This is a genomic window from Aminobacter sp. NyZ550 (assembly GCF_025628925.2).
Lineage (GTDB): Bacteria > Pseudomonadota > Alphaproteobacteria > Rhizobiales > Rhizobiaceae > Aminobacter > Aminobacter ciceronei.
On sequence record NZ_CP114190.1, the window covers coordinates 57672 to 111537 of the forward strand.

The 53866-nt window shown below is 64.5% G+C and carries 61 protein-coding genes (2 of these 61 only partly in view); 38 read left to right on the top strand and 23 right to left on the bottom strand.

The window, feature by feature from the left end; translation table 11 throughout:
* Positions 1-464, bottom strand: the 5' portion of a protein-coding gene (locus tag N7E70_RS00270; RefSeq protein WP_067954496.1) for a sigma-70 family RNA polymerase sigma factor. It extends 73 nt beyond the left edge of the window; 464 of the gene's 537 nt are visible here — the first part of the coding sequence; its start codon is at positions 462-464; its stop codon lies off the left edge, out of view.
* 192 nt (positions 465-656) lie between these two features.
* Between N7E70_RS00270 and N7E70_RS00275 the strand changes: the two genes are divergently transcribed.
* The 9 genes from N7E70_RS00275 (at position 657) to N7E70_RS00315 (ending at position 7087) form a co-directional block, all read left to right on the top strand.
* Entirely contained in the window at positions 657-944 is a 288-nt protein-coding gene (locus N7E70_RS00275) for a BufA1 family periplasmic bufferin-type metallophore (RefSeq protein WP_067954498.1), read from the top strand.
* Positions 945-1006: 62 nt separating this feature from the next.
* Positions 1007-1894 (top strand): MNIO family bufferin maturase, encoded by an 888-nt coding sequence (bufB, locus tag N7E70_RS00280; RefSeq protein WP_154384712.1) that lies wholly within the window; start codon positions 1007-1009, stop codon positions 1892-1894.
* A gap of 2 nt (positions 1895-1896) precedes the next feature.
* Positions 1897-2661, top strand: coding sequence for an HvfC/BufC N-terminal domain-containing protein (locus N7E70_RS00285; protein ID WP_154384711.1), 765 nt, complete (start codon positions 1897-1899; stop codon positions 2659-2661).
* The gene (locus N7E70_RS00290) at positions 2658-3161 is read left to right on the top strand and encodes a DoxX family protein (protein ID WP_442866483.1); all 504 of its coding nucleotides are present in this window, start codon (positions 2658-2660) and stop codon (positions 3159-3161) included. The genes N7E70_RS00285 and N7E70_RS00290 overlap by 4 nt, the downstream gene beginning before the upstream one ends.
* 110 nt (positions 3162-3271) lie before the next feature.
* Complete coding sequence (locus tag N7E70_RS00295) at positions 3272-3874, top strand: GNAT family N-acetyltransferase (protein ID WP_083948223.1); 603 nt, start codon at positions 3272-3274, stop codon at positions 3872-3874.
* A gap of 36 nt (positions 3875-3910) precedes the next feature.
* On the top strand, positions 3911-4660 hold the full coding sequence (locus tag N7E70_RS00300; protein ID WP_154384709.1) for a hypothetical protein: 750 nt from the start codon (positions 3911-3913) through the stop codon (positions 4658-4660).
* Between the two features lie 168 nt (positions 4661-4828).
* Entirely contained in the window at positions 4829-5134 is a 306-nt protein-coding gene (locus N7E70_RS00305) for a hypothetical protein (RefSeq protein WP_067954508.1), read from the top strand.
* A gap of 167 nt (positions 5135-5301) precedes the next feature.
* On the top strand, positions 5302-5640 hold the full coding sequence (locus N7E70_RS00310; protein ID WP_067954510.1) for a hypothetical protein: 339 nt from the start codon (positions 5302-5304) through the stop codon (positions 5638-5640).
* A gap of 76 nt (positions 5641-5716) precedes the next feature.
* Positions 5717-7087 carry an IS1182 family transposase gene (locus tag N7E70_RS00315; protein ID WP_263005084.1) on the top strand — a complete coding sequence of 457 codons (1371 nt, stop codon included), beginning with the start codon at positions 5717-5719 and terminating at the stop codon, positions 7085-7087.
* 157 nt (positions 7088-7244) lie between these two features.
* Here N7E70_RS00315 and N7E70_RS00320 read toward each other — a convergent pair whose 3' ends face one another.
* Positions 7245-9233, bottom strand: a complete 1989-nt coding sequence (locus N7E70_RS00320; protein WP_263005086.1) for a PhoX family protein — start codon at positions 9231-9233, stop codon at positions 7245-7247.
* 253 nt (positions 9234-9486) lie between these two features.
* Here N7E70_RS00320 and N7E70_RS00325 point away from each other — a divergent pair, with 253 nt between their 5' ends.
* The 3 genes from N7E70_RS00325 to N7E70_RS00335 all read left to right on the top strand — a co-directional run bounded on the left by N7E70_RS00325 (position 9487) and on the right by N7E70_RS00335 (position 12336).
* Positions 9487-10173, top strand: coding sequence for a phosphatase PAP2 family protein (locus N7E70_RS00325; protein ID WP_067954514.1), 687 nt, complete (start codon positions 9487-9489; stop codon positions 10171-10173).
* An 89-nt stretch (positions 10174-10262) separates the two neighbouring features.
* Entirely contained in the window at positions 10263-10505 is a 243-nt protein-coding gene (locus N7E70_RS00330) for a helix-turn-helix domain-containing protein (RefSeq protein ID WP_067954516.1), read from the top strand.
* A gap of 85 nt (positions 10506-10590) precedes the next feature.
* Positions 10591-12336, top strand: coding sequence for a SulP family inorganic anion transporter (locus N7E70_RS00335; RefSeq protein ID WP_263005089.1), 1746 nt, complete (start codon positions 10591-10593; stop codon positions 12334-12336).
* On the opposite strand, the gene N7E70_RS00340 is transcribed toward N7E70_RS00335, so the two are convergent.
* On the bottom strand, positions 12333-13589 hold the full coding sequence (locus tag N7E70_RS00340; RefSeq protein WP_067954518.1) for an Hsp70 family protein: 1257 nt from the start codon (positions 13587-13589) through the stop codon (positions 12333-12335). The genes N7E70_RS00335 and N7E70_RS00340 overlap by 4 nt on opposite strands.
* 230 nt (positions 13590-13819) lie before the next feature.
* Between N7E70_RS00340 and N7E70_RS00345 the strand changes: the two genes are divergently transcribed.
* The 5 genes from N7E70_RS00345 (at position 13820) to N7E70_RS00365 (ending at position 19216) form a co-directional block, all read left to right on the top strand.
* A complete protein-coding gene (locus tag N7E70_RS00345; protein WP_263005091.1) occupies positions 13820-14437 on the top strand; it encodes a LysE family translocator in 618 nt (205 codons plus the stop codon).
* A 153-nt stretch (positions 14438-14590) separates the two neighbouring features.
* Positions 14591-15571 carry a cysteine synthase A gene (gene cysK / locus N7E70_RS00350; protein ID WP_067954523.1) on the top strand — a complete coding sequence of 327 codons (981 nt, stop codon included), beginning with the start codon at positions 14591-14593 and terminating at the stop codon, positions 15569-15571.
* A gap of 117 nt (positions 15572-15688) precedes the next feature.
* Positions 15689-16645 (top strand): TAXI family TRAP transporter solute-binding subunit, encoded by a 957-nt coding sequence (locus tag N7E70_RS00355; RefSeq protein ID WP_182573538.1) that lies wholly within the window; start codon positions 15689-15691, stop codon positions 16643-16645.
* A gap of 82 nt (positions 16646-16727) precedes the next feature.
* Positions 16728-18839 carry a TRAP transporter permease gene (locus N7E70_RS00360; protein WP_154384704.1) on the top strand — a complete coding sequence of 704 codons (2112 nt, stop codon included), beginning with the start codon at positions 16728-16730 and terminating at the stop codon, positions 18837-18839.
* 80 nt (positions 18840-18919) lie between these two features.
* Positions 18920-19216, top strand: coding sequence for a DUF1850 domain-containing protein (locus N7E70_RS00365; RefSeq protein ID WP_331461864.1), 297 nt, complete (start codon positions 18920-18922; stop codon positions 19214-19216).
* Here the strand turns inward: N7E70_RS00365 and N7E70_RS00370 are convergent.
* Positions 19206-20468: an RNA polymerase sigma factor gene (locus N7E70_RS00370; RefSeq protein WP_263005094.1), complete on the bottom strand. Its 1263-nt coding sequence runs from the start codon at positions 20466-20468 to the stop codon at positions 19206-19208. The genes N7E70_RS00365 and N7E70_RS00370 overlap by 11 nt on opposite strands.
* A gap of 17 nt (positions 20469-20485) precedes the next feature.
* Entirely contained in the window at positions 20486-20836 is a 351-nt protein-coding gene (locus N7E70_RS00375; protein WP_067965761.1) for a YciI family protein, read from the bottom strand.
* Positions 20837-21105: 269 nt separating this feature from the next.
* Between N7E70_RS00375 and N7E70_RS00380 the strand changes: the two genes are divergently transcribed.
* Positions 21106-21726: a glutathione S-transferase family protein gene (locus tag N7E70_RS00380; RefSeq protein ID WP_182573539.1), complete on the top strand. Its 621-nt coding sequence runs from the start codon at positions 21106-21108 to the stop codon at positions 21724-21726.
* A 250-nt stretch (positions 21727-21976) separates the two neighbouring features.
* On the opposite strand, the gene N7E70_RS00385 is transcribed toward N7E70_RS00380, so the two are convergent.
* Both N7E70_RS00385 and N7E70_RS00390 read right to left on the bottom strand, forming a co-directional pair.
* Complete coding sequence (locus tag N7E70_RS00385; protein ID WP_169808285.1) at positions 21977-22129, bottom strand: hypothetical protein; 153 nt, start codon at positions 22127-22129, stop codon at positions 21977-21979.
* Between the two features lie 288 nt (positions 22130-22417).
* Complete coding sequence (locus N7E70_RS00390; RefSeq protein WP_263005097.1) at positions 22418-23098, bottom strand: ArsR/SmtB family transcription factor; 681 nt, start codon at positions 23096-23098, stop codon at positions 22418-22420.
* An 85-nt stretch (positions 23099-23183) separates the two neighbouring features.
* Here N7E70_RS00390 and N7E70_RS00395 point away from each other — a divergent pair, with 85 nt between their 5' ends.
* The 3 genes from N7E70_RS00395 to N7E70_RS00405 all read left to right on the top strand — a co-directional run bounded on the left by N7E70_RS00395 (position 23184) and on the right by N7E70_RS00405 (position 24125).
* Entirely contained in the window at positions 23184-23387 is a 204-nt protein-coding gene (locus N7E70_RS00395) for a DUF1127 domain-containing protein (RefSeq protein ID WP_067954536.1), read from the top strand.
* Between the two features lie 64 nt (positions 23388-23451).
* Entirely contained in the window at positions 23452-23784 is a 333-nt protein-coding gene (locus N7E70_RS00400) for an NIPSNAP family protein (RefSeq protein WP_067954537.1), read from the top strand.
* The gene (locus N7E70_RS00405; protein ID WP_067954539.1) at positions 23781-24125 is read left to right on the top strand and encodes an antibiotic biosynthesis monooxygenase family protein; all 345 of its coding nucleotides are present in this window, start codon (positions 23781-23783) and stop codon (positions 24123-24125) included. Before N7E70_RS00400 ends, N7E70_RS00405 begins: the two co-directional genes overlap by 4 nt.
* Positions 24126-24282: 157 nt before the next feature.
* Here N7E70_RS00405 and mbfA read toward each other — a convergent pair whose 3' ends face one another.
* Positions 24283-25266, bottom strand: a complete 984-nt coding sequence (mbfA, locus tag N7E70_RS00410; protein ID WP_067954541.1) for an iron exporter MbfA — start codon at positions 25264-25266, stop codon at positions 24283-24285.
* Positions 25267-25443: 177 nt separating this feature from the next.
* Here mbfA and N7E70_RS00415 point away from each other — a divergent pair, with 177 nt between their 5' ends.
* Positions 25444-25767, top strand: a complete 324-nt coding sequence (locus tag N7E70_RS00415) for a hypothetical protein (protein ID WP_067954543.1) — start codon at positions 25444-25446, stop codon at positions 25765-25767.
* 212 nt (positions 25768-25979) lie between these two features.
* Here N7E70_RS00415 and N7E70_RS00420 read toward each other — a convergent pair whose 3' ends face one another.
* The 5 genes from N7E70_RS00420 to N7E70_RS00440 all read right to left on the bottom strand — a co-directional run bounded on the left by N7E70_RS00420 (position 25980) and on the right by N7E70_RS00440 (position 30652).
* Positions 25980-26801 carry a DUF2066 domain-containing protein gene (locus tag N7E70_RS00420; RefSeq protein ID WP_067954545.1) on the bottom strand — a complete coding sequence of 274 codons (822 nt, stop codon included), beginning with the start codon at positions 26799-26801 and terminating at the stop codon, positions 25980-25982.
* A gap of 87 nt (positions 26802-26888) precedes the next feature.
* Positions 26889-28031: an ABC transporter permease gene (locus N7E70_RS00425; RefSeq protein ID WP_154384700.1), complete on the bottom strand. Its 1143-nt coding sequence runs from the start codon at positions 28029-28031 to the stop codon at positions 26889-26891.
* Positions 28028-28945: an ABC transporter ATP-binding protein gene (locus N7E70_RS00430; protein ID WP_067954549.1), complete on the bottom strand. Its 918-nt coding sequence runs from the start codon at positions 28943-28945 to the stop codon at positions 28028-28030. The genes N7E70_RS00425 and N7E70_RS00430 overlap by 4 nt, the downstream gene beginning before the upstream one ends.
* Before the next feature lie 70 nt (positions 28946-29015).
* Positions 29016-29972, bottom strand: coding sequence for an HlyD family secretion protein (locus N7E70_RS00435; RefSeq protein WP_067954551.1), 957 nt, complete (start codon positions 29970-29972; stop codon positions 29016-29018).
* Positions 29969-30652: a CerR family C-terminal domain-containing protein gene (locus N7E70_RS00440; protein ID WP_263005102.1), complete on the bottom strand. Its 684-nt coding sequence runs from the start codon at positions 30650-30652 to the stop codon at positions 29969-29971. Before N7E70_RS00440 ends, N7E70_RS00435 begins: the two co-directional genes overlap by 4 nt.
* 79 nt (positions 30653-30731) lie before the next feature.
* Here N7E70_RS00440 and N7E70_RS00445 point away from each other — a divergent pair, with 79 nt between their 5' ends.
* From N7E70_RS00445 to N7E70_RS00455, 3 genes are read left to right on the top strand one after another with little or no spacing between them, the layout of a single operon-like run.
* Positions 30732-31208 carry a CYTH domain-containing protein gene (locus tag N7E70_RS00445; RefSeq protein WP_263005104.1) on the top strand — a complete coding sequence of 159 codons (477 nt, stop codon included), beginning with the start codon at positions 30732-30734 and terminating at the stop codon, positions 31206-31208.
* Entirely contained in the window at positions 31205-32137 is a 933-nt protein-coding gene (locus N7E70_RS00450; RefSeq protein ID WP_067954558.1) for a CHAD domain-containing protein, read from the top strand. The genes N7E70_RS00445 and N7E70_RS00450 overlap by 4 nt, the downstream gene beginning before the upstream one ends.
* A gap of 52 nt (positions 32138-32189) precedes the next feature.
* Positions 32190-32987: a YiiX/YebB-like N1pC/P60 family cysteine hydrolase gene (locus N7E70_RS00455; protein ID WP_263005108.1), complete on the top strand. Its 798-nt coding sequence runs from the start codon at positions 32190-32192 to the stop codon at positions 32985-32987.
* 12 nt (positions 32988-32999) lie between these two features.
* Here N7E70_RS00455 and N7E70_RS00460 read toward each other — a convergent pair whose 3' ends face one another.
* Positions 33000-33197, bottom strand: a complete 198-nt coding sequence (locus N7E70_RS00460) for a hypothetical protein (protein WP_067954561.1) — start codon at positions 33195-33197, stop codon at positions 33000-33002.
* Positions 33198-33221: 24 nt separating this feature from the next.
* Complete coding sequence (hrcA, locus tag N7E70_RS00465) at positions 33222-34292, bottom strand: heat-inducible transcriptional repressor HrcA (protein ID WP_067965763.1); 1071 nt, start codon at positions 34290-34292, stop codon at positions 33222-33224.
* A 149-nt stretch (positions 34293-34441) separates the two neighbouring features.
* On the opposite strand from hrcA, the gene rph reads away from it, so the two are divergent.
* The 5 genes from rph to N7E70_RS00490 are packed head-to-tail and all read left to right on the top strand — an operon-like array spanning position 34442 to position 37725.
* Positions 34442-35158: a ribonuclease PH gene (gene rph, locus N7E70_RS00470; protein ID WP_067954563.1), complete on the top strand. Its 717-nt coding sequence runs from the start codon at positions 34442-34444 to the stop codon at positions 35156-35158.
* Positions 35159-35168: 10 nt separating this feature from the next.
* Positions 35169-35579 (top strand): VOC family protein, encoded by a 411-nt coding sequence (locus N7E70_RS00475; RefSeq protein WP_067954565.1) that lies wholly within the window; start codon positions 35169-35171, stop codon positions 35577-35579.
* On the top strand, positions 35579-36226 hold the full coding sequence (rdgB, locus tag N7E70_RS00480; RefSeq protein WP_154384697.1) for an RdgB/HAM1 family non-canonical purine NTP pyrophosphatase: 648 nt from the start codon (positions 35579-35581) through the stop codon (positions 36224-36226). The genes N7E70_RS00475 and rdgB overlap by 1 nt, the downstream gene beginning before the upstream one ends.
* Positions 36226-37392 (top strand): radical SAM family heme chaperone HemW, encoded by a 1167-nt coding sequence (gene hemW, locus N7E70_RS00485; protein ID WP_182573541.1) that lies wholly within the window; start codon positions 36226-36228, stop codon positions 37390-37392. Before rdgB ends, hemW begins: the two co-directional genes overlap by 1 nt.
* 12 nt (positions 37393-37404) lie before the next feature.
* Positions 37405-37725, top strand: a complete 321-nt coding sequence (locus N7E70_RS00490; RefSeq protein WP_154384695.1) for a low molecular weight protein tyrosine phosphatase family protein — start codon at positions 37405-37407, stop codon at positions 37723-37725.
* 6 nt (positions 37726-37731) lie between these two features.
* Here N7E70_RS00490 and N7E70_RS00495 read toward each other — a convergent pair whose 3' ends face one another.
* Positions 37732-38205 carry a GNAT family N-acetyltransferase gene (locus N7E70_RS00495; protein WP_154384694.1) on the bottom strand — a complete coding sequence of 158 codons (474 nt, stop codon included), beginning with the start codon at positions 38203-38205 and terminating at the stop codon, positions 37732-37734.
* 92 nt (positions 38206-38297) lie between these two features.
* Here N7E70_RS00495 and N7E70_RS00500 point away from each other — a divergent pair, with 92 nt between their 5' ends.
* From N7E70_RS00500 to N7E70_RS00515, 4 genes are all read left to right on the top strand, one after another.
* Positions 38298-38735 (top strand): EamA family transporter, encoded by a 438-nt coding sequence (locus N7E70_RS00500; RefSeq protein ID WP_067954574.1) that lies wholly within the window; start codon positions 38298-38300, stop codon positions 38733-38735.
* 216 nt (positions 38736-38951) lie between these two features.
* Entirely contained in the window at positions 38952-39851 is a 900-nt protein-coding gene (gene rsmI, locus N7E70_RS00505) for a 16S rRNA (cytidine(1402)-2'-O)-methyltransferase (protein ID WP_182573542.1), read from the top strand.
* The gene (locus tag N7E70_RS00510) at positions 39844-40215 is read left to right on the top strand and encodes a YraN family protein (protein ID WP_067954578.1); all 372 of its coding nucleotides are present in this window, start codon (positions 39844-39846) and stop codon (positions 40213-40215) included. Before rsmI ends, N7E70_RS00510 begins: the two co-directional genes overlap by 8 nt.
* Before the next feature lie 119 nt (positions 40216-40334).
* Complete coding sequence (locus N7E70_RS00515; protein WP_067954580.1) at positions 40335-40565, top strand: DUF3297 family protein; 231 nt, start codon at positions 40335-40337, stop codon at positions 40563-40565.
* A 109-nt stretch (positions 40566-40674) separates the two neighbouring features.
* On the opposite strand, the gene N7E70_RS00520 is transcribed toward N7E70_RS00515, so the two are convergent.
* Together N7E70_RS00520 and N7E70_RS00525 are read right to left on the bottom strand one after the other, a co-directional pair.
* A complete protein-coding gene (locus tag N7E70_RS00520; RefSeq protein WP_246340567.1) occupies positions 40675-40953 on the bottom strand; it encodes an acylphosphatase in 279 nt (92 codons plus the stop codon).
* Positions 40954-41078: 125 nt separating this feature from the next.
* Positions 41079-42449 carry a cytochrome P450 gene (locus N7E70_RS00525; protein WP_067954584.1) on the bottom strand — a complete coding sequence of 457 codons (1371 nt, stop codon included), beginning with the start codon at positions 42447-42449 and terminating at the stop codon, positions 41079-41081.
* A 183-nt stretch (positions 42450-42632) separates the two neighbouring features.
* Here N7E70_RS00525 and N7E70_RS00530 point away from each other — a divergent pair, with 183 nt between their 5' ends.
* Together N7E70_RS00530 and N7E70_RS00535 are read left to right on the top strand one after the other, a co-directional pair.
* The gene (locus N7E70_RS00530) at positions 42633-43202 is read left to right on the top strand and encodes an NADPH-dependent FMN reductase (protein WP_263005130.1); all 570 of its coding nucleotides are present in this window, start codon (positions 42633-42635) and stop codon (positions 43200-43202) included.
* Positions 43203-43342: 140 nt separating this feature from the next.
* A complete protein-coding gene (locus tag N7E70_RS00535) occupies positions 43343-43789 on the top strand; it encodes a response regulator (protein ID WP_067954587.1) in 447 nt (148 codons plus the stop codon).
* Between the two features lie 68 nt (positions 43790-43857).
* Here the strand turns inward: N7E70_RS00535 and N7E70_RS00540 are convergent, their stop codons facing one another.
* Positions 43858-45756, bottom strand: coding sequence for a PAS domain-containing sensor histidine kinase (locus N7E70_RS00540; RefSeq protein WP_083948229.1), 1899 nt, complete (start codon positions 45754-45756; stop codon positions 43858-43860).
* A gap of 502 nt (positions 45757-46258) precedes the next feature.
* Between N7E70_RS00540 and gyrB the strand changes: the two genes are divergently transcribed.
* Both gyrB and N7E70_RS00550 read left to right on the top strand, forming a co-directional pair.
* On the top strand, positions 46259-48706 hold the full coding sequence (gyrB, locus tag N7E70_RS00545) for a DNA topoisomerase (ATP-hydrolyzing) subunit B (RefSeq protein WP_182573546.1): 2448 nt from the start codon (positions 46259-46261) through the stop codon (positions 48704-48706).
* A gap of 165 nt (positions 48707-48871) precedes the next feature.
* Complete coding sequence (locus N7E70_RS00550; protein ID WP_263005137.1) at positions 48872-49507, top strand: Pr6Pr family membrane protein; 636 nt, start codon at positions 48872-48874, stop codon at positions 49505-49507.
* 67 nt (positions 49508-49574) lie between these two features.
* On the opposite strand, the gene N7E70_RS00555 is transcribed toward N7E70_RS00550, so the two are convergent.
* The 4 genes in view from N7E70_RS00555 to kdpB are tightly spaced (at most 56 nt apart) and all read right to left on the bottom strand, a layout consistent with a single transcriptional unit that may run on beyond the window.
* Positions 49575-50267 carry a response regulator transcription factor gene (locus N7E70_RS00555; RefSeq protein WP_067954596.1) on the bottom strand — a complete coding sequence of 231 codons (693 nt, stop codon included), beginning with the start codon at positions 50265-50267 and terminating at the stop codon, positions 49575-49577.
* The gene (locus N7E70_RS00560) at positions 50264-53002 is read right to left on the bottom strand and encodes a sensor histidine kinase (protein ID WP_269441431.1); all 2739 of its coding nucleotides are present in this window, start codon (positions 53000-53002) and stop codon (positions 50264-50266) included. Before N7E70_RS00560 ends, N7E70_RS00555 begins: the two co-directional genes overlap by 4 nt.
* A gap of 56 nt (positions 53003-53058) precedes the next feature.
* Entirely contained in the window at positions 53059-53628 is a 570-nt protein-coding gene (kdpC, locus tag N7E70_RS00565; RefSeq protein WP_269441432.1) for a potassium-transporting ATPase subunit KdpC, read from the bottom strand.
* 12 nt (positions 53629-53640) lie between these two features.
* On the bottom strand, positions 53641-53866 hold the 3' end of the coding sequence (gene kdpB / locus N7E70_RS00570; protein ID WP_269441433.1) for a potassium-transporting ATPase subunit KdpB. The gene runs 1847 nt beyond the window's last position; the window shows 226 of its 2073 coding nt (coding positions 1848-2073); its start codon lies off the right edge, out of view; the stop codon is at positions 53641-53643.

Consider the following 53866-nt stretch of genomic DNA (forward strand, 5'->3'; position numbering starts at 1 on the left):
ATGCCAAGCGCATTGGCCGTCTCGCCGATCGAGGCACCCTCGACCGAAACCGAGGCAACGACACTGCGCTGCACCGGGGCCAGGCCGTCGAGCGCACGGCCGATGTCGCGCTCGCCCACTTCGTCCTTCTCGGGCTCGGCGAGCGTTTCGGCGAAGTCTGCGATGTCGACCTCAATGCGCTTGCCGCGGCGGCGGAAGGCATCGATCAGCTTGTAGCGGGCGATGGCGTAGACCCAAGGCGTCACTGCTTCATCCTGGCGCCAGGTATGACGCTTCAGATGAATCGCAAGCAGAACCTCCTGGACGACATCCTCCGGCTCGACGCCGCCATGCACGATACGTCTGCGGCAGTATCCGCGCACCAATTGCGCCACGCCATCGAGAAAGGCAGCGTATGCGCCTTCGTCACCTGAAATTGCCGCCCTGAAAAGCCGAGCGAGTTCGGCGTCATCCGTCCTCGTCAAGCCTGTCTTCCTTCTCTTCGGCTTAAAAAGCCGTTTGTTACTTCAGTCGACGCAGAAATGTTACAACGCCAACTGCCGTCTCACTCACGAAACCGTGTTCACGGCCCGGCGTAACGAATGGCGAGGTGCCGGCGAAGTCGACGGCATGGGACGCAGAACGCTTCCCTGTCAATCCTTTATCAGGAGAACGTCATGAATCGCCAGACCCTAGCCCTTGCTCTCGCCGGCTCGCTCGCATCGGCACTTGCCTCGTCCGCCTTTGCCGCCCCGCTGCCGGCTGAAAAGATGGTCGGCATGGAAAAGTGCTACGGCATTTCGCTGAAGGGCCAGAACGATTGCGCCGCGGGAGCAGGCACGACCTGCGCCGGCACCTCGACCATGGACTATCAGGGCAACGCCTGGAAGGCCGTGCCGGCCGGCACCTGCACGACGATGGACGTCGACGGTCACAAGGGCATGCTCGAGCCAACTGCCATGTGATGCACATGGGGCCCGGCGCGCCGGGCCCCATCTCGCCTGCCCGACCCATCCGAGCACCCAGCATGAATACCGGTACACAAAGCGGCCAGTCCCTACCCGCCCGCGCGGGCCTTGGCCTCAAACCCGAGCACATAGGCGAAATCATCGCGACCGAGCCCGAAATCGGCTTCTTCGAGGTCCATGCCGAGAATTATATGGGCGACGGCGGTGCGCCGCACCGGACACTGTCCGAGATCGTTGCGCGCTATCCGCTGTCGCTGCACGGCGTCGGATTGTCGATCGGGGCCGAACGACCACTCGACAAGGCGCATCTGGCGCGGCTGCGGCGGCTGATCGACCGCTACCAGCCGCAGTCCTTTTCCGAACATCTGGCCTGGTCGACGCATGACGCCGGCTTCCTGAACGACCTGCTGCCGCTGCCCTATACGAACCGGACGCTGGCGCATGTCAGCGCCCATGTCGACGAGGTGCAGCAGGCGGTGGGGCGGCGCATGCTGCTCGAAAATCCCTCGACCTACATCCTGTTCGAAGACAGCACGATCGACGAGATCGACTTCCTCGACGCCATTGCCGAAAGGACCGGCTGCGGGCTGCTGCTCGACGTCAACAACGTGATGGTGTCGGCCATCAACCACAGGCTCGACCCGTTCGCTTACATCGACCGCTTCCCGGTCGAGCGCGTCGGCGAGATCCACCTCGCCGGCTATGACGAGACCGTCGACGGCGCCGGTGACCGGCTGCTGATCGACGCCCACAATTCGACAGTCGCCGACGACGTCTTTTCGCTCTATCGCCACACGATCGGCCGCACCGGCCCGGTACCGACGCTGATCGAATGGGACAATGACGTGCCGGCCTTTGCCGTGCTGCTGGCGGAGGCCACGCGCGCCGAGGCCGTGCTCGACGAGGCAGCGCTGCGGCGCGATGCGCGGTTTTCCAGGCGCGCGTGACGATGGACCAGAACACGTTTGCCTCAGCCTTGCTCGATGCCACACGACCGCTGCCGGACGGCGTGACCAGCGCGCGCGGCGAGGCTGATGCGGCGCGCTTCGCCGTCTACCGCAACAATATCGCGGTTTCGCTCTCCAAGGCGCTGAGCCAGCGTTTCCCGGTCCTGCGGCGGCTTGTCGGCGACGACTTCTTCAACGGCATGGCACGCGCCTTCATCGCAACGACGCTGCCCGATAGCCCGGTGATGTTTGCCTATGGCGACAGCTTTCCCGATTTCGTCGCCGGCTTCGCCCCGGCCGCCGCCCTGCCCTATCTCGCCGACACGGCGCGGCTGGAGGCCTACTGGACCCGCGCCTACCACGCCGCCGACATCGTTCCGCTCGACGTCGCGGCGCTGGCAAGGCTGGCGCCCGAGCGGCTCGGCAGCGCCACCCTCATTGCGCATCCGGCGGCGGCGCTGGTTCGTTCGAAGTTTTCCATCGGGACGATCTGGCAGGCCCACCAGGGCGACGAGGTCCGCGTGCAGACGGTGCTCGAGCCGGAGAGCATCGTGATCACCCGGCCGGACATCGAGGTGGCCGTGCATGTCATCGCCGAGGCGGACGCGGTGTTCGCGGCAGCGCTGTTGCGCGGCGACAGCATCGGCGACGCCGCGGCTGAAGCCTTCGACACGGACCCGGCATTCGACTTCGGCCGCGCCATCGTCGGCCTGGTCGCGCTCGGCATGTTCGCCGGCGTGGCTGACCAACAAGGAGACATGAGATGAGCGACATCAACCACGCGCCAATGGCGCACAAGGCCGGCTTGGGCTCCGCGATCCGGCGCATTGAGTCAGCGATTGCGGCGATCCCCGAGGCGCTGCCACTCCTGGCGCTGCGCTTTGCCATCGCCGTGCCGTTCTTCAAGTCGGGACTGACCAAATGGGACGGCTTCCTGACGCTGTCCAACGGCGCGCGCTATCTGTTTACCCAGGAGTTTTCGCTGCACATCCTCGGCAGCCAGTACCCCTATCCGGCGCCGATCCTGATGGCGACGCTGGCAGGCATCGGCGAGATTGTGCTGCCGATCCTGCTGGTGCTGGGGCTCGGCACGCGCTTTGCCGCCCTCGGCATCCTGTCGATGACGGCAGTGATCCAACTGACGGTGCCGGAGGGCTGGGCCAATTTCCATCTGCCCTGGGCGGCGATGGCATTGGCGCTGGCTGCTTATGGGGGCGGACAGCTTTCTCTGGACAGGCTGGTTGGCCTTGGCGCACGTAAAGACTGAGGTGGTGGCGGGCCTGCCCGAGACACACGCGGTCGGCGGTTGACGCCGCCCGGAACGCGCGCTCCTATACTGCCGCAGCGAGGGGACGCTGTGGACTGGAGGAGCATGTCATGCCCGAAAAGGCGCACCGCGACGAGGGTTTGACTGCCGAGGCGCGGCCCGCCACCAAGGAGGACGCCGCGATCCTGGCCAAGCTGGTCAACATGGCTGGCGACGGGCTGCCGCTTTATCTCTGGACCAAGATGGCCGAAGGTGGCGACCCCTGGGAGGTCGGCCGCCAGCGGGCGCAACGCGAGCAAGGCAGCTTTTCCTATCGCAACGCGGTGGTACTGGAACATGGCAAGGTGATTGCCTGCCTGATCGGCTATCCGATCGAGCCGTCGTTGCCCGACCCCGACACGCCGGCGATGTTCGTGCCATTCAACATGCTCGAGGCGATGGCGGTGGGCAGCTGGTATGTCAACGTCATGGCGACGCTGCCGGAGGCACGGGCGCGCGGCTACGGCTCGCGGCTACTGGCCATGGCCGACGCGATCGCCGAGGCCACCGGCTGCACCGGCACCAGCCTGATCGTTTCGGACGCCAACACCAAGGCCCGCCATCTCTATGAAAGCGTCGGCTATCGCGAGGTCGCCTCCGAGCCGATGGTCAAGGATGGCTGGACCGGTGCAGGCGAGAACTGGGTGCTGATGGTCAAGCCGCGAACGGGATGAGCGCGCAGGGGGAACCCGCCGCATGGACGTTTCAGGATGAAATTCTGCAACGACAACGTCATGGCCTTTGACGCGTCGCGCCGGGTCTTCGGTCCCGGCGAGACGCTGACCTTCGACGATGCCTATAGGCTTGCCCATCTGCCGCTGGTTGCTCCAGGCCATGCCGAGATCATTGCCGGCAAGGACGGCACGGATTATCGCAATGGCCGCTATGACACGCCGCGCCATTCGCTTGTCGTCCCCATCGACGCCCAGGCGCTCGGCCGCAGCGATACGTTCCAAGCATTCGAGGCGGAGCTGCGTTCGTTTTCGTTCAGCGACAAGATCGCCTGGCAGCTCGGCCGCGAGCGCGCCGGCAAGCTGCATGCCACCATCGTCGGTGGCCTGTCCGAGCCCGACATCGCGCGGTGCGTGCAGGCTGTGACCGTAGCGCTCGCGCCGCTGGGAGCACTTGCCCTGCGCCTCGGCGGGCCGTTCCTCGGCCGGATCAACACCGGCCGGATCTACCTGCCGGTCTATCCCTGCTGCCACCACGACGAAGATGTCTTCGGCCTGGTCCAGCAAGCCTGCGGCGCGCGGCAGACCCGCTTCCATGTGGTCGGCCTCTACCATTTCGCGGCGGCTCTGACCGCTGCGGAGACGACTGATCTGGCAGGATTGGCGGAGCGGTGGCGGCGGCGCGTGTTGGCCGAACTGCCGGTGACGTCGCTGGCGGTGATGGCGACGAACGACGACCTGGCGCTTTCCGGGCGGATTGTTGCAACGATCCCCGTGAGTGGCGAATAGGCTGTCGGGTTGCCGCCCGACAGCCTGTTTTCGCGGGATGGCAAGAGGCCTCAAAGATCGTCCGAACTTTTTTCCAGCTCCGCCGTGAACCTTCTTCTCCAGCCCCGACACACACGATCGTGGCGGCCGGTGAGCCGCAAGATCAAAGTGTCCCAGAGGAGAACCGAAATGAACATGACCAACACCATCATCCGCTCGTCGCTGATCGCGACGCTCGCACTTTCGATGTCGGCCTTTGCCGGTGCTGCATCGGCTGCCCAGCTCAAGGCCCGCGTGCCGGCACCGCCGCCGCACCAGCTCGGCCTCAAGGCGCCGGGCGGCGGACAGACCCACGGCCATGTCGAGACCTGCAACAACAAGGCGTCGTGCAACCTGATGATCTCCTATTGCATCAGCCATGGCGGCGACTGGGAGGAGACCGGCACACCGGGCCCGCAGGGCGAACCGCAGAAGGGCAAGTGTACCTATCCCTGATGGAATCAGGGATTCCCAAGACCTGAAGCCAAGCGCCCTCCCGTTTCCGGACGGGAGGGTTTTTGCGTCGCATGGCGCCATAACGTTGGAGCGTGTCGCCGCTCTGCTTGACGTTGGCGCGGCATTCGGAGCAAATCGCCGGACATTTGTGGGAGCTTGCCTGAAAAATGTCCGTCGTCGGCCTTTCGCTGCTCGGTTTTTCGACCGTCATCTTCCTCATCGCCGCGATGGTCGCCAAGACCTGGGGCGTCGAGCCTACCATCGGCAAGCTGGTGGTGACGCTGATCCTCTATTCGCTGGGCAACCTGATCATGTTGCGCCTGGTGCGGGACTTCGGCATGTCGGTGTCGTTCTCGCTGTCGGCGGTGATCCAGTTGATCGCCGTCAACGCGGTGGCCATCATTTATTTTGGCGAGAAGCTGAGCGGCATACAGGGCATCGGCGTCGGGCTCGCGGTGGTGGCGGTGGCGCTGATCACGCTCGGGCCGGCGCTGGCCGGAAAATGAAAACGGCCGCTGAACGCGGCCGCCAGACTGCTGACAAACCCCTGGCGAGAGTTGGGGGTTTGTGATTCAGTGGGTGATGTTGAAGCGAGCCGGCCCTGAACAAACCGCACTTGAGATCGTCACGCTCGATCAACTGGTTCCAGTTGATCACCTTCTGCGCAAGATCGATGGTGTTATCGATTTCTCGTTCATCCACGATCTGACAGCGCCGCTTTACTGCGCCGACAATGGTCGCCCGCCACTTGATCCGACTTTGATGTTCAAGGCGCTGTTCATCGGCTACCTGTTCGGGGTGCGCTCGGAGCGGCAATTGGTGCGAGAGATCGAGGTCAATGTCGCCTACCGGTGGTTCCTGCGGCTGAAGCTGACGGACAAGGTGTTCGACGCCTCGACATTGTCGCAGAACCGACGCCGGCGCTACCAGGACGAGACGATCGCGCAGGCGATCTTCGACCGCATTGTCGAGCAGGCGATCGGGGCAGGCTTGGTCGACGGCACGGTGCTCTACACCGACAGCACGCACCTGAAGGCCAATGCCAACAAGGGCAAGTACGACCTTGCCATGGTCGCCAAGTCGCGTGCCGACTACTGGGGCGAGCTCGACCGGGCGATCGATGCCGAACGGGCGTTGCACGGCCAGAAGGCGCTGAAGGAGCAGGAGCGGCAGCCTGCGGTGAAAGAGACGAAGGTCTCGCGCACCGATCCTGAGGCTGGCTATATGGTGCGCGAGGGCAAGCCGAAGGGCTTCTTTTATCTCGATCACCGCACGGTGGATGGCGGCTTCGGCATCATCACCGACACGTTTGCCACGCCGGCCAACGTGCATGACTCGATCGTCTATCTCGACCGGCTCGACCGCCAGGTGGAGCGTTTCGGCTTCGACGTCACGGCGGCGGGGCTGGATGCCGGCTATGCCACGCCAGGCATCGCCAAGGGCCTGGAGGACAGGAACATCCACGGTGTCGTCGGCTATCGCAACCCGACCCGGCCAAAGCCTGGCAAGATGAGGAAGGGCGCTTTCGTCCATGAGCCGGACCTTGACGGCTATCGTTGCCCGCAGGGCCAGTTGCTCACTTACGCCACCACCGATCGCGGCGGTTATCGCCACTACAGGAGCGACCCGACGATCTGCCGCAACTGTCCGCTGCTGGCGTCTTGCACATCAAACGCCAAGGCCGAGCGCACCATCACGCGCCATGTCTGGCAGGATGTCCGCGAGCGGGTCGATGCCAACCGCTTAACCGCATGGGGCAAGGCGATCTATCGACGCCGCAAGGAGACGGTCGAGCGATCCTTCGCCGATGCCAAGCAGTTCTTCGGCCATCGCTATGCCCGCTTCCGAGGGCGAACAAGCGTCGCCTGCCAGTGCCTGATCGCAGCCGCCGCCCAGAACATGAAAAAGATCGCAATCAGCCTCTGGCCAAAGCCAAAACCAAGCCTCGCATGAGGCCAAAGCCGGCTCGCAACGGCCTTGGCATCTGCCCCCCGACATCAATCCAAAAGCTCAATCAACCCACAAAACAAAACCCCGCCGAAATTCGACGGGGTTTGTCAGCAGTCTGACGGCCGCTGAACGCGGCCGCTTCCCTCAGGCACAAAGACTTCTATCCGACGGCGATCTTGCCGCCGCCCTGCCTGGTGATGGCGACGACGGCCGGTCGGACCGGCATATCGGGCTTGAAGTCGGGCCAGCGCGTCGACAGGTCCTCATAATAGGACGGACGGCCAAAGCCTTCCCAATCCTCGCCACCGTCGGCCGGATGCTGGACGGCAACGAATGCGGTCTGGTCGTCGGGCGTGAACAGCGGGCCGCACATCTCGGCGCCGACAGGCACGCGGAAGAACAGCTTCGAGGTGGCGCGCGCCGCGCCCTCGGTGTCGACGGCCCACAGGCCGTCGGTGCGGCCGGTGGCCTTGGGCGAATTTCCGTCAGTCGACACCCACAGGCGGCCGGCGGAGTCGACGGCGCAATTGTCGGGCATTCCGAACCAGCCATTTTGGGTGGTCGAAGTCGAAAATGACGCGCCGACCTCGGCGACCGACGGGTCACCACACTTGAGCAGCACTTCCCACTTGCCCTTGGTGGCGGTGAAATCGCTGCCGTCCTCGATCAGTTCGATGATGTGGCCGAAGGCGTTTTCGGCGCGCGGGTTGGCAGCGTCGACCTGGTCGGCCTTGCGCTTGGTGTTGTTGGTCAGCATGACATAGACCTTGCCGTTGACGGCATTGGGCTGGATGTCCTCGGGGCGGTCCATCTTGGTGGCACCGAGCAGGTCGGCGGCGCGGCGCGTCTCGATGACCACGTCGGCCTGGCTGACAAAGCCGTTGTCGGCCGTGAGCGGGCCGTCGCCCTGGACCAGCGGCAGCCAGGCGAAGGTGCCGTCCTCGGCGAATTTGGCGACGTAGAGCGTGCCGTCGTCGAGCAGGTCGAGATTGGCGGCGCGGTCGTCGGGGTTGAACTTGCCCTTGGTCACGAACTTGTAGACGTAGTCGAAGCGCTCGTCGTCGCCGAGATAGAAGACGACGCGGCCGTCGCTGGCCACGATGGATTCAGCGCCCTCGTGCTTGAAGCGACCGAGTGCCGTGCGCTTCTTAGGCAGCGAGTTCGGGTCGTTGACGTCGACCTCGACGATCCAGCCGAAGCGGTTGGGCTCATTCGGTTCCTTGGAGACGTCGAAGCGGTCGTAGAACTTGAACCACTCATAAGTGCCTTCCGGCACGCCGAGGCGCTTGTAGTTGGCGGCCTCCGGATGATCGGCCGGCAACTCGCCACCGAAATAACCGTGGAAGTTTTCCTCAGCCATGATGTAGGTGCCCCAGGGCGTGACGCCGCCGGCGCAGTTGTTGAGCGTGCCGTACACCTTGGTACCGGTGGCATCGGCATTGGTCTTCAGGCGATCATGGCCGGCGGCCGGGCCGGTCAGCTGCATCTCGGTGGTCGAAGTGATGCGGCGGTTGAGCTTGCCGTCGCGGACCGGATGCCACTTGCCCGCTTCCTTGCGGATCTCGACGATGGTGCCGCCATGGGCCGCCATCTCGATGTCGACGCGCTTCTGGTCCGCTGGCGCGACCTCGATCTTGCCCTCGACGATCTTGACGATGCCGGGGAACATCAGGTGCTCGTTGGTGTATTCGTGGTTGACCACCAGCAGGCCGTGCTCGGACGAGCCTTCGAGGGCGATATAGCCGACATAATCGTTGTTGTAGCCGAACTGCTTGGCCTGGGCTTCCGCCGACTGGTTGGTCGGATCGAATTCGGGCGCGTCGGCGAAGATCGGATCACCCCAGCGCAACAGCACGTCGGCGTCGTAGCCAGCGGCGACGTGATGCTTGTCGTCGATGCCGGCCTCGATCTCGTCGAAGGCAAAAGCGGAGGCAGAGGCGGCGCGGGCGTCGTCGGCGAGCAGGATTGCGATGGGGCTTACGGTTGCGGCGATGGCCGAGACGGCGAGCGAGCCCTGGAGGAAGCTGCGGCGGGAGAAGCGCTTGGCGATGATGTCGCCCATGGTGCGGTTGTCGGTCGGGTTGTGACCGGGACCGTCATTCTCCTCGAGCATCGAGGTGCGGAATTTCTGATCATGGGGCTGGTTCATGGCGTCGACCTCTGGCTGGGGTGTTCGGCTTGGGGTTCGCCGAGACCGCTAGTTGCCGTGCATAACAACAGCATGACAGATTGGCCGAAAATCCACAGCACCCAAAAACGTGACCTGAGTGCTCACGCGAGTTGGTTTGCTGCGACCTTTTGCATTGCATGCCTTTTCTTTGGGAAAGCCATCCCCACCTGTTGCGAATGGGTCGGGAAGCGGCCATCCCAAGGGCAGAACAGCCCCGAGACACGGCAGGACGATGCAGCAGAGATTGTGGAACAGGATCGAGTTTTCGCTTTTGGCGGCGGGCATCATCATTGCCGGCGGCCTGTGGGGCTTCGTCGAGTTGTCGGAGATCGCCCGCGACGCCGCACCGCACGCCTTCGATACCGACATCCTGCTGTTCTTCCGCGCGGCCGGCAACACCGCCGATCCGATCGGCCCCTCCTGGGTGGAAGAGGCGATGCGCGATATCACAGCGCTGGGCAGCGCCTCGGTGCTGATCTACATCACCGCGATCAGCATCATCTATCTCGGCATGTCCAGGCGCTGGGGACCGGCGCTGTTCGTATTCGTCTCGGTCGCCGGCGGCCAGGTGCTGTCGAGCCTGCTCAAGCTCGGCATCGACCGCCCCAGGCCCGACCTCGTGCCGCATCTGGCGCAGGTGCACACGATGAGCTTTCCAAGCGGCCACGCCATGCTATCGGCGGTCACCTATCTGACGCTGGGGGCGCTGCTGGCACGCTTCCTGCCCGGGCGGGCGGCGACGGTCTTCGTCTTTGCCATCGGCATCCTGACCACGCTCATGGTCGGCATCAGCCGCGTCTATCTCGGCGTGCACTGGCCTTCGGACGTGCTAGCGGGCTGGTGCGCGGGCTTTGCCTGGGCGACTTTGTGCTGGCTGATCAGCCGCCGCTTCATGCGGCCGGCCGAGGCCGATGAATGATATGGGGCTCAGGCATCAATAATGATGCTTGAAACATCATCATGAATGTATGATACATTCGTGATGCGGATCGAGACGGGACCACCTCAGTGATCACAGCCGCACAGATGCGCGCCGCAAGAGCGCTGGCAGGCATCGACCAGAAGACGCTCGCCGAAATGGCCGGTGTCTCGGTGCCGACGATCCAGCGCATGGAAGCAAGCGAGGGCGTGGTGCGTGGCGTGGTCGATACGCTGACCAAGGTCATCCAGGCGATCGAAGATGCCGGGGTGGAACTGATCGGCGAGAGCGAGACCGGCGGTCGGGGCGTGCGCCTGAAGAAGAAGGCGTGAAGCTTCCGGCTATCCGCATGATGTAGTCGCGACGGCGACCGCCGACAGTCTTGCCGACGAAGCCGCCGCGTTTCCAGTGGTGCGGATGATGAATGCAGGCGGCAATCCAAGGCGATACGGATCAGGGAAGCACGGGCAACCGACTTTCGCGGAACTGTTCACGCCCAAGCTGGTGACTGTTTTCCGCGAGGGCTATGGCGCGCTGCAGTTCAAGGCCGACGCGATTTCGGGGCTGACGGTGGCAATCGTGGCTCTGCCATTATCGATGGCAATCGCCATCGCATCGGGTGTGTCGCCTGACAAAGGGCTGTTCACGGCAATCGTCGGCGGCTTCATAGTCTCGGCTCTCGGCGGCAGCCGCTTCCAGATCGGTGGTCCGGCAGGCGCCTTCATCGTTCTGGTGGCGGCAACGGTGGCGCGCGAAGGCGTGGACGGGCTGATCCTCGCCACTGTCATGGCTGGGGTGTTCCTGGCGGCGATCGGCTATCTCCGGCTCGGAACCTACATCAAGTTCATACCCTATCCGGTGACGGTGGGTTTCACCGCAGGCATCGCCGTGATCATCTTCGCCAGCCAGATCAGCGAGATGTTCGGACTGACGCTCAGCGGCAAGGAACCGGGTCCGCTTGTGCCGAAGTTGATGGCACTGGTTGATGCGATGAGCACGGTCAACATCGCGGCCCTGGCGATTACGGTGCTGACCATTGGCACCATCCTGATGCTCAAACGCTGGCGCCCCGGCTGGCCGGGCATGCTGATCGCGGTCGGCGTCGCTTCCGTGGCCGTTGCCCTGCTGGACCTGCCGGTAGAAACCATCGGCACGCGTTTCGGTGGCATTCCGCGCGGCCTGCCCTGGCCTGCCCTGCCCAGCTTCGGTGTGGACAAGGCGATAGCGGTACTGCCGGACGCGCTTGCCTTCGCGCTGCTCGGCGCGATCGAGTCACTGCTGTCCGCCGTCGTTGCCGACGGCATGACCGGCAGGCGGCATCGCTCGAACTGCGAACTGGTGGCACAAGGCTTTGCCAATATCGGTGCCGCGCTGTTTGGAGGCATCTGCGTGACCGGTACGATTGCCCGAACGGCAACCAATGTGCGGGCGGGCGCGCACGGCCCGGTATCAGGCATTCTGCATTCGGTGTTCTTGCTCGCCTTCATGCTGGTAGCCGCACCGCTTGCCGCCTACATCCCGCTCGCAGCTCTCGCCGGTGTGTTGGCGGTCGTGGCCTGGAACATGATCGAAAAGCAGGCCTTCGCGACACTGATCCGCTCGTCATGGGGGGACGCGCTGGTGCTGATGGTCACATTCCTGCTGGTGGTGTTCCGCGACCTGACCGAAGGCATCGTCGTCGGCTTCGCGCTTGGTTCGATCCTGTTCATCGACCGCATGGCAAAAAGCATCGCGGTGGAGAGCGATCAGCCACTGGTGCAGGAGGATGTCGCCGACGCCACCAATGGCAGCCGCCACGCCTATGAGGCGAGCGATGCGGGCGATGCCGACACCGTCATCTACCGTATCTCGGGCGCGTTCTTCTTTGGCGCGGCCTCAACGGTGGGGGCTGTGCTCGACCGCATCGCCGACCAGCGCAAGAATTTCATTCTCGACTGCTCGGGCGTGCCGTTTCTCGATTCCACCGCAGCGAACGTGCTCGAAGGCGCCGCGCGCAAGGCACGGCAGGCAGGTGTCCGCTTCTTCATCACAGGAGCATCGCCGCAGACGCGACGGATGCTGATCAACCACGGCGTCAAGCATCCCGCCGTCAGTTACGCCGCCTCAGTGCGGGACGCACTCGACCTGCTCAAGCCCGGGAAGACCAGCACCCTGGAGCGTTAAGCAAATTTGCGCTGGGCGTCGAGGGCGAGGCCGAGACCGACGGAGCCGAAGGCGTCACCCTGTACGATCTGGGCGCCCGGCACCAGCGCCAGGATGCTTTCGCGCGCCAGCGGGATGGCGGTCGAGCCGCCGGTCAGGAACACGGCGGTGATGTCCTTGGCGCCGACCTGCGCTTCGGCAAGGGTGTCGGCGACGGTCGCGGTAACGCGCTCGACGGCACCGCGGATAGTGTCTTCCAAGCCTTGCCTGGTCAGCGACGCCGTGAACTTGGCGCCCGGCAGGGCGACGTCGATGGCGGTTTCGGTCGCATCGGTCAGCTCGATCTTGGCCTTTTCAACCTTGGTCGCCAGCGCGTGACCGAAACGCTGATCGACGACCTCGATCATCCTGTCGATAAGATCGGGACGCTCGGCCTCGAAGCGGATTGCGCGCAAGTCGAGCATCGCCTTGGGCGTGTAGAGCAGGTTGATGCGCTGCCAGGTGGCGAGGTCGATGAAATAGCCCGCCGGCAGGTTGCGTTTGCCGTCCTTGGTCGGCGTGAGGTAGCCGAGTTCGGGCATGACGTGGGCAATCGACAGCAGGCGGTCGAAATCAGTACCGCCGATATGGACACCGCGATTGGCCAGGATGTCGGCCTTGCGGTCGCCGGAAGTGGCACGCTCGGGAGAGACGCGGACGATGGAGAAGTCGGAGGTGCCGCCGCCCATGTCGACGATCAGCGCCAGTTCCTCGCGCGTCACCGTACGCTCATAGTCGAGTGCGGCGGCGATCGGCTCGAACTGGAAATCGATGTGCTTGAAGCCCTGGGCGCGGGCGGCTTTTTCGAGCTCGCTCTGGGCAGCCGCGTCGGCCTCGGGATTGTCGTCGACGAACTGCACCGGACGGCCGAGCACGACGTTTTCGACCGGTTCGCCGACGTGGTTCTCCAGGCGGTCCTTGAGATGGCCGACGAACATGCCGACGATGTCGGTGAAGGCGATGTAACGCGCCTTGATGCGCGTCTTCTCATGCACCAGCGAGGAGCCGAGCACGCTCTTCAGCGCGCGCATCAGGCGGCCTTCGGCGCCGTCGGTGTATTCGCCGATGGCGCGGCGACCAAGGGCCGTCTGGTTGTCCTCGAAGTTGAAGAAGATGGCCGACGGCAGCGTGACGTTTTCACCCTCGAGCGCAACGAGGCGCGGACGGCCGTTCTCGATAACGCCGACGGTCGAATTGGAAGTGCCGAAGTCTATGCCGCCGAAAGCCGGTCGCATCACCTAGTCCTGAATTTTGTGCATGAACGGGCGACCCCATGCGTCTGCCGGGCCGCAATCGGACCGTGCGCCTACACGACGGGGGGACGAATGTCGATCTCTCCAGGGCATTTTCTGAGCGTACAGGGCAAATTCCTGAAAAATGTGAACGCTGGCCCAATCCCCGCGGCATTCCATGGATACCGCTTTCGTGCGATAGCGCGACCATTCAATCCTGCCTGGATTCCGCCATGACCCTTACAGGTTTTCTTGCCTATAGCGGTGCGCTCGCCATCGCTGCCGCCATTCCTGGTCCGGGCGTGACGGCGCTGGTGGCGCGCGCGCTCGGCTCGGGCTTCCGCTCGTCGTTGGCCATGTCGCTCGGGATCGTGCTCGGCGATCTCACCTATCTCACCGCCGTAGCGCTTGGCCTTGCCTTTGTCGCCCAGTCCTTCGGCATGGTGTTCCTGGCGATCAAGTGGCTCGGCGTCGCCTATCTCGCCTGGCTCGCCTGGAATTTCTGGACCAGCGGCATCACGCCGGAGACGGTCGAGGCAAGGAAGGGCAAGGGCGGACTGTTCTCGAGCTTCCTCGCCGGGCTGACGGTGACCTTGGGCAATCCCAAGTCGATGATCTTCTACATGGCGATCATGCCGACGGTCGTCGACCTGCATGCGCTGAAGCTGGGCGACTACGGCATTCTCGTCGCTGTCACGATCGTCGTGCTGCTGATCGTGCTGGTGCCCTACCTGGCGCTGGCTTCGCAGGCGCGCTGGTTCCTCAAGACGCCGCGCGCGCTCAAGCTGCTCAACCGCACCGCAGCCGGTTTCATGGTTGGTGCCGCCGCTGCCATCGCGGTCCGCCAGTAGACAGGCGGACTGGAATTTCATTCCTACAAATCAAGGCCCACGGAAACATGTTTCCGTGGGCCTTGCCTAATCAGCACGGCACCCACTCGGAATTTGCCCTGCGACCCCCTATCTTCGCAGTTAACATCTCAGGCAATCCTAGGGAGCGAATCGATGAACAAGCCCGTTACCTCCACGCGCGTACCAGGTCGCGGACGCGTCTATGGCTCCATCACCGAAACCATCGGCGACACGCCGCTGGTACGGCTCGACAAGTTCGCCAGGGAGAAGGGCGTCGTCGCGAACCTGATCGCCAAGCTGGAGTTCTTCAACCCGATCGCGTCGGTCAAGGACCGCATCGGCGTCGCCATGGTCGAGGCGCTGGAAGCCGCCGGCCGCATCGAGCCGGGCAAGAGCACGCTGATCGAACCGACGTCGGGCAATACCGGCATCGCGCTTGCCTTTGCCGCCGCCGCCAAAGGCTACAAGCTGATCCTGACCATGCCGGAGACGATGTCGATCGAGCGCCGCAAGATGCTGGCGCTGCTCGGTGCCGAACTGGTGCTGACCGAAGGCGCCAAGGGCATGAAGGGCGCAATTGCCAAGGCCGAGGAGCTGGTGCAGACAATTCCCAACGCGATCATTCCGCAGCAGTTCGAAAACCCGGCCAATCCCGAGATCCATCGCCAGACGACGGCCGAGGAGATCTGGAACGACACGCAGGGGTCGATCGACATCTTCGTTGCCGGCATCGGCACCGGCGGCACGATCACCGGCGTCGGCCAGGTGATCAAGGCCCGCAAGCCTTCGCTGCATGTCGTGGCAGTCGAGCCCGAGGGTTCGCCGGTGCTGTCGGGCGGCCAGCCCGGCCCGCACAAGATTCAGGGCATCGGCGCCGGCTTCGCGCCCAAAGTGCTCGACACGACCGTCTATGACGAGATCATCAAGGTTTCGAACGAGGATGCGGTGGCAAACGCCCGCCTCGTCGCGCGTCTCGAAGGCGTGCCGGTCGGCATCTCCTCGGGTGCAGCGCTGCAGGCGGCAGTGATTGTCGGCTCGCGGCCGGAGAATGCCGGCAAGAACATCGTTGTGGTGATCCCGTCCTTTGCGGAGCGGTATCTGTCGACGGTGCTGTTCGAAGGGCTGGGCGGCTGAGGACGAAGCGTAGGTTTACTATGAACAATTGAGGCTTGGCATTTGACCTCCTCCCGCTAACATGCCCGCAAGTCGGCGCAGACCAGAGCGCGGGCGCGTCAATCGGAGGAGAGATACATGCTGCATCTGAAGTCGAAGCTATTTGCTGCCGGCGCCGTGGCCATCGGTGTCGCCCTGGCCGCAGTTCCGGCCAAGGCGGAACAGTTCATCAACGTGCTGACCGGAGGCACTTCGGGCGTGTATTATCCGCTCGGTGTCGCGCTGTCGGAAATCTACGGCAAGAGCATCAAGGACGTGCGCACTCAGGTGCAGGCAACCAAGGCGTCGGTGGAGAACTTGAACCTTCTGCAGCAGGGCAAGGGCGAAATAGGCTTCGCACTCGGCGATTCCGTCAAGGCGGCCTGGGAAGGCGACACTGAGGCAGGCTTCAGCAAGAAGCTCGACAAGCTGCGGGCGATCGCCGCCATCTATCCGAACTATGTGCAGATCGTGGCCGCCAAGGAATCCGGAATCAGCAGCTTCACCGACCTGAAAGGCAAGAGCCTTTCCGTCGGCGCCCCCAAGTCGGGCACAGAGCTCAATGCTCGCGCCATCTTCGGAGCGCTCGGCATGAGCTACCAGGACCTCGGCAAGACCGAATACCTGCCGTTTGGCGAGTCGGTCGAGTTGATCAAGAACCGGCAGCTCGACGCCACCTTGCAGTCTGCCGGACTTGGCGTCGCGTCGATCAAAGACCTTGCGGTGTCGTTGCCGATCACCGTCGTGGCGGTGCCGGCCGACGTCGCCGAGAAGCTGGGCGCACCATTCCAGGCAGCCACGATTCCGGCGGGCACATATGAAGGCCAGTCGGCCGACGTGCCGACGCTGGCGATCACCAACATCCTCGTGACGAATTCCGACGTGTCGGACGACCTCGCTTATGAAATGACCAAGCAGTTGTTCGACAATCTCGACCAGATGACAGCAGCCCATGCCGCGGCGAAGGCGATCTCCGCCGATAGCGCCGCCAAGGGCCTGCCCATCCCGCTGCATCCGGGCGCGGAACGCTATTACAAGGAAAAGGGCCTGATGTAGGCCCGGCCCACGCACAGGCCTGATCCAGCTGGGCGGCACCTTGCCGCCCTAACTTCCAACATAGCCCTTGCCGGAGCCAGCGATGTCGCGACCCGACGTCTCCCCGCCCGCAGCCGATTTCCATGACCCGACCGGCAGCGGCTTTGCCAAGACACCCGAAGGCCGGCTGCTGTTTTGGACGGCGGTTGCCTTCTCGCTGTTCCAGATCGCCACGGCGGCCCATGTGCTGAGCGTGCCGAGCCAGGTCCTGCGGGCGACCCATGTCGCCTTCCTGCTGCTGTTGGCCTTTCCACTGGTGGCGACGGCGCGCGGCGCCGGTGCCACCGGCAAGGCGCTGGCCTGGGGGCTCGCCTTCCTCGGCGTTGCGGTGGCGACCTACCAGTTCATCGAATATGAGCCGTTGATCCTGAGGGCCGGCGACCTGAACCAGGTCGACCTGGTCTTCGGCGTGATCGCCCTGGCAACCGTATTCCTCGCCGCCTATGCGATGATGGGACCGGCATTGCCGATCATTTCGGGAAGCTTCCTTCTTTACGCGTTGTTCGGCCAGTACCTGCCGTCGCCGTTGAACCATCGCGGCTACGACTTCTCGCAAGTCATCGACCAGCTGGCCTACGGCACCGAGGGTATCTACGGTATTCCGATCTACGTCTCGGCGACCTACATCTTCCTGTTCATCCTGTTCGGCTCGTTCCTCGAACGCGCGGGCATGATCAAGCTGTTCACCGACATCTCGCTGGGCTGCGTCGGGCACGCGCGCGGTGGCGCCGCCAAGGTGGCGGTAATCGCTTCGGGCATGATGGGCACGATTTCCGGTTCTGGCGTGGCCAATGTGGTGACCACCGGGCAGTTCACGATCCCACTGATGAAGCGGTTCGGCTACCGCCCTGCCTTTGCCGGCGGCGTCGAGGCGACCGCGTCGATGGGTGGGCAGATCATGCCGCCGGTGATGGGCGCGGTGGCTTTCATCATGGCCGAGACGCTGGGCGTGGAGTACTACGAGGTGGTGAAGGCAGCGCTCATTCCGGCCCTGCTGTATTTTGCCTCAGCATTCTGGATGGTGCATCTCGAAGCGGGCAAGCACGGGCTGCACGGGCTGCCGCGGGCGGACCTGCCCTCGCCGATCCGCGCGCTGCGCGAAGGCTGGTTCCTTATCCTGCCGCTGGCGGTGCTGATCTACCTGCTGTTTTCCGGGTATACGCCACTGTATGCCGGAACCATCGGCCTGGCGATGACGGTTCTGCTGATCCTCGGCGGTTCGGTGGCGCTGCGGCTGCCTTCAATGGTCATCCGGATGGTCTTCTGGATCGGGCTTGGCCTGGTGGCAGCGAGCTTCTTTCGCATCGGCATCGGCGCGATCCTTGTTGCGGCAGCGGCCCTGATCGCCGTCAACGCCTTCGTCAGCGGCGGCCGCGACACGCTGATCTCGTGCCGCGACGCCCTTGCGGAAGGCGCCAGGACGGCGCTGCCGGTGGGCGTCGCCTGCGCCGTCGTCGGCGTCATCATCGGCACGATGACGCTGACCGGAGTCGCGACAACCTTCGGCGCGTTCATCGTTTCGGTGGGCGAATCGAGCCTGTTCCTGTCGCTGGTCCTGACGATGGTGACCTGCATCGTGCTTGGCATGGGCATTCCAACCATCCCGAACTACATCATCACCTCGTCAATCGCCGGGCCAGCCCTGCTCGAACTGGGCGTGCCGCTTCTGGTCAGCCACATGTTCGTGTTCTACTTCGGTATCCTGGCCGACTTGACGCCACCGGTGGCGCTGGCCTGTTTTGCTGCGGCGCCAATCGCGCGCGAGAGCGGACTGAAGATCTCGTTCGAGGCCATCAAGGTCGCAGCAGCAGGCTTCGTCATTCCGTTCATGGCGGTCTACACTCCCTCGCTCATGCTTCAGGAAGGCGGGCCGATGGCAGCCGCCATCGGTTACTGGCCGGCAGTCGCCTACATCGTCTTCAAGACCGGGTTGGCCATCGCCCTCTGGGGCGCCGCAGTCGTCGGCTTCCTGCGCAGGCGCATGGTCGCATGGGAACGCCTGCTGGCGACCGCAGCGGCCTTCACCCTGGTCGCCGCCCTGCCGATGACGGACGAAATCGGTTTCGCGCTTGCGGCCGTGATCATAGGGCTTCACTGGCTGCGCACGCGCGGACAGCCCGAAGCTGGAGCGGCTGCAGGGAGCAACAAGGCCTGACCGTGGGCTTGTGCATAGTCGCCGGCTCAAAGGCGGCCGCGCTCGCGGTGGCCGCCTTCACGCTGAGCTGGACACATTCGGTGGAAAAACTGCGCTGGGAAGAAGACTGGCGCGTGAGCGACGGTAAACTCCAGATCGTTGGCGCCCGCGTGCAGGGCTCGGGCGCCGGCATGGACCCGCCCGAAGGCGCTGTCTTCGACAACGGCTGGTGGCGCTACACACCGAAGGTCGGCCCACAAGAAGTGCTGGTGCTGGCCGCATCGGGCGCCACCGGCGACGGCTGGCTGCTCTGCTCCAGTGAAGGCTGCCTGACGCTTGGCGAAGACGCCGAAGCGACGGTAATGCTGCGCGCCTGCGACCCCGCGCTCAGCCGCTGACCTGCCCGCTGCGTGAAGCTGCGTCGCCTCTGCGGCGCTTGAGGAACCGGCGCACGGCCTGGTCGGGTTCGAGGCCGATGGCGAGTTCATAGGCCTTGTCGGCTTCGGCGAGATTGCCTGAGAGCGTCAGCAACTCGGCACGCGCCGCCCAATAGGGCTGGTACTCGTTGAGCCTGGCGTCGTCGATGGCGTCGAGCAGGGCCAGACCTTGTTCGGGCGCGCCGGCATAGGCGACAGCCACCGCGTGGTTGACGGCAACGACCGGCGAGGCCGAGAGCGTCATCAGCCCGGCATAAAGGGTGGCGATCGCCGCCCAGTCGGTGCGGCCGGCAAAACGGCGCGCGGCATGGGCCGACTGGATGGCCGCCTCGATCTGGTAGCGGCCGATGCCTCCGAAGGCGCCGGCGCGCTGCAGCAATGCATCGGCCTCGCCGATCAGGCCAGCATCCCACAACAAGGTGTTCTGCTCGCCGAGCGGCACAAACTCGCCCAGCGGGTTACGGCGGGCCGGCCGGCGCGCCTCGGCATGCAGCATCAGGGACAGCAGGCAGAGCGCCTCCGGTTCGTCCGGCAGCAGGTCGACCACCAGCCGGCCGAGCCAGATGGCTTCGGAAGCGAGGTTGCGGCGGCGGGATTCGGCACCGCTGGCGTCGGTCCAGCCTTCGGCGAATGCTGCGTAGATCGCTTCCAGAACGGCCAGCAGCCTTTCGCCGAGCTCGGCCTTTTCGGGAATGCGGAACGGGATGCCGGCATGCTTGATACGCGACTTCGCCCGCACCAGCCGCTGACTCATCGTCGAGGGCGAGACGAGGAAGGCCGAGGCGATGGTGGCGGCATCGAAGCCGAGGATCGTCTGCAGGATCAACGGGGCACGCACGCCGGCGTCGATCGCCGGATGGGCGCAGGCGAAGATCAGGCCAAGCCGGTCGTCGGGACATTTCTCGCGCGCCATCTCCTGTTCCAGTTCTTCGCCAATGAGCCTGAGATGGGCCTGGCCCGCTTCGCCGGTCATGCGCCGACGCCGCTGGTCGATGGACCGTCGCCGCGCCACCGTCAGCAGCCAGGCCTCGGGATGGTCCGGCACGCCGGTCTCTGGCCATCTGGACAAGGCCGCGGCGAACGCGTCGGCAAGCGCGTCCTCGGCACCGGCGACATCGCGGGTGCGCGCCGCCAGCCAGGCAACGAGCCTGCCGTAGCTCTGGCGGGCAGCGGCTTCCGCCGCCGCCCGCGCCTGTTCGGCGCCCTGAGCCATGCTAATGGGGAGCCATGCTAGCGGGTTGGCCAGATCGGGCGGACCTCGACGATGCCGTAATTGGCGCTTGGGCAACGCGCCGCCCAGCCGAGCGCGGCGTCAAGGTCCGGCGCCTCGATGATGTAGAAACCGCCGAGCTGCTCCTTGGTCGTGGCGAAAGGGCCGTCGAGCACTTCGGTCTTGCCGTCGCGGACACGGACTGTCGTCGCCGAAGACGCGCCGCGCAGACGCTCGCCCGACACCATGGCTCCGGCTTTGATCAGCGCTTCATTGTAGGCCATGTAGGGCGCGCTCATCTTCTCCTGGTCTTCCGGGCTCGCCGCCGCAAAGGGCGTGTCGTCGTGATGAAGCAGAAGCATGTACTGCATTGTGGTCTCCTGTTGTTCCAGGCCGCGTCGTCGCGGGCCGAACGGAAGTCGCGCCACCTCGACGGATTTCGACAGGCTAGCAGAGTTTTTTTCGGCCGCGCGCCGGTCGAATGCGAAAATCGATCCCGATTAAGGGGATCATGCAGCGCAGCAGGGCCGTAGCGGCTGGACCGGCGAAAAATCGATCCTGGCAAGCGCCTGCCCGCCTTGAGCAGGATGTCGGCGGCATGTCATATCCGAGCGCCGGGGAAGAACGGCTGGGGGCAGAAATGTACAGGCTTTACACACGCGCCGGCAGCGGCGGCTTTGTCGTCGAGGCGGCTTTCGCCCTGGCGGGTGTGCCATTCGAGCGCATCGAGGTGGTCAAGGGCGTCGAGCCCCCATCAGAGTTCCGCAAGATCAGCCCGCTTGGCCAGGTGCCGGCGCTGGTGCTGCCCGACGGACAGGCGATGACGGAGTCCGCTGCGATGTGCCAGCTGATCGCCGAACGCCATCCCTACGCCCGGCTGGCACCGTCAGTGGATGCGTCTGGGCGCGCCGACTTCCTGCGCTGGATGGCCTTCCTGACATCGGTGACCTATCCGGCGCTGCTGCGCGAATATTACGCTCATCGCTATACCACGGACGCTCATGGCATCGAGGCGGTGAAGGCAGCCGCAATCGCAGAGGCGGAGCGCAGCTTCGGCGTTGTCGAGGCGGCACTGCAAGACCGGGACTGGCTCGCCGGCACGCATATGTCGATCGCCGACGTCTATCTGCTGATGCTGGCGTACTGGCACCCGGAGCCGGCCAAGCTCGCTCTGGCCTGGCCGAACATCGCGCGCTTGTGCACGGTTCTCAAGGAGGATGCCGTGCTGAAGGAGCTGAACGCCAGCCACGCCATGTGGTGAAGGCGGAACGGCCCGTATGAACGGGCCGATCGGCAAGGCGCCCGCATCCGCAAATAAGCAGCGCGCCGGTTCGTCATCGTGTCTTGAAGAGCTCGTCTTGAAACAGGCCGGCATTGCGCCGCCGGCGTAGCGAGCAAGCCTTACAGGCGCGTGGCGATGATTGCCCGGCGTTCGCCGCGCAAGGTGGTCGAGCGATGATCGCTGGTCGGCCGCGCGATGCGGCTTTCGTGACGTCCGGTAACGGTCATGATCAGTGGAACGTCACGCGCGACTGAAGCGAGCCGGAGCGGCGCGCGCAGGCAGGTCCCGGGCCGCGCATGTAGTGACGCTCGGGGCGGTAGGTCGGGGCGATGAATTCGCGAAACGCCACAGCGGCGTAAGTGAGGTGGTTCCAGATAGCCATTGTTCTTATCCCTGTCCGCCCGGGGCTCGTCCCGAAACGTGAAAGCGATCATAGCCGGCGGGTGTGAATCTTCGGTGAACGCGATGTTAATCTTCGTGTGAAAATGCGCCCGATCAGGGCTGAATCATGTTTTTTTTTAGGCATTTAGACCGGATCGGGCGGCATTGATTAAGATGTGTCTTTTGCGTCACCGATGTAACGACCAATTGCCGCGAAATTATCCACAGGTTTCGCGGCGCGGTTACATCGCCAGGGGCTGTCAGCGGCGTGGCTGCGACGGATCGGGCGTCAGGAGAGGAACAGCTTCTCGAAAGCCTTGCGTCCCGGCGGGGTGAATTCGACGACGCGGCTGCCTGTTGGGCGGCGCGCCCATTTCTCAGCGAGGATCTTGTCGAGGATCGCAGTGCCGAGCGATCCCGCCAGATGCGAACGCCTGACGCTCCAGTCGAGGCAGGCGCGGCACATCGGCCGGCGCGAGGCGCCGAGCGTCGCGGTATCGATGCCGATGGCGGCGAAGAAACCCTGGCCCGCCGGGCCGAGCTTGATCTCCTCGTCGTCGCGGACGATGATCTCTTGGGCAATGAGGCGGTCGAACATCGCCACTGCATGGTCTCCGGCGAGATGGTCGTAGCAGACGCGGGCTTCGCGCATCGACTTGTCGCGTGGGCCCGGACGCGCGCGCCTGGGCCCGGAATGGGCGGCGACGCCGCTGATCGCCTCGATCATGTTGGCGACCTCGGCACCTGACAACGCGTAGTAGCGATGCCTGCCCTGGCTCGCCACCGTCAGCAGCTTGCCGTCCATCAACTTGGCGAGATGCGAGCTGGCCGTCGGCAGCGACACGCCGGCTTCAAGCGCCAGCTCGCTGGCTGTCAGCGCGCCGCCATCCATCAGCGCGGTCAGCATGTTGGCGCGCGCCGGGTCGCCGACAAGGCTGGCGATGCGGGCGATATCGGGACCTTCTTTCATGGCGCTTCTACCTCCATGGTTCGATGCTAGTCGAAGCATTCTCGCCAGGCAAGGCGTAGTCTCCGACCAGACAGAGGAGTGAGCCATGACGACGAGAAGCGAATTCGCCACCACGCCGAGACGCCTGCCGCTGGATGCGCTCAGCCGGGTGCTGGCGTTCCTGTTCCGCGGCTACGACAGGCATCTGCAACGGCTCGACCTTTCCCAACTGACCGACGAACAGCTCGACGACATCGGGCTCAGCCGCCGCGAGGCGACACGTGAAGCCGCAAAACCCTTCTGGCGCTAGCACGCGACCTCGGCCCGATGCTTCGACGCCGGCCGAACCATTGCCAACACTTCCGGAGACAAAGATGACCATCACCTGCTTCATCCGCTACGAGATCGACCCGTTCGGCAAAGCGGCTTTCGAGGCCTATGCCCGCAACTGGGGCCAGGCGATCCCGCGCTGCGGAGCAGACCTCGTCGGCTACTTCGCCCCACATGAGGGTTCGGCGACGACGGCCTACGGCGTCTACAACATCGACAACCTGGCGGCCTACGAAGCCTATCGGGCACGGCTCGCCGCCGACCCGCTGGGGCGTGAGAACTATGAATTTGCGCGCCGCGAAAAGTTCATCCTCAAGGAGGATCGCATCTTTCTGAAGCTGGCGTCGGGGCCGCATGCGCCACTGGTGAAGCCATGATCGCCGTGATCTTCGAGGTGGAGCCGGCGGAGGGCCGGCGCGACGCCTATCTCGGCATCGCCGCCGACCTCCGTCCGCTGCTCCAGAGCATCGACGGCTTCCTGTCGATCGAGCGGTTCCAGAGCCTGGCCGATCCGAAGCAGCTTTTGTCGCTGTCGTTCTGGCGCGACGAGGAAGCGGTGGAGGCCTGGCGCAACACCGAGGAACACAGGCAGGCGCAGATGGCAGGGCGCGGCGGTGTGTTTTCAGGCTACAGGCTGCGCATTGCCCATGTCGTGCGCGATTACGGGCTGAACGAGCGGGCGGAAGCGCCGGGGGATAGTCGGGACGTGCATGGGTAGGTCAGGCTCCTTCGCGCCCCCTCTATCCATGACCGAATACGCTACCCCTAATCGCCTGCAGGACCTTCTCCCCGTAAGGAGGGGATACGGCCGCAACGCCGACGGCCCCTCCCCCCCCTTCCTTCACGGGGAAAGGGTGATGGGCAACGCCCAGGCATCACGCATTGCCGATCAGCACACCCGCCGCGAAGACCAGCGCGCCGCCGAGCACGACCTGGAAGGCCGCGCGCAGGAACGGCGTCTCCATGAAGCGGTTCTGGATGAAGGCTATGGCCCAGAGCTCGAAGAAGACAATGATGGCGGCGACCGTTGTGGCGGTCCAGAAATGCGGGATGAGATAGGGCAGAGCGTGGCCGAGGCCACCCACTGATGTCATGATGCCCGAGGCGAGGCCACGCTTGAGCGGCGAGCCGCGACCGGACAGTTTGCCATCATCATGGGCGGCTTCGGTGAACCCCATCGAGATGCCGGCGCCGACCGAGGCGGACAGGCCGATGAGGAAGGTCTGCCAGGTGTCCTGGGTGGCGAAGGCGGCGGCGAAGATCGGCGCCAGCGTCGACACCGATCCGTCCATCAGCCCGGCTAGGCCCGGCTGGACATAGGTCAGGATGAACTGGCGACGTTCGCCAGCCAGCTCCTCGTCCTTGACGTCCTTGGGCACCAGCTTGTCGCCGAGACGCTGGGCGAGCGTTTCGTGCCCCTGCTCCGCCGCGGCAAGATCGCCGAGCAGCTTGCGGGTCGAGGCGTCGCTCGTCCGCTTCATCGCCTCGATGTAGAAGCGGTAGGCTTGGCGTTCCATGTCCTCTGCCTGGTCTCGGACCTTGTCGATGCCGAGAGGACGCACCAGCCAGTCCGGCTTGCGCTCGTAATAGCCGCGGACATGCTCGCGGCGGATCAACGGTATGCGCTCGCCGAAACGGGCCCGATGCAGTTCGATGAGTGCGGCGCGGTGGCCGTCCTCCTCCTCGGCCATGGCGTCGAACACCTTGGCCGATTGCGGAAACGCGTCGCGCAAGCCGTCGGCATAGGCGCGGTAAATGCGGCCGTCATCCTCCTCCGACGAAATGGCGAGAGCCAGGATCTCCTGCTCGGACAAGGAATCGAAGGCGCGGCGGCCGAAGCCGAAGACACGGGACAACATCTGCGAATCTTCCAGTTTAGAATGATTCTAAACTAGGTGTTCGACGCCTCCCGGTCAATGCGCGCTTACCCCAGGTATGATCTATTGCCGCATGCCAAATCAGGTGCGACAGCGCGCCTTGTTATAGGGGAATGTGTGGCTATATAGCCTAATCTCACCTGATAGAAGGAATGCACAATGGCGGCCAAGCAGCAGGCGCATCACATCGACCCCAAGCCCGTGCTCGAGCTGATCGCCAGCATCGAAGCAGACCTCGCCCGCCTCAAGGGCATGCTCGAACCGCAGCCGGAACAGTTCGACCCGGCCAACCCGCACAACAAGACCTGCGACGGCAAGCTGACGCCCGACGGCGTCGAATGCTGCTACCGCATGTTCGACGAGGGCAAGTCGCGCTACTCGGTGTCCCAGGCGATGAAGATCTCGTTCGCGGCGGCGACGCACAGGTTCAATGCGTGGCGCAAGGCTGGTGGCGAGAAGCGGGTCAGGTCGCTGATGGGGTGAGGAGTGTTGGCCGCAGGCCAAGAAAAGCCAACGATCTGGCTTTTCCAACGACGAACGCCCGGAGCCATAGCGGAGGGCCAAGTCTCTTCGCCAAGCACCCCTCTCCGGGCGCTACACGGCCACCTCTCCCATTTCGTGAGGGAGAGGAATCGCCAACCTCATAGGCGCGGCCTCGCAGACCCGGAGCGCCCCGCCTCTACAAGGCGGCGCCACTACGGCGCCTCATGCCCCGACAGCACCTGCGCGGCGCCTGAGACGGCGTTGCGGAAGGCGTCATCGAAGCCGACGCCTGAAATGCCCCAGCGCGTGGCGGGCGACGCGTCGGCGATGCGCCATTCGGCGACCCAGCCGGCAGGCTTGCTGTTCCAGACGATGGTGCCGACAAGCGCCCGCTCGCCGCCGGCCATGCGGGCCAGGGTGCCGAGGCGCGCCGGATCGGCTTTCGCGAGGGTCGAAGCCGAAAGCCCCGCGTGCATCAACTGTTGCTGCGACGGCAGCAGAAGCGGCAAGGCTGCCTTGTCGGCGGCGCTGACGAGTGCTGCGCGCATGTCTTCATCGCGCGGGGCAATGCTGTCGCTGGCCAGCATGCTGGCCCTCCCCTTCATGTCGAGGGCGCCGATGACGGCGACAAGTTTTGGACGCTTGAGCCAAGGTTTGTGGTCGAACGACTTCAAGAAGGCGTCGAGCTTTGCGCGGTCGAAGACGCAGGTCAGGTCGTGCGGGCGGTCGTAGCTGCCCTGCTCGTCATGAATAGGTGTGCCACTCATGCGGTCGCGGAAGCTGTGGCTGGCGATCAGCTCGCCGGCATGCGCGGCTTGTTTGGCAAGGCGCGGCTCATTGAGCAGCCTGCTGTCGCCGGTGACCCGGACCACGACATTGCGCAGGCAATTGGCAAAACCGATGTCGCGCCGCTCGGGCGCTGTGCCGCTGGTGATCGTGCCAACGGAATAGAGGTCGTCGGCCCTCGCCTGGCCGACGCCAGCGAAAAGCAGCAGGAGCGCTGTCAGCGCGTTGCGTAGTCCGCCACGAAGCATGTGCCGCACCTTCAGCCGGGAGCAGGCAGCCTAGCAGAGCCATGGGCGGCGCAAAAGCTCATGCCACAAGGCAGCTGCCAGACCTTCTCAGTCCAGAGTGCGGCGGAAGCGGAACAGGGCCAGCCCAGCGAATACGGCAACGAACAGGCCGAGAATGCCGACTTCGACGGCGATGGCCGGCAGCTCTGCGCCCTTCAGCATGACGGCGCGGATGATGCGCAGGAAATGCGTCAGCGGCAGGATCTCGCCCAGCGCCTGGGCCCAGCCGGGCATGCCGCGATAGGGGAACATGAAACCCGACAGCAGGATCGACGGCAGGAAGAAGAAGAAGGTCAGCTGCATCGCCTGCATCTGGGTGCGGGCAATCGTCGAGATGGTGTAGCCGAGCAGCACCAGCGCCAGCACGAAGACCAGGATCGCCGACAGAAGCAACGACAGCGAGCCGATGAACGGGATGGCAAACAGCAGCTTGGAGGCGACCAGCACCACCGTCACCTGCACCGCGCCGACGACAAGATAGGGCAAGACCTTGCCGAGCATGATCTCGGCCGGGCTCGCCGGCATGGCGAGCAGATTTTCCATCGTGCCGCGCTCGGTTTCGCGGGTCAGTGCCATCGACGTCATCATCACCATGGTCATCTGCAGGATGACGCCGAGCAGGCCGGGCACGATGTTGTATTGCGAGATGCCCTCGGGATTGTAGCGGCGATGGACGACGACCTCGAGCTGCCCCTTGGCGGTCTCGGCGGAAGACGCTTCCATGCCCTGGGCCCTGAGCAGCGCCTGGTTGGCCACCGTGCCCAGCGTAGACACAGCACCGCTGGAGGCCGAGGGATCGGTGGCGTCGGCCTCGATCAGGATCTGCGGCGCGTCGCCGGCCGCCACCCGGCGGCCGAAATCGGCTGGGATGGTGACGACGAAGGCAACCTCGCCGCTGGCCATCAGCTCCTCGGCCTCGGCGGCGGTATGGGCGATGTGGTCGAAGCGGTAGTAGTTGGTGTTCTGCAGCGCCGAGACCATGGCCCGCGTGTACTGGTCGTTGCTGGTGGCGAGCAGTGCTGCGGGCAGGCTTTTGGGGTCGCTGTTGATGGCGAAGCCGAACAACACCAGCTGCATCAGCGGCACGCCGAGCATCATGGCAAAGGTGATGCGGTCACGCCGCATCTGGATGAATTCCTTGGTCAGCAGCGCACCGAGCCGCGCAAAGGAAAAGAAGCCGTTGGCGGTCATGACATATTGTCCCTGGAAGCGGCCATGAACTGGATGAAGACGTCTTCGAGGCTGGTTTCGCCCGGCGCGACGGTCACGCCTTCGCGGCTGCCGATGTCGGCAAGGGCTGCCTCGAGCTTCTGCCTGTCGGAGCCGACGACATGAAGCGTCGCGCCGAAGGGGGCGACCTGCTCGACGCCGGGCCGGCCTTCAAGCGCGGAGGCGATCTGGTCGAGCCGCGGGCCCGAGACGACGAAAGTTGTCAGCCCGGCATTGCGCACGACCTCCTCGACGGTGCCCGACGCCAGCATCTTGCCATAGGAGATGTAGCTGATGCGGTGGCAGCGCTCGGCCTCGTCCATGTAGTGGGTGGAGACGAGCACGGTGAGCCCGCCGCGCGCCAGGCGGTGGATCTCGTCCCAGAATTCACGCCGCGCCTTGGGGTCGACGCCGGCGGTGGGTTCGTCGAGCAGAAGCAGCTTCGGCTTGTGCATGATACAGGCGGCGAGTGCCAGGCGCTGCTTCCAGCCGCCCGACAGCGTGCCGGCAAGCTGGTTACGGCGCGTGGTCAGACCGAGCTCTTCGAGGGTTCGGGCGACATGCTCCTCGACAGGTCTGAGCTTGTAGAGCCGGGCAACGAATTCGAGGTTCTCGCCGATCGTCAGGTCCTCGTAGAACGAGAACTTCTGCGTCATGTAGCCGACTTCGCGCTTGATCTTGAGGCTGTCGCTGCGCAAGTCGTAGCCCAGCACCTGGCCCTCGCCCTCGTCGGGCGTCAGCAGGCCGCACATGATGCGAATGGTGGTTGTCTTGCCCGAGCCGTTGGGCCCGAGGAAGCCGACGATCTCGCCTTCGGCGACGGTCATGGTGACATGGTCGACGACGGTCTTGTCGCCGAAGCGCTTGACGAGGTTGGTGACTTCGATGGCGTTCATGGGTGCCGTAGACAAGGCAGTAAGTGAATAGGGCAACAGGGCTGCAACGCGCCTGGCCTGCCCTACTGCCTTACTCCCCTGCTCCCTTCTCCAGTGCCACATCGACGATCTGGCCCGGCTGCAGCGCCGAGTTGGCGCCTTCAGGGCGCGCCTCGACGAGGTAGACGAGCTTCTGCCGGTTCTCGAGCGAGTAGATGACCGGCGGGGTGAATTCGGGATCGGGCGAGACGTAGCTGACCTTGGCGGTGAGCCCGTCGGCGCAGCCGTCGCAGCGTACGGCAAGGCGGGTGCCGACATGAACGGAGGAAAACGCGCGCTCCGGGATGAACAAGGTCAGCTTGACCGCGCCGTCGGGCAGCACCGACAGCACCGGCGAGGACGGGCCGGCGGTGTCGCCGGCATTGCGGATGACGTCGTTGATGCGGCCGGCGGCGGGTGCGGTCAGCGTGCGCTTGGACAGCCGCCACTCTGCCTGGCCGAGCGCTGAGCGGGCCTGCTCGACCTGCTTTTCGGCGGCCTTGATCACCTCGCTGCGGGCCGGCAGGCGGCCGACGGCGAGATTGGCTGTGGCCTGTCCAAAGGCCGCCTGGGCGACCTCGAGCTTGGTCGTCGCGTCGTCGAGCTGGGCCTGGGTGGCAATCGAACGTCGGGCGAGATCCTGGGTACGGGTCAGGCTGCGCTGGGCATCGTCGGCCTGGGCCTGGCTGGAGCGCACGGCTGCCTCGAGGGCGGCGATCTCGTCGGGACGCTTGCCGATCTTGAGGTCGGCGAGCTGCGCCTCTGCCTGGGCAAGGGCTGCCTCGGCCTGGGTCACCGCGATCCTGGCGTCGCCGCTTTCCAGCGTGACGACGGGCTTGCCTGCCTCGACGCGGTCGCCGCGGCGGACGGAGACGGTTTCAACCTGCGCCACCTCGATGGGAGCGAGCTGGACATAGTCGCCCTCGACATAACCGACGGCCAGAGGTGCCGGGCCGGCACAGGCCGAAAACAGCTGTGCGGCAAAGGGTATGGAACACAGAACACTCATGGCTTTCCTGCCTTTCGCGCAGCGATGATGACTGCGACGTTTTCCCTGGCGATGCCGATGACCTTGCCGACTTCGGCGGGGCCGATGTCGACCCAGCCCATCCGGCGCAGGACCGCGGCGCGGGCGATGCGGAAGTAGACGACCTGGCCGATCATCATGAAGACGCTGATCCTGACGCGCTCACTCTCGGCCTCCTCGCCGGTGGCGGCGGCCCAGAGGTGACATAGCCTGCGGTGCACCGGCTCAAACACGCCGCTGTAGATACGATCAAGCGCATCGGTCGGCGTCGTCAGCTCGCGCAGCACGAACTGGACGATCTCACCAGCCTCGGGGCGGGCGACCATGAAACCGACCATACGCTCCACCGCCGCCTCGATCTGGGACTCGGCCTCTTCGGCGGAGACCACTTGCGGCTGGGCCAGCCCGGTATTGCCGAGCGCCTGGCTGGCGATCGCCTGGATGGTCGCCACGACATGGTCGGCTGCGGCCAGCCTCAGCCCTTCCTTGCCGCCGAAATGATAGGCGATCGAGCCGATATTGGCATTGGCTGCGGTGGCTATCTCGCGCGTCGAGGTGCCGTCGAAGCCCTGGCGGCCAAACAGTTTCAGGGCAGCCATCACCAGAGCCAGGCGGGTGGCGTCGGCTGCGGAGGGATTTTGCGGGGTTCGTGTCTTGCTCATTTCGGTGATTTAATCAATCGATTGATTAAAGTCAAATGAAATGTTGCACCGGCTGCCGGGCCGCGCTTTATTGGCGCCCATGGCCAAGGAAGTCGAACGCAAGTTCCTGGTGAACGGACAGGAGTGGCGAAGCCTTGTCGAAGGCAGGATCCGCATCCGCCAGTTCTATCTCGCCTCGAATACGGGCCGCTCCGTGCGGCTGCGCATCTCCGATGGCGAAGTGGCGACGCTGACCCTGAAATTCGGCTCCAGGGGTCGCGTGCGCGACGAATTCGAGTACCAGGTGCCCCTCGCCGAGGCCGAGGAGATGATGGATTTTGCCATCGGCCGTGTCATCGAGAAGACACGTCACCATGTTAGCCATCGTGGCCGCCTCTATGAGATCGACGTTTTCGGAGGCGAACTGAGGGGGCTGATCATCGCGGAACTCGAGACGCCGGAGGATGTTCCGGCATCCGAACTGCCGGCTTGGCTCGGCCGCGAGGTGACCGGCGATCCGCGCTACTACAATGCGTCGCTCGCCCACAGCGACGAGGTCCCGGAGGCCGTTGCATGAGCTTTCGCATCGATCCGCGCCTGGCGCTTACCGGCGAGGTCCGCCGTATCGCCGGCGAAGAGATCGAGAAGATCGCCGCCCATCTGGTCACCGCCCGCGACAATCCCGACAAGGCGCTGCACAAGGCGCGCAGGCGGCTCAAGGCGCTGCGCGCGCTGCTGCACCTGGTGTGGCCGGGCGACGAGGCCTTCTGCCGCGCGGAGAACGACCGCTACCGCGCCATCTCGGCCTCGATCGCGGCACCACGGCAGGCGACCGCGCTGATCGAAACCATCGACCGGCTGGCTGAGGATTTCGCCGAGTACGCCGCAGACGCCGGACTGATCGCAATCCGCGCCATGCTGGTGCGCCATCGCGCGCAGGCAGCCCATGGCGATGCAGGCCTGGACGCCGTCCTCGACACGGCAATCGGCGAATGCCAGGCAGGTTTCGAAGCGCTGCAGTCCCTCGCTCTGCCCGACCTGCCGGAGAATGCCGCCGACGTCCTGGCCGACGGCGCCTTGGCGACGCTGAGGCGGGCGCGCAAGGCGCTGCAGCGATCCCGCGAGCGCGGCGAAGCGGATGATTTTCATGAGCTGCGCAAGGCGGTGAAGCGGCATGCCGCACACCTGTCCCTGCTGCGCAAGCTGTGGCCCTCGCCGGTCAAGCCGCGCCGCGAGCGCGTCGAAGCGCTCGGCGAAAGCCTGGGCGAGTTGCACGACGTGTTCGTTATGCGCCAGCTGATCGAGGCCGGCGAAAAGCCATTCGACGGCCTGGAACCGAAACAGCTGGTCAGGCTGCTCAAGCGCTCGGAGAAAGCGCTGCGCAAGCTGTGCCTCGCTGACGCCGCCGAACTGTTCGAGGACAAGCCACGGCGCACGGTGCGCAGGCTGGCCAAGAAGGTCCGCGACGACCTCGGCGGAACCGTGGCGGAAACTGAAGCCGACTAGCTGTTTGCCCCGCTGGCATCGCCGGCCCGGCTCATGTTACGTCCTGTGCGTCATGACGCAAAAGACCGACACCCTGCTCGACCGTCTCGGCCGCTGGCTCGCCTCCCGGCTGCAGGTCGAATCCTCCGGCTACGAGCCTTACACACCTTCCGACCCGGACACGCTGCGGCGAACGCTGGAGCCCGGCGACATCCTTCTGATCGAAGGCAACCAGCGCATTTCGGCCGTCATCAAGTATCTGACGCAGTCGACCTGGTCGCATTCTGCACTCTATATCGGCGACGCGCTGCCAGAGCCGACGGACGGATCGGAGCGGCCGCGGCTGATCGAGGTCAATCTCGGAGAAGGCTGCGTTGCCGTGCCGCTGTCGAAATACCGCACCTACAACACCCGCATCTGCCGGGCCAACGGCCTGTCACCGGAGGATCGCGACCATGTCGTGAGGTTCATGGTGCAAAGGCTCGGGCTGAAATACGACCTCAAGAACATCACCGACATGCTGCGCTACTTCATTCCGCGGCCGCCGGTGCCCGTGCGCTGGCGCCGCCGCATGCTGGCCTTCGGTTCCGGCGACCCGACACGCGCCATCTGCTCGACGATGATCGCGCAGGCCTATGGTGAGATCCGCTATCCAATCCTGCCCGAGATCACCCGCGCCCCCGGCCGCGCTTCGGCGCAGTCGACCTACATGCGCCAGGAGATCATGCACATCCGCCACCACTCGCTCTACACGCCGCGCGACTTCGACCTGTCGCCCTATTTCCGCATCGTCAAACCAACGCTGGAATATGGCTTCGACTACCGGCAGGTGACATGGAGCGAGCAGGACAAGGCCAGCAAAGGGGCGTGATCGCCCGACTGCTCATTCTTCCTGTTCGGAAAAATCGTCATCGAGGCGCTTTTCGAGGTCGACGAGGTCCTTGGGCAGCGGCAGGCCCTGGGCGCGCAACTCGGAGAGCTTCTCGCGCAGCTGTTCCTGCAACTCGTGTGAATCCTCGGGCTGGTTGACCATTTCCTGGAGCAGCACGGCTATCTGGGCCTTGATCTGTTCGAGTGCCATGGTCCGGTTCTCCGCAGTTTCAGCTCACCTCAGCATGCGCGAAATCAGCTGCGCCGTATAGTCGACCATCGGCACGATGCGGGCATAATTGAGCCGGGTCGGTCCGATGACGCCGAGCGCGCCGACCACGCGAGCGTCCTTGTCGCGATAGGGCGCGACGACCAGCGACGAGCCGGACAGCGAAAACAGCCGGTTTTCCGAGCCGATGAAGATGCGCACGCCCGAGCCTTCCTCGGCGAGGTCGAGCAACTGGATCAGCCCGTCCTGGGTTTCCATGTCCTCGAACAGGTGCTTGAGCAGTTCGATGTCGGCCTGGGCGGTGACGTTTTCGAGCAGATTGGCGCGGCCGCGCACGATCAGGCGCGCCGGCAGGCCGCTCTCGGCGCCGGCCCAGACGGCGAGACCCTTTTCGACGAGGTCCTGCGACAGCGTGTCGAGGGCTGCCTTGGTCTCGTCCTTGATACGGGCGATCTCCAGCCGGGCCTCGGCAAGGGTACGGCCTCGAATATGGGCATTCAGGAAGTTCGACGCTTCGTGCAGTTGCGAAACGGTGACGCCGAGCGGCAGCTCGACGACACGGTTCTCGACATCGCCATTCTGCGACACCAGCACGGCGAGCGCCTTGGTCGGTTCGAGCTGGATGAACTCGATGTGCTTGAGCGCGACCTCGTTCTTGGCGGCGAGGACGAGGCCTGCGCCGCGCGACATGCCCGACAGCATCTGGCTCGCCTCGGTCAGCATGTGCTCCAGCGTGGCGCCCTCGCCCGAAGCCTTGACCTGCGCCTCGATCGTCCGGCGTTCGTCGTCAGGCAGATCGCCAAGCTCCATGAAGGCGTCGACGAAGAACCTGAGCCCCTTTTGCGTCGGCAGGCGGCCGGCGGAGATGTGCGGCGCGTAGACGAGGCCGAGCTGCTCGAGATCGCTCATCACGTTGCGGACGGTCGCCGGCGACAGCGACGACGGCAGCATGCGCGACAGGTTACGCGAGCCCACGGGCTCGCCATCCCTGAGATAGGAATCGACGATGCGCCGGAAGATGTCACGCGACCGCATATCGAGCGATTGCAGCGTGGGATCGGGTACCGCTTTGGTCATCTGCTTCATGGTCTCCGTCCAAAATGATATAGACCGCATGGCCGCGAACACAACAGCTCCAGCCACGGAACCGGTTTTCCTTTGCGCTGGTCCGGCCATGGGGCTACAAGCCGGCAACAATTTCCGATTTCGCCATAGAAAGTAGCCGTATGCGCCCCTCCAAACGCCAGTTCGACGAAATGCGCGCCATCTCCTTCGAGCGCAACATCTCCAAGCACGCCGAAGGCTCGTGCCTAGTCAAGTTCGGCGACACCCATGTGCTGTGCACGGCGAGCCTTGAAGAGAAGGTGCCGGGCTGGATGCGCAACACCGGCAAGGGCTGGGTGACGGCCGAGTACGGCATGCTGCCGCGCTCGACCGGCGAACGCATGCGCCGCGAAGCCTCTTCCGGCAAGCAGGGCGGCCGCACGCTGGAAATCCAGCGCCTGATCGGCCGCTCGCTGCGGGCCGTGGTAGACATGCAGGCGCTCGGCGAGCGCCAGATCACCGTCGACTGCGACGTCATCCAGGCCGATGGCGGCACCCGCACGGCCTCGATCACCGGCGCGTGGATCGCGCTGTACGATTGCCTGCGCTGGATGGAAGCGCGCCAGATGGTCAGCATCGACAAGGTGCTGAAGGACCATGTCGCGGCGATCTCCTGCGGTATCCATGATGGGCAGCCGGTCATCGACCTCGACTATCTCGAGGATTCCTCGGCCGGCACCGACGCCAATTTCGTCATGACCGGCAAGGGCGGCATCGTCGAGATCCAGGGCACCGCCGAAGGTACGCCGTTCTCGGAGGAAGAGTTCCTGCAGCTGATGGGCCTCGCCCGCAAGGGCATTGCGCGTCTGGTCGACCTGCAGAAGATGGCGGTGGGCTGAGGCTCTCGCCATGCAGCCCTCGGCGATCCTCGAATCCGCGCTCTATGTCACCGACCTCGATGCCGCAGAAAACTTCTACGGCGAGGTGATGGGACTGGAGCGGATCGCCAAGGTGCCGGGGCGGCATGTGTTCTTCCGCTGCGGCCAGGGCGTGCTTCTGCTCTTTTACGCCGAGGCGACGCGGCAGCCACCGAAGCCCGATGCCAGGCTGCCGGTGCCGCCGCATGGTACGTCAGGCCCGGGGCATCTGTGCTTTGCCGGCACGGCCGAAGAAGTCGAGGACTGGAAGACGCGGCTCGAAGGCGAGGGTATAGCCATCGAAGCCGATTTCGAATGGCCCAATGGCGGCCGTTCCATCTATTTCCGCGATCCCAGTGGCAATTCGCTCGAGATCGCCGAGCCGAAACTATGGGGCCTTTGATGCGCAAGCTTGCCGACAATGAGATCGTGATCGCCAGCCACAATGCCGGCAAACTGCGCGAATTCGCCAACCTGATGGCGCCGTTCGGCATCGGGGCCAAGTCGGCCAAGGAATACGGCCTGCCCGAACCCGACGAGACTGGCACGACCTTCGAGGAAAACGCCTACATCAAGGCGCTGGCCGCGGCGACCGCGACCGGCCTGCCGGCCATGTCTGACGATTCAGGGCTGGTGGTCGACGCGCTCGACGGCGCACCCGGTGTCTACACCGCCAACTGGGCCGAAAAGCCGGATGGCACGCGCGACTTTGCCATGGCAATGCAGCGCACCGAGGACGCCCTGCAGGAGCGCGGTGCCAAGGCCGTCGCGCAGCGCACCGGCCGCTTCGTTGCCGTCATCTGCCTGGCATGGCCGGACGGACACGCCGAGTATTTCCGTGGCGAAGCCGAGGGCAATCTCGTCTGGCCGCCGCGCGGCGAAAAAGGCTTTGGCTACGACCCGGTATTCCTGCCCAAGGGCTTCGACAAGACCTTCGGCGAGATGAGCGCCGACGAAAAGCACGGCTGGAAGCCGGGCCAGGCCGACGCACTGTCGCACCGGGCCCGCGCCTTCCAGAAGTTCGCCCGTGCCATGCTCGGTTCGGCCTGATGGCATTTGCGTCGCTCAGCCGCGACCCCGGCTTCGGCGTCTATGTGCACTGGCCGTTCTGCGCGGCCAAATGCCCTTATTGCGACTTCAACAGCCATGTCCGCCACCAGCCGGTGGACCAGGAGCGCTTTGCCCGCGCCTTTTCGACGGAACTAGCAAACATGCGCGCCCGCACCGGGCCGCGCGAGGTGACGAGCGTGTTTCTCGGCGGCGGTACGCCGTCGCTGATGCGGCCCGAGACGGTCGGCGCCGTGCTGGAGGCGATCGCTGCCAACTGGACGATCGCAGATAGTGCTGAAATCACGCTCGAGGCGAACCCGTCGTCGGTGGAAGCCGAGCGCTTCCGCGGCTATCGCGCTGCTGGGGTCAACCGGCTCTCGCTTGGCGTGCAGGCGCTGAACGACCAGGATTTGCGCTTCCTCGGGCGGCTGCACAATGTCGAGGAGGCGCTGCATGCGATCGGACTGGCACGCGAGATTTTTCCGCGCCTGTCCTTCGACCTGATCTATGCCCGACCCGGCCAGAAGCCGGATGCCTGGGCGGCGGAGCTGAAGCAGGCGATCGGTTATGCCGTCGACCATCTGTCGCTGTACCAGCTGACAATCGAAGAAGGCACGCGCTTCTTCCAGCTCTACAATGCCGGCAAGTTCGAGATCCCCGACGGCGAGCACGCGGCGGAGCTCTACGCCATCACCCAGGACGTAACGGCGGCGCATGGCCTGCCGGCCTATGAAATCTCCAACCACGCCAAACCGGGCGCCGAGAGCCGGCACAATCTGACCTACTGGCGCTACGGCGAATATGTCGGCGTCGGCCCCGGTGCCCATGGCCGCTTCCTGGAGGACGGCACGCGCATCGTCACCATCGCCGAGAAGCTGCCGGAACGCTGGGTCGAACTGGTCGAGCAACGTGGCCATGGCGTGGTCGGCGGCGAGACGCTGACACGCTCGGAAGAGGCCGACGAGTTCCTGCTGATGGGCCTCAGGCTGGTCGAGGGCATCGACCTCGCCCGCTACGAGCAGTTATCCGGCAAGTCGCTGTCTTCGGCACGGTTGTCGATCCTGCAGGGCGAAGGGCTGGTGGCACCGATCGGCAATTCGCGCTTGCGCGCGACGCCTGAGGGCATGATCGTGCTGGACGCCGTCGTGGCCGACCTGGCGCGGTAGGCGGGGACTGCGATGAAGAACGTGCTCTTCGTCTGCAGCCAGAACAGGTTGCGCAGCCCGACGGCCGAGCAGGTGTTTGCCGCCCGGCGCGACATAGAAGTCGACTCGGCTGGCACAAACCACGATGCCGAGAACCCGCTGACAGCGGAACTGGTGGTGTGGGCCGACATCATCTTCGTGATGGAAAAGGCCCACCGCACCAAGCTACAGAAGAAATTCCGCAGGTCGCTGAAGGCGCGCGTCGTCTGCCTCGATATTCCCGAAGACTACGCTTTCATGGACCCGGCACTGGTGACGCTGCTGGAAGAGCGGGTGCCGGGGCACCTGCGCTAAGGCCGATCAGGCACCACGCTTCATCGAAAAAACGTTGAGCCCCTCGACATCTTCCTCGATGCGCTGCCAGCCGAGGCGCTCGTAGAAGGCGGAGACGGCAGGTTTGGCGCAGAGATAGGCGGTGTCGAAACCCTGCCCGAACGCCGCGTCCGCCCCGGCCTGGACAAGAGCCGCGCCGATGCCGGACCTCCTGGCGGTTTCGTCGACCCAGACGGCGGCCACCCAGGGCGAATATTGCGGCCGCGATTCGAGATCGTTGTCTATCAGGTGAGCGGTGCCGAGAAAGGTGTCGCCGTCATGGGCGACGAACGCCTGCGGCAGGCCGGTCGAGGCAAAATTCTCGTCGACGAGGCCCCTGATAAAGGCGCGTTCGTGGCCGTCCTGACGCCACCAGGCGTTCCAGATGCGGTCGGCGACGTCATCAGCGAAATCCGGCCTGTCGCGAAGATCGGAGATGGAATAGGTCTTGTGCGTCGCCATGGTATCAGCCCGATTTCGAAATTTTCAGGCGTCCGGTACAGCATGGGCAAGCAACGATCCAGCAGCCAAGAGATCAGAACAACGGAGCCAACATGAATTCAGCCCTAGATTCCTGGCAGTTCTGGGCCATTCTCTCAGCCACTTTCGCGGCGCTGACGGCGATATTCGCCAAGGTCGGCATCGAGAACATCAATTCCGACTTCGCGACGCTGATCAGGACTGTGGTGATCCTTCTGGTGCTCGGCGCAATCATTGCCGCCACCGGGCAGTTCCAGCCGCTCGGCGAGATTTCGAGCAAGACCTATCTGTTCCTCGTGCTTTCCGGGCTGGCCACGGGGGCGTCGTGGTTGTGCTACTTCCGCGCGCTGAAGCTCGGAAACGCGGCGCAGGTGGCGCCGATCGACAAGCTAAGCGTCGTTCTTGTCGCGGTGTTTGGCGTCATTTTCCTTGGCGAGCGACTTGGCACGGCGAACTGGCTCGGCGTCGCGCTGATCGCGGCGGGTGCGGTGCTGGTCGCCTACAAGGCGTGAGGGTGGAGCCGCCTTGGTGGCGGCGTCGAGGCGGGAGATGAAGGCGTCGAAACGATGGGGCATGGCCGGTACGATTGCCTCTGTTCACGAATCGCTCTGTTCCGATCCGCGGCGGCGATTTGCTTCCCGCACTGTGGCAAAGCCATGGCAGAATCGATCACATCCTTTTGCAAGCCGGACCGGACCATGCCAAGGAGAAGGTGAAAGCGAGGCGGCGTGCAGAACAACGAAAACAAGCGGGTCTATGTCATCGGACAGACCGAGATCGCGGCGCGGCCGCTGACGCCTGCGCTCTATCTGGTGGCGACGCCGATCGGCAATCTCGGCGACATCACCCTGCGCGCGCTGGAGACCCTGGCCGGCGCCGACCATGTCGCCTGCGAGGACACGCGTGTTACCCGCGTATTGCTCGACCGCTACGGCATCCGCCAGCGGCCGACCGCCTATCACGAGCACAATGCCGGCGAAGCCGGGCCGCGGCTGATCGAGGCACTGGAAAACGGTCGCAGCGTAGCACTTGTATCGGACGCGGGAACGCCGCTGGTTTCCGATCCGGGTTTTCGCCTTGTCGGGCAAGCACAGGAGCGCGGCATTCGCGTCGTGCCGATCCCCGGCGCCTCGGCTGTGCTGGCGGCACTGACCGCCTCGGGACTACCTTCGGATGCGTTCTTCTTTGGCGGCTTCCTTCCGGTCAAGGACGGCCAGAAGCGGACGCGGCTCGAAGAGGTAAGGACCGTGCCCGGCACGCTGATCTTTTTTGAATCGCCACGACGGGTGGCCGACACCCTTGAAGCCATGGCCGATGTGTTGGGCGCGCGCCAGGCAGCGATCGGGCGCGAACTGACCAAGGCCTTCGAGGAAATCCGCACCGGCACGCTGGCCGAACTCGCCGCGCACTATGCTGCGGCCGACACGCCGAAGGGCGAGATCGTCATCTGTGTTGCGCCACCCGCGGAACGGACCGAGACGGCCGACGACGTCGACAAGCTCCTGCTGTCGCTGGCCAAGGAGATGCCGGCGTCGAAGGCGGCAGCGGAAGCCGCGCGCATGACCGGCCAGCAGAAACCGGCGCTTTATCGCCGATTGCTGGAGCTCCGGGAAGGATCCGGTGACTGACCGGCGCACCCGGCAGAAGGCACTGGGCCGCGGCCATCGCGGCGAATGGCTGGCCGCGCTTGCGCTGATGCTCAAGGGCTATCGGATCGTCGCTCGCCGCTACAAGACCAAGCTCGGCGAGATCGACTTGATCGCGCGGCGCGGCGACCTGGTGCTGATCGTCGAGGTGAAGGCGCGTAGAACGCTGGTCGAGGCGATGGAGGCCGTCGCCTATGGGTCAGAACGGCGCATCGAGGGCGCTGCCGATTTGTGGCTCGCGCGACAGCCCGACTATGGCAAGCTTTCGGTGCGTTTCGACATGGTGGCGGTGCTGCCGCGTCGTTGGCCGGTGCATGTCGAGAACGCCTTCCAGGGGCGGAACTGAGCTTCGAGCAGCCGTTGGCTCTTTACGCCTGCCGCCATTGCCCTTAACAGGCCTCGCAAAGCTCGCGATGCGGGCACGAGGTTCGCGCCCAGGGGGCGCCCTAGTTACTGGAGATGGCAATGTCCCTGCCCGACCGCCTGAGCAACGACCCGCGCAGTCCCTTTTTCAACGCAGAGGCGCTGGAGGCTGGCGTCGGCATCATGTTCAACGGCAAAGAGCGCCAGGACGTCAGCGAGTATTGCGTCAGCGAAGGCTGGATCCGTGTGCCGGCCGGCAAGTCCAAGGACCGCTTCGGCGAGCCGATCACCATCAAGCTCAAGGGCACTGTCGAGCCTTTCGTGAAGGCGTGATGTTGGCGAGCAGTACGCTGAACAGCCGCCCCTAAGCACCACCCGCTGTGCGTACCACTTTCCCCCTCGACAGGGGGAGAGGAAGCGCCAGTCGGCGCGGTTGCGTTGGTCAAGCGGTGATGTTGAAGCCGGCGGAAGCGTCGGCAGGACTGGCCGTTTCCTGAACCACGCTGCGGACTTCACAGCCGGGCGGCCCTTGCCAAAACGCATCCAGCATCGAGGTTACTGCCTCTTCAGGACCTGAGATCAAGGCGCTGACGGAGCCGTCTCGCTCATTGCGGACCCAGCCGTTCAGGCCGAGGCGACGGGCCTCGCGCTGCGTCCAGATGCGGAAACTGACGCCCTGGACGCGGCCTGATATGCGGACGAGGACGGCGCTGTCGTTCATGTCAGCCTCCATGTGGTGCTCCCGGATTCCCCGTCCTCTCTTTGTGGGAAGGCGGCGTCGAGCGACACTGACATGGCTCTGCCGAGCGTCGCGCCGCCCCTCCTCAAACGGGGAGAAAGATGCTGTCACCGCCGCGTCACCCGCATCGGCAGGCCGCCTTGCGGCTGGGTGGTCAGCTTCTGCACCGGCCAGGGCCTGGTTTCGTCAGTTGTGTCGAAGCGGAAGCGGGAGAGCAGGATGGCGAGCGCGATGATGGCTTCCTGCATGGCGAAACTCATACCGATGCAGACACGCGGACCGGCGCCGAAGGGCAAATACTGGTAGCGGTCGATCCTGTCGCGGTTTTCGGGATGGAAACGCTCAGGCAGAAACGCGTCCGGCTTGTCCCAGAGTTTGCGGTGGCGGTGGACCGTCCAGGGCATGACCAGCACTTGCGCCTTGCGCGGGATCTTGAAGCCCTTGTATTCGTCCTCGGCGATCGGCTCGCGGTTGATCGACGGCGCCGGCGGGTAGAGGCGCAAGGCCTCTTCGAAAGCGGCGCGGGTGAGCGGCATGGCGTCGAGCCATCTGACAGGATCGGGCTCGCGCGCCAGCACTGCGTCGATTTCCTGCTCGATGCGGTCGCGCTCCCAGGTCGCCTCGGCGAGGCAGTAGATGGTCCAACCGAGCGCGCGGGCCGTGGTCTCGTGGCCGGCGCCGATGAAGGTGATGATGTTGTCTTCGATCTCCTGGCGCGACAGGCCATCGGGGCCTTCGGCACGCAAGAGCAGGGTCAGGAAATCCTCGGGCGCGCCGGCTGCGTCACGCACCAGCTTGTCGCTGCGCATCGCCACCGTGTCGGTGACGATCTTGCGGAAATAGGCCATGGTCTTGCGCCCGCGGATGCGGGTGAGGCGCGGCAGCCATTCGGGCGCGCGCAACAGGTCGAGCGGGTCGACGCGACCCATGGTCTCGAACAGCCGGTCGATCTCGTGGGCGAAGCTGCCGGCCTCGCCCGCGATCTCGCCCGAAAACAGCGTCTCGGCCAGAATCTCGTAGGTCAGCATGGTCATGTCGTGGGCAACATCGACGGTGCCTGAGGCGTCCTCGTAACGTTTGACGAAGTCGAGGGTGCGGGCGAGCATCGGCTGGGCGAAACCAAAAATGTGGCGCGGGGTAAAGACCGGGGCCATAGCCTTGCGGGAACGCTTCCAGACGTCGCCCTCGGCGGTAAGCAGACCATCGCGCAGGATCGGTCGCAGGATCATCTGGCGCACGGTCGCCATCTTGTAGTTTCTGGCGTTGTCGACCAGCACGTGACGGATGAGCCCGGGATCGTTGGCGATGACCAGCGGACCGCCGACGCCGTTCACCGAGATCCAGGGCTCGTTGTAGGACGGCTCGCCCCACAGCTCGAGCGGATTGCGATAGACGATGCGCATCATCTCCAGCGTCGACGGCGGCGTGGTGCGCGGCGTCGGCGCGGGCGGGACGAAGGGTTCGGGTCTTGTGTCCATCAAATGTGCCTCATCCGTGGAATGTAGGCATGGAGAGTGGGCACGTCCATGCGGCGGAACGGGACGATGACCGAGATGTGACCGGGTTACCTCGAGGTGCCTTCTTGCCATGGCGGGGTCCAAGCGACTATTTCCCGCCAGTCACCTTTTGATACCGTCCCTTACCTGCCAAGGACTGAAATCTTGAAACACCAGCTCAATATCGTCGTGGCCAGCACCCGCCCCGGCCGCGTCGGACCCGTTTTCGCCCGCTGGCTCTATGCCTATGCGCGCGAGCATGGCAAATTCGAACCCGTCATCACCGACATCGAGGCCTTCGGCCTGCCGATCTTCGACGAGCCCAGACACCCAAGGCTCGGTCAGTACGAGAACGAGCATACGAAGAAGTGGTCCGAGGCGATCAAGGCCGGCGACGCCTTCGTGTTCGTGACGCCGGAGTACAATTTCTTCGCCGCGCCTGCGCTGGTGAACGCCGTCAACTATCTGGCGCGCGAGTGGAACTACAAGCCGGCCGGTTTCCTGAGCTATGGCGGCGTCTCTGCCGGCCTGCGCGCCGTGCAGTCGGAAAAGATGCTTTTGACGACGCTGAAGATCATGCCGATCCCCGAGGCGATCGCCATCCCCGCTTTCACCCAGCACCTCGCCGAGGATGGCGAGTTCAAGTCGAACGCGCTGATCGACGACAGCGCCAAGACGATGCTCAACGAACTGTTCCGCTGGAGCGAAGCGCTGAAGCCGCTCCGTGTCGGTTGACCACGTCGTTGCGTCAGGACCACAATTGAGGCGACGAACATTGTCTTTGCGGAAATTCACCCCCCTGGCATGCAACCTATCGCTGACGGTGACGTTTGGCCCATGCAACCAATCAACAGGGAATACGCGTGTAGAGTGACATGATGAACTGCAAGGTGATGGTGGTTGAAGACGAGATCTTCGTTGCCACCGAAATTGAGAGCATGCTCGAAGAGCTAGGACACCACCCGATCGGCATCGCCATGGACTCGGCGAGTGCCCTCGACTTGGCGCGGCATGCCGAAATAGCGCTTGTTGACCTCAATTTGCGGGATGGTCCTACCGGCCCTTCACTGGGCAAGATTCTTGCCGAACAGTTCGGCGTGACGGTGCTATTCATCACCGCCAACCCTTCGCAACTGGGCGACGGCGTTCCCGGCACGATCGGCGTGCTTCCCAAGCCGGTGATGGACGAAGAATTGTCTGAAGCGGTACGATATGCAGTGGCGCGCCGACACCGCCTTGCCGCCGAACCGCCAACGCGGCTGAAGCTGTTTGGAGCGGATAATTGCAATGACCGCGAGGACGGACTTGGCGTAACCGCCTGACGAAAACGCGACGTCTCAACATCATCAGGGGCGCTCCGGCCGAAGCCGTTGCGCCCTTTGTCGTCGCTCTAGCGCCGCAACGTTGCCGAACGGCTGAGCTGTGCTGCCGGCATCGTCAGTTCCACTTCGAGCCCATCCGCCTTCCAGCGCCGCTGCAGCGTGCCGCCAAGCTGGCCCTGGACGCTGAGTGTGATCAGGCGGCTGCCGAAACCTTCGTCGGCGGGCGGACCCGAAACTGGCGCGCCACCCGTTTCCTTCCAGACCATGCGATACTTGTCGCCGCTCAGAACAGCGTCGATGACCACGCGGCCATCGGCCTCCGCCAAGGCGCCATATTTCGCCGCATTGGTGGCAAGCTCATGAAACAGCAACGCAAGCGGAGTGGCCGCGCCGTCGTCGATGGTGGCGTCGTCACCGTGGAAGGTAAAGCGGCCGGAATCGTCGCCGACATGCGGAGCGAGCAGAAGCTCGACCAGGGCGCGCAGCGAAGACTGGTTGTTCTGCGGCCGCGATGCCCGGCTGTGCGGCCGGACAAAATCATGCGCCTTGCCCATCGCGCTGATGCGCTGCCTGAGTTGGTCGGCCAAGGGCTTGATGTCAGGATGGGACCGCGCCGACAGGCTGATGATGCCGTTGAGAACCGAAAAGATGTTCTTGATGCGGTGGCTGAGTTCGTGCGCGACGATCTCGCGCTCCTCGGCAACCTGCTTGGTTTCATGGATGTCGGTACAGGTGCCAAACCAGCGGATGATCTCGCCGGCCTCGTTGCGGATGGCCAGCGCCCGACCCAGTGTCCAGCGGTATTCGCCATTGGCATGACGCAGCCGGTACTCGATCTGGTAGGGCTCGCCGGTGGCGAGCGAATGGCGCCACAACTCCCAGGCGCGGTCCTGGTCGTCGGGATGGAACATACCTGCCCATGCCTCGCCATCCGTCGAACCGAGCGGCATGCCGGTGAATTCGTACCAGCGCGCATTGTAATAATCATGGAAACCGTCGGGCCTGGTCGACCAAACCATCTGCGGCATGGTGTCGGCAAGCGTGCGGAAGCCGGCTTCGCTTGCCGCCAGCGCCGCCTCGACCGCCTTGCGCTCGGTGATGTCGATGACGACGCCCGGCAGACGCGGATTGCCGCCGACGGTTTCGAAAAACTTGCCGGTGGCAAGCACCCAACGGATACCGCCATCGTCGTCGACGAGGCGATACTCGGCCCGAAATCCGCCGCGATTGGCGATTGCCTCATCGGTCTTGCGCGCGACGAAGTCCCGGTCGGCGGGATGGATGCGCCTGAAGAAGCCTTCAGCCGAAATGCCCTGTTCGGCTTCGGCGAGGCCGACGCCGAACATCTCGGCGAAACGCGCGTCGGCTGTGACGATCCGGCTGGTCAGATCGAGTTCCCAGGCACCGACGATGCCCGACGCCTCGAGCGCCAGCGACAGGCGCTCCTCGCTGCGGGCGAGTGCCTTTTCGGCACGTACGCGCTTGGTGGTTTCAGCCAGGATCGCAAATGCACCAACCGCCTCGCCGTCGTCGTCGAGCAAAGGACTGTAGTCGAGCTCGAGCCAGACGCGTTCGGCGGCACCATTGCGCCACAGCACCAGTTCCTGATCCTCGTAGGTCAGCGTTTCACCCTCGAAGATGCGGTCGATGACGGTACGGTTGAACTGCGCGACCTCGGGCCAGCTGTCAAAGACTGAAGTGCCGAGGCAGGCCGGATGCCTCGCGCCCGCGATGTCGCGATAGGCGTCGTTGTAGATCATCACGCCCTTGCGGCCGATGAGCAGGCACATCGGCATTGCCGATGCCAGCATGATGCGGATCGTCATGCGCACGACTGCCGGCCAAGAACCGATCGGGCCGATCGGCGTAGACGTCCAGTCCAAGGCCTCGATGAGCCCGGCCAGCTCACCTGAAACGATCGGATTGGAAACCTTGTCGTCGGCCTTCAATGGTCTTGTGGTCGGCATGGATGAGAATTTTCTCGGCTGAAATCTGTTGTGAAAAGTGTAGGCCGGCAAAAAGTAGGCCCCACCGTGTCAGACTGAAGTGGGACAACATTATTGATGAGCCTGAATGCACCAGCGCGGCGTTTGTTCCAAACTCCGCCTACATGAACGGACGAGAAATCACATAGTTTCGCCAGTTTGCCAACAATCGGCGGCTTCCACGGCTGCATCGCCAACATGCCGCCGTCGATCGGCTTCCGGTAGCAGTGTGTCGGCATTTGGCTCACGTAAACTACGGCCTGTACTCGTTTTCGGGACGCGCTGCAGGCAGCGCAGATGGGCCGAACCATCAAGCCGGAGGACGAGGCGCCGCAAGGCCACGCGGCATGGCGTTATCCCCTCGCAAAAGCCCGGTAAAACTTGGAAAAACCACACTTAACGCCTATATCTGGGGCACCAACGGGCGTGCGATTCGGGGCCGATTTTGCCGCGTCCTCCTGCGGCAGTCAGACGAAAGTTTTTCATGAGCGACCAGTCCGAGAACCTTCCCGGCGCAGAAGCCGAGTACGGCGCAGATTCCATCAAGGTTTTGAAGGGGTTGGATGCCGTCCGCAAGCGCCCAGGCATGTATATCGGCGACACTGACGACGGCTCGGGCCTGCACCACATGGTCTATGAGGTCGTCGACAACGCGATCGACGAGGCGCTGGCAGGCCATGCCACGCTGGTGACGGTGTCACTCAATCCCGATGGATCGGTGACCGTGACCGACAACGGCCGCGGCATTCCGACCGATATCCACCCTTCGGAAGGCGTTTCCGCCGCCGAGGTGATCATGACGCAGCTGCATGCTGGCGGTAAGTTCGACCAGAACTCCTACAAGGTGTCGGGCGGCCTGCATGGCGTCGGCGTGTCCGTCGTCAACGCATTGTCGGTGTGGCTGAAGCTCAGAATCCGCCGCAAGGGCGAAATCCACGAGATGACCTTCAGCCACGGCAATGCCGTGGCGCCGCTGAAGGTGGTGGGACAGGCCGGCGACGAGACCGGCACGGAAGTGACCTTCCTGCCCTCGTCCGACACCTTCACCATGGTGGATTTCGACTACAGCACGCTGGAGCATCGCCTGCGCGAGCTGGCCTTCCTGAATTCGGGCGTGCGCATCGTCTTGTCCGACAAGCGCCATGCCGACGTGAAGGTGCAGGAGCTGCTCTATGACGGCGGCCTGATCGAATTCGTGAAGTATCTCGATCGCGCCAAGAAGCCGCTGATCGCGGCACCGATCGCCATCCGTGCCGAGCGCGACGGCATCACGGTCGAAGTGGCGATGTGGTGGAACGACAGCTACCACGAGAACGTGCTGGCCTTCACCAACAACATCCCGCAGCGCGACGGCGGCACACACCTTGCCGGCTTCCGCGGTGCCCTGACGCGCCAGGTGACCGGCTATGCCGAAACCTCGGGCATTTCGAAGAAGGAAAAGGTCTCGATCACCGCAGACGACACCCGCGAGGGCCTGACGGCGGTGCTTTCGGTCAAGGTTCCCGATCCGAAGTTTTCGTCGCAGACCAAGGACAAGCTAGTGTCCTCCGAGGTTCGTCCGGTGGTGGAGAGCCTGGTCAACGAAGCACTCGGCACCTGGCTCGAGGAGCACCCGACCGAAGCCAAGACGCTGATCGCCAAGGTGGTTGAGGCCGCTGCGGCGCGCGAAGCAGCGCGCAAGGCGCGGGAGCTGACCCGCCGCAAGGGCGTGCTCGACATCACCTCGCTGCCCGGCAAGCTGGCCGACTGCCAGGAGCGCGATCCAGCCAAGTCCGAAATCTTCATCGTCGAGGGTGACTCGGCAGGCGGCTCCGCCAAGAGCGGCCGCTCGCGCCAGAACCAGGCGATCCTGCCGCTGCGCGGCAAGATCCTGAACGTCGAGCGTGCGCGCTTCGACCGTATGCTGTCATCTGACATGATCGGCACGCTGATCACCGCGCTCGGCACCTCGATCGGCAAGGACGAGTTCAACGCCGACAAGCTGCGCTACCACAAGATCATCATCATGACCGACGCCGACGTCGACGGCGCCCATATCCGTACGCTTTTGCTGACGTTCTTCTTCCGCCAGATGCCGGAGCTGATCGAGCGCGGCCACCTCTATATCGCCCAGCCGCCGCTCTACAAGGTGACGCGCGGCAAGAGCTCGCAGTATCTGAAGGACGAAAGCGCCTTTGAGGACTACCTTGTCGATGTCGGTCTCGACGAGGCGTCGCTGACGCTTGCATCGGGCGAGGTGCGGACCGGTCAGGATCTGCGTACGGCCGTGGCCGACGCGCTTGGCGTGCGCACGCTGATCGACGGCCTGCATACGCGTTATTCCAGGCCGGTGGTCGAGCAGGCGGCGATCGCCGGCGCGCTCAACCCCGACATCTTCAACGATCTCGGCCGCGCCAAGGCAATGGCCGAAACAATCGCCCAGCGCCTCGACCTCATCTCGGAAGACATCGAGCGCGGCTGGACGGGCGAGATCGCGACCAGCAATGACGGTTCGGGCGGCTATGTCTTCGAACGCACGCTGCGCAGCGTCAAGGAAAGCATCCACCTCGACATGGCGCTGATCAACTCGGCCGACGCGCGCGCGCTTGACCGTTATGCTGCACGCCTTACCGAGCTTTATTCGCAGCCGCCGGTGCTGCGCCGCAAGGACAATTCGGAGACCCTGGCAGGGCCGCTGGCGCTGCTGACCGCCGTCTTCGCCTCGGGCCGCAAGGGCCTGACCATGCAGCGCTACAAGGGCCTGGGCGAAATGAACGCCGAGCAGCTGTGGGAGACGACGCTCGACCCGAACGTGCGCTCGCTGCTGCAGGTCAAGGTCAATGACGCCACCGATGCCGACGCGCTGTTTGCCCGCCTGATGGGCGACGAGGTCGAGCCGCGCCGCGACTTCATTCAGGAGAACGCCCTCAGCGTGGCCAATCTGGACGTCTGATCGCGGCGTTTTCTGAGTTTGATGTTTCGCCCCCTTCGTTCAGCGGAGGGGGCGATTTTCGTTGGCAGGGAGATGCTGCGATGGCCGGAACCGTTGCCGGTACATTGCGCTGATGGCGCGTTGATGTAGCTTGGCGGCGGAAATCAGCCTTGCAGGAAAGCTCCATTGCCCCTCCGCCGCGGCCTCGCCTTCGTCACGGCTATCGCTGCCTGGGCCGCCCTCGCCCTGCAGCTCACGCTGCTGATTACCCAGGCCGTCAATGACGGCGGGTCGATCCTTGCTGCGGTTTGGCGGTTCTTCGGCTTCTTCACGATCATCATGAACTTGATGGCGGCGGTGGTGGCGACGGCGCTGGTGCTTGATCCGGGCGGGCGGTTCGCCGGGGCGCGCTCACGGCTGGTGACGGCGGCGGCGATCGTGTTCGGCGGGCTTGTCTATTCGGTGTTGCTCAGGGCGATCTGGCAGCCGACCGGCTGGCAGGCCGTTGCCGACCATGCGCTGCATGACGTAACACCGGTACTGTTTTTCCTGACCTGGCTCGTCTGGGATCATGGCGGGCTCAAATGGCGGGATGCGCTATGGGCGGCGGTGCCGCCGCTGGCCTATTGCGGCTATGCCTTTGCCAGGGGTGCCGCCGATGGCTGGTACGCCTATTGGTTCCTCAACCCGGAAGCGCTGAACCTCACGCAGCTTACGGCCAGCATCGTATTGCTGACCGCGGCCTTCCTGATCATCGCCGTCACGCTCGTCAGCATCGACCGCCTGCTGGGCGGCCGCAGGGGCGTGGCAAGGGCGGCTTAGGTCCTGCTCTTGCTTCAAGACGCGGGCGCGTTCAAGCAAGCCTCGAGGCGAAGCCCAACGTCTGCGGTCAATCAGGTTCGCGCAGTCTGTAGCCGACGCCGGTTTCTGTGGTGATGTATTGCGGCTCGTCGGGGGTCTTTTCGATCTTCTGGCGGAGCTGGCGGACATAGACGCGGAGATATTGCACGTCGGCCGAGCCGCCCCAGATATGCTCGAGCAAGAAGCGGTGGGTGAGCACCTTTCCGGCGTGCTGCACCAGAACGCGCAGGATGTCGTATTCCTTGGGCGACAGCTTCACCTCCTGGCTGCCAAGCCTGACGATGCGCTTGACCAGGTCGACCGACAGCTCGCCGGTCTGGAACACCGGCTTTTCACCCTGCTGCTGCAGCCTATGGCGAAGGGCGTTGCGGATGCGGGCGGCAAGTTCGTTCATGCCGAATGGCTTGGTCACGTAGTCGTCGGCACCCAGTTCGAGCGCCTTGACGATACCGGCCTCGTCGGTGCGGCTGGACAGGATGATCACAGGCACGTGAAGGCCCTCGCGCCGCCAGGCAGCGAGCAGATCGTGCCCGCCCATGTCGGGCAGGCCGAGATCGAGCAGGATGAGATCCGGCTTCTCGGCCCTGACCATGAGCATCGCCGGCTTGGCGGCCGGTGCTTCGGAGATGGCATAGCCCTGCGTCGAAAGCCCGACCCGCAGCAGCTTGCGGATCGGCGGCTCGTCATCGACGATCAGGATCTTCACCGACGCGTTGGTCATGCAATTCCGTCCTGATTTGATCCGCCCAGGGCAGGCCCGGTGATATTTGGTCGCTCGGCCGGCACCGGCATGGTGATGGTGAAGACCGCGCCGGGCCGATCGGCGCGGTTGGAGGCTATGATTGTGCCGCCCATCGCCTCGACGAAACCACGACAGATCGACAGGCCAAGGCCGGTGCCGGCGCGTACATGGTCGCCCTTGCGGACGCGATAGAACGTATCGAAAACGCGCTCCAGATCAGCCTGCGGAATTCCGGGCCCCTCGTCCATGAGCTGAATCGCAACCGTCGCACCGTCGGCCCAGCCGCGGATGCGGATCGTCGAGCCTTCGGGCGCATATTTCGCGGCATTGTCGAGCAGGTTGAACAGCACCTGCTCGAACAGCACCGGATCGAGCTTCAGCATCGGCAGATCGGCCGGCATGTCGAGTTCGGTCTTGTGCTGCACGGTGATCTTGGCCGCGCGGCGAAGTGCGGAGCCGACGATATCACCGACATAATGCAGCGCCGAATTGGGCTCCATCGCGCCCGACTCGATCTTGGTCATATCGAGCAGATTGGCGATGAAGCGGTTGAGGCGTTCGGATTCGTCGAGCACCGTCGAGACAAGCTCCGCCCTGCCCTCCTCGGGCAAAGACACACCAAACTCGCGCAGCGCACCGGCCGCGCCCATGATACTGGCGAGCGGGGTTTTGAGGTCGTGCGAGATCGAGGTGAGCAGCGCCGAACGCAGCCTGTCAGCCTCGACGGCAAGCCTGGCGCGGTCAACATCGGCGACGAGTTGGATGCGCTCGATGGCAACCGCCGCCTGGTCGGCCAGCGCATCGAACAGGCGCTGCTGTTCGGGCGTCAAAAGCGGGCCCTGGCGATCGTTGTCGAGACCGACGACGCCGACAGCCATACGACCGGTGCGCAGCGGCAGATAGAGGCGCTTGGCGCCGGGCAAGGTGTCGGCGCCGCGGCCGGCGGCACGGTTGTGTTCCCAGGCCCATCTGGCAGCGGCGATGTCGGCGTCGACGAGCGTGTCGTCGGGCGGATAGCCGGCCTTGACGGCGATGGTGCCCTCCTCGGGCAGCAGCAGCACGACGCGGACCTTGAGCATCGACGCAATCTGGAAGGCGGTGGCCCAGAGCACGTCGTCGAGCGTGCCGGTGCCGGCGAGCTTCTTGGAGAAGAGATAGAGGTCCTCGGTCATCCGGGCGCGCTCGCGGGCGGCGGCGGCCTGACGCTGGACACGGCCGGTCAGGTTGGAGGCTATGACCGCGACGATGAGGAAGAACACCAGCGCGACCACGCTTTCAGGATCGGCGATGGTCAGCGTGTAGAGCGGCGGCAAAAAGAAGAAGTTATAGGCGAACGCGCTGAGCACCGAGGCAAACAATGCCGGCCAAAGGCCAAGCGTGACCGCCGAGCTCAGCACGGCCATCAGGAAGACCAGTGCGATGTTGCGAACGTCGAGGAATTGCCGCAGCGCAATGCCGACGACAAGCGCGCCGACAACGTGCAGTCCCGCCGTGAGATAAGGCCATGGGTCGAAGCGCCGCCGTGGAGTGGCCGTCTTCACACTCTGCGAAGCAAGTGCCGCGTCCGGCTCGACGCCAGACGTAACGTGAACGCTTATGTTGCCAGCATAGCGGATCAGGTCGTGGGTAACCGAGCCCTCGAAATACTCGCGCCAGCGCGACTTAGCCGGCTTGCCGACGACGATGTGGGTGAAGTTGTGGGTGGCGGCATGGCGGACGATGTCTGCAGCCACCGACTGGCCGGGAATGGTGATCGCCTCGCCGCCAAGCTGCTCGGCAAGGCGCATGGTCGCGGCGAGCCGGTCCTTGTCGGCGTCGGGCAGATTGGCCGAGCGCGATGTCTCGACATGGAGTGCCGCCCATGGGCAACGCAGGCGGTCGGCCTGGCGGCGCGCATAACGAACCAGCGAGGCGCCGCGCGGATGCTCGTCAACGGCAACCAGCACGCGATCGCTGGCCGCCCACGGCCCCTCAATGGCGTTGGCCTGCATGTGGGTCAGCAACTGCTCGTCGACGCGCTGGGCGGTGCGGCGCAGTGCCAATTCGCGCAGAGCGGTCAGATTGCCGGGCGAAAAATAGTTCTCGATGGCGCGGCGCGCCGTGGACGGTACATAGACCTTGCCCTCGTGCAGGCGCTTGATCAGGTCGTCGGGCGTGAGATCGATGATCTCGACATCGTCAGCGCGATCGATGATGGAGTCAGGTACCGTCTCGCGCACGGTGACGCGGGTGATCTGGGCGACGATGTCGTTGAGGCTCTCGACATGCTGGATGTTGAGCGTGGTGTAGACATCGATGCCCTGGCTCAACAGCTCCTGGACGTCGAGATAACGCTTGGGATGGCGGCTGCCGGGCGCATTGGTGTGGGCGAGTTCATCGACAAGTGCGAGCGCCGGCCGGCGCGCGATGATGGCATCGAGGTCCATCTCTTCGAGGGTACGCCCCTTGTAGTCGACTGCCTTGCGCGGGACGACCTCGAAGCCTTCGACCAGTGCCTGGGTCTCGCGGCGGCCGTGAGTCTCGACGACGCCGATGACAACGTCAATGCCGTCGGCAAGGCGGGCGCGGCCCGACATCAGCATCTCGTAAGTCTTGCCAACGCCGGGGGCGGCACCGAGGAAGATCTTCAGACGGCCGCGTCCTTCACGCTCGGCTGTCTCAAGCAGCGCGTCCGGCGAAGGCCTGGATTCCTTGTCCCTGATGTCGTCTGGCATCTGTCTTTTTGCAGTCTGGCGTGCCGGAGTTCTGCTGGAACTCCGGCACAACCTTGTCAGGGCGCAACCGCTGCGTCGAGCGCCAAATTGAGCTTGAGGACGTTCACAACCGGTTCGCCCATGAAGCCGAGCGCTCGGGCTTCGACATGGCCGTCGACGAGCTTGCGGATGACCGCCTCATCGGCACCTCGGGCCTTGGCCACACGTGCCACCTGGAAATAGGCGGCTTCAAGCGACAGGTGCGGATCAAGACCGCTGCCAGAGGCGGTGACCAGTTCCACCGGCACTGGTGCGCCAGGATCGCTCTGCTTCAGCGCCTCCGCCTCGGCCTTGATGCGGTCGATGAGCTTGGCGCTTGTCGGGCCGAGGTTGGAGCCCGAGGAAGCGGTGGCATTGTAGCCGTCGCCAGCGGCAGAGGGGCGACCATGGAAGTACTGCTCGCCGGCGAAAGCCTGGCCGATCAGCTCGGAGCCGATGATCTTGCCGTCCTTCTCGATCAGGCTGCCATTGGCCTGTCTGGGGAACAGCACCTGGGCGATGCCGGTCATGCCAAGCGGATAGGCAAGGCCGGTGATGACGGTGAGCGCGACGATCATGACGAGCGCAGGTCTGAGTTGCTTCAACATGATGGACGTCCTTTACACGAGGCCGATGGCGTTGATTGCCATGTCGATGGCCTTGATGCCGATGAAGGGCACGATGATGCCGCCGAGGCCGTAGACGAGCAGGTTGCGGCGGAGCAGTGCGCCGGCGCCGATCGGCCGGTATTTGACGCCCTTCAGCGACAGCGGAATCAGCGCGACGATGATCAGTGCGTTGAAGATGATCGCCGACAGGATGGCGCTCTGCGGTGTCGACAAGCCC

Excerpts from the sequence above, each read along its gene's own strand:
- rph (WP_067954563.1), top strand. The coding sequence starts at position 34,442 with ATGCGCCCCTCCAAACGCCAGTTCGACGAAATGCGCGCCATCTCCTTC.
- N7E70_RS00320 (WP_263005086.1), bottom strand. The coding sequence starts at position 9,233 with ATGAACCAGCCCCATGATCAGAAATTCCGCACCTCGATGCTCGAGGAG.
- N7E70_RS00315 (WP_263005084.1), top strand. The coding sequence starts at position 5,717 with ATGTTGAAGCGAGCCGGCCCTGAACAAACCGCACTTGAGATCGTCACG.
- N7E70_RS00375 (WP_067965761.1), bottom strand. The coding sequence starts at position 20,836 with ATGCAGTACATGCTTCTGCTTCATCACGACGACACGCCCTTTGCGGCG.
- N7E70_RS00420 (WP_067954545.1), bottom strand. The coding sequence starts at position 26,801 with ATGCTTCGTGGCGGACTACGCAACGCGCTGACAGCGCTCCTGCTGCTT.
- N7E70_RS00395 (WP_067954536.1), top strand. The coding sequence starts at position 23,184 with ATGACGACGAGAAGCGAATTCGCCACCACGCCGAGACGCCTGCCGCTG.
- N7E70_RS00555 (WP_067954596.1), bottom strand. The coding sequence starts at position 50,267 with ATGACCAACGCGTCGGTGAAGATCCTGATCGTCGATGACGAGCCGCCG.
- mbfA (WP_067954541.1), bottom strand. The coding sequence starts at position 25,266 with ATGTTGTCCCGTGTCTTCGGCTTCGGCCGCCGCGCCTTCGATTCCTTG.
- N7E70_RS00335 (WP_263005089.1), top strand. The coding sequence starts at position 10,591 with ATGATGAATGCAGGCGGCAATCCAAGGCGATACGGATCAGGGAAGCAC.
- hemW (WP_182573541.1), top strand. The coding sequence starts at position 36,226 with ATGGCATTTGCGTCGCTCAGCCGCGACCCCGGCTTCGGCGTCTATGTG.
- N7E70_RS00475 (WP_067954565.1), top strand. The coding sequence starts at position 35,169 with ATGCAGCCCTCGGCGATCCTCGAATCCGCGCTCTATGTCACCGACCTC.
- N7E70_RS00290 (WP_442866483.1), top strand. The coding sequence starts at position 2,658 with ATGAGCGACATCAACCACGCGCCAATGGCGCACAAGGCCGGCTTGGGC.
- N7E70_RS00525 (WP_067954584.1), bottom strand. The coding sequence starts at position 42,449 with ATGGACACAAGACCCGAACCCTTCGTCCCGCCCGCGCCGACGCCGCGC.
- hrcA (WP_067965763.1), bottom strand. The coding sequence starts at position 34,292 with ATGACCAAAGCGGTACCCGATCCCACGCTGCAATCGCTCGATATGCGG.
- N7E70_RS00310 (WP_067954510.1), top strand. The coding sequence starts at position 5,302 with ATGTCCGTCGTCGGCCTTTCGCTGCTCGGTTTTTCGACCGTCATCTTC.
- N7E70_RS00345 (WP_263005091.1), top strand. The coding sequence starts at position 13,820 with ATGACCCTTACAGGTTTTCTTGCCTATAGCGGTGCGCTCGCCATCGCT.
- N7E70_RS00300 (WP_154384709.1), top strand. The coding sequence starts at position 3,911 with ATGAAATTCTGCAACGACAACGTCATGGCCTTTGACGCGTCGCGCCGG.
- N7E70_RS00435 (WP_067954551.1), bottom strand. The coding sequence starts at position 29,972 with ATGAGTGTTCTGTGTTCCATACCCTTTGCCGCACAGCTGTTTTCGGCC.
- N7E70_RS00445 (WP_263005104.1), top strand. The coding sequence starts at position 30,732 with ATGGCCAAGGAAGTCGAACGCAAGTTCCTGGTGAACGGACAGGAGTGG.
- N7E70_RS00460 (WP_067954561.1), bottom strand. The coding sequence starts at position 33,197 with ATGGCACTCGAACAGATCAAGGCCCAGATAGCCGTGCTGCTCCAGGAA.
- N7E70_RS00450 (WP_067954558.1), top strand. The coding sequence starts at position 31,205 with ATGAGCTTTCGCATCGATCCGCGCCTGGCGCTTACCGGCGAGGTCCGC.
- gyrB (WP_182573546.1), top strand. The coding sequence starts at position 46,259 with ATGAGCGACCAGTCCGAGAACCTTCCCGGCGCAGAAGCCGAGTACGGC.
- N7E70_RS00340 (WP_067954518.1), bottom strand. The coding sequence starts at position 13,589 with ATGCGACCGGCTTTCGGCGGCATAGACTTCGGCACTTCCAATTCGACC.
- bufB (WP_154384712.1), top strand. The coding sequence starts at position 1,007 with ATGAATACCGGTACACAAAGCGGCCAGTCCCTACCCGCCCGCGCGGGC.
- N7E70_RS00455 (WP_263005108.1), top strand. The coding sequence starts at position 32,190 with ATGACGCAAAAGACCGACACCCTGCTCGACCGTCTCGGCCGCTGGCTC.
- N7E70_RS00405 (WP_067954539.1), top strand. The coding sequence starts at position 23,781 with ATGATCGCCGTGATCTTCGAGGTGGAGCCGGCGGAGGGCCGGCGCGAC.
- N7E70_RS00370 (WP_263005094.1), bottom strand. The coding sequence starts at position 20,468 with ATGGCTCAGGGCGCCGAACAGGCGCGGGCGGCGGCGGAAGCCGCTGCC.
- cysK (WP_067954523.1), top strand. The coding sequence starts at position 14,591 with ATGAACAAGCCCGTTACCTCCACGCGCGTACCAGGTCGCGGACGCGTC.
- N7E70_RS00560 (WP_269441431.1), bottom strand. The coding sequence starts at position 53,002 with ATGCCAGACGACATCAGGGACAAGGAATCCAGGCCTTCGCCGGACGCG.
- N7E70_RS00390 (WP_263005097.1), bottom strand. The coding sequence starts at position 23,098 with ATGAAAGAAGGTCCCGATATCGCCCGCATCGCCAGCCTTGTCGGCGAC.
- N7E70_RS00415 (WP_067954543.1), top strand. The coding sequence starts at position 25,444 with ATGGCGGCCAAGCAGCAGGCGCATCACATCGACCCCAAGCCCGTGCTC.
- N7E70_RS00440 (WP_263005102.1), bottom strand. The coding sequence starts at position 30,652 with ATGAGCAAGACACGAACCCCGCAAAATCCCTCCGCAGCCGACGCCACC.
- N7E70_RS00535 (WP_067954587.1), top strand. The coding sequence starts at position 43,343 with ATGATGAACTGCAAGGTGATGGTGGTTGAAGACGAGATCTTCGTTGCC.
- N7E70_RS00360 (WP_154384704.1), top strand. The coding sequence starts at position 16,728 with ATGTCGCGACCCGACGTCTCCCCGCCCGCAGCCGATTTCCATGACCCG.
- N7E70_RS00490 (WP_154384695.1), top strand. The coding sequence starts at position 37,405 with ATGAAGAACGTGCTCTTCGTCTGCAGCCAGAACAGGTTGCGCAGCCCG.
- N7E70_RS00400 (WP_067954537.1), top strand. The coding sequence starts at position 23,452 with ATGACCATCACCTGCTTCATCCGCTACGAGATCGACCCGTTCGGCAAA.
- N7E70_RS00425 (WP_154384700.1), bottom strand. The coding sequence starts at position 28,031 with ATGACCGCCAACGGCTTCTTTTCCTTTGCGCGGCTCGGTGCGCTGCTG.
- N7E70_RS00430 (WP_067954549.1), bottom strand. The coding sequence starts at position 28,945 with ATGAACGCCATCGAAGTCACCAACCTCGTCAAGCGCTTCGGCGACAAG.
- N7E70_RS00540 (WP_083948229.1), bottom strand. The coding sequence starts at position 45,756 with ATGCCGACCACAAGACCATTGAAGGCCGACGACAAGGTTTCCAATCCG.
- N7E70_RS00355 (WP_182573538.1), top strand. The coding sequence starts at position 15,689 with ATGCTGCATCTGAAGTCGAAGCTATTTGCTGCCGGCGCCGTGGCCATC.
- N7E70_RS00520 (WP_246340567.1), bottom strand. The coding sequence starts at position 40,953 with ATGAACGACAGCGCCGTCCTCGTCCGCATATCAGGCCGCGTCCAGGGC.
- N7E70_RS00285 (WP_154384711.1), top strand. The coding sequence starts at position 1,897 with ATGGACCAGAACACGTTTGCCTCAGCCTTGCTCGATGCCACACGACCG.
- N7E70_RS00380 (WP_182573539.1), top strand. The coding sequence starts at position 21,106 with ATGTACAGGCTTTACACACGCGCCGGCAGCGGCGGCTTTGTCGTCGAG.
- N7E70_RS00500 (WP_067954574.1), top strand. The coding sequence starts at position 38,298 with ATGAATTCAGCCCTAGATTCCTGGCAGTTCTGGGCCATTCTCTCAGCC.
- N7E70_RS00325 (WP_067954514.1), top strand. The coding sequence starts at position 9,487 with ATGCAGCAGAGATTGTGGAACAGGATCGAGTTTTCGCTTTTGGCGGCG.
- N7E70_RS00275 (WP_067954498.1), top strand. The coding sequence starts at position 657 with ATGAATCGCCAGACCCTAGCCCTTGCTCTCGCCGGCTCGCTCGCATCG.
- N7E70_RS00385 (WP_169808285.1), bottom strand. The coding sequence starts at position 22,129 with ATGGCTATCTGGAACCACCTCACTTACGCCGCTGTGGCGTTTCGCGAA.
- N7E70_RS00515 (WP_067954580.1), top strand. The coding sequence starts at position 40,335 with ATGTCCCTGCCCGACCGCCTGAGCAACGACCCGCGCAGTCCCTTTTTC.
- N7E70_RS00495 (WP_154384694.1), bottom strand. The coding sequence starts at position 38,205 with ATGGCGACGCACAAGACCTATTCCATCTCCGATCTTCGCGACAGGCCG.
- N7E70_RS00305 (WP_067954508.1), top strand. The coding sequence starts at position 4,829 with ATGAACATGACCAACACCATCATCCGCTCGTCGCTGATCGCGACGCTC.
- rdgB (WP_154384697.1), top strand. The coding sequence starts at position 35,579 with ATGCGCAAGCTTGCCGACAATGAGATCGTGATCGCCAGCCACAATGCC.
- N7E70_RS00295 (WP_083948223.1), top strand. The coding sequence starts at position 3,272 with ATGCCCGAAAAGGCGCACCGCGACGAGGGTTTGACTGCCGAGGCGCGG.
- kdpC (WP_269441432.1), bottom strand. The coding sequence starts at position 53,628 with ATGTTGAAGCAACTCAGACCTGCGCTCGTCATGATCGTCGCGCTCACC.